The 57,671-nt window shown below is 40.1% G+C and carries 50 protein-coding genes (2 of these 50 cut by a window edge); 8 read left to right on the top strand and 42 right to left on the bottom strand.

Annotation, left to right across the window (positions count from 1 at the left end):
* Positions 1-533 carry the 5' end (the start) of a glutamine--tRNA ligase/YqeY domain fusion protein gene (locus FQ083_RS10705; protein WP_149409842.1) on the bottom strand. The gene continues 1,207 nt to the left of window position 1, outside the view, so the window shows 533 of its 1,740 coding nt (coding positions 1-533); its start codon is at positions 531-533; its stop codon lies beyond the left edge, outside the window.
* Positions 534-904: 371 nt separating this feature from the next.
* On the opposite strand from FQ083_RS10705, the gene FQ083_RS10700 reads away from it, so the two are divergent.
* Complete coding sequence (locus FQ083_RS10700) at positions 905-1,420, top strand: peptidylprolyl isomerase (RefSeq protein WP_020442935.1); 516 nt, start codon at positions 905-907, stop codon at positions 1,418-1,420.
* 88 nt (positions 1,421-1,508) lie between these two features.
* The gene (locus FQ083_RS10695) at positions 1,509-2,357 is read left to right on the top strand and encodes a UDP-2,3-diacylglucosamine diphosphatase (RefSeq protein ID WP_149409841.1); all 849 of its coding nucleotides are present in this window, start codon (positions 1,509-1,511) and stop codon (positions 2,355-2,357) included.
* A 145-nt stretch (positions 2,358-2,502) separates the two neighbouring features.
* Here FQ083_RS10695 and FQ083_RS10690 read toward each other — a convergent pair whose 3' ends face one another.
* The 3 genes from FQ083_RS10690 to surE form a co-directional block, all read right to left on the bottom strand.
* On the bottom strand, positions 2,503-3,804 hold the full coding sequence (locus FQ083_RS10690) for a lytic murein transglycosylase (protein WP_011513012.1): 1,302 nt from the start codon (positions 3,802-3,804) through the stop codon (positions 2,503-2,505).
* A 76-nt stretch (positions 3,805-3,880) separates the two neighbouring features.
* Positions 3,881-4,693 (bottom strand): M23 family metallopeptidase, encoded by an 813-nt coding sequence (locus FQ083_RS10685; protein WP_149409840.1) that lies wholly within the window; start codon positions 4,691-4,693, stop codon positions 3,881-3,883.
* A gap of 123 nt (positions 4,694-4,816) precedes the next feature.
* On the bottom strand, positions 4,817-5,626 hold the full coding sequence (gene surE / locus FQ083_RS10680) for a 5'/3'-nucleotidase SurE (RefSeq protein ID WP_149409839.1): 810 nt from the start codon (positions 5,624-5,626) through the stop codon (positions 4,817-4,819).
* A gap of 517 nt (positions 5,627-6,143) precedes the next feature.
* On the opposite strand from surE, the gene FQ083_RS10675 reads away from it, so the two are divergent.
* Positions 6,144-6,581, top strand: a complete 438-nt coding sequence (locus FQ083_RS10675) for an MCR_0457 family protein (protein WP_011513009.1) — start codon at positions 6,144-6,146, stop codon at positions 6,579-6,581.
* Between the two features lie 493 nt (positions 6,582-7,074).
* A complete protein-coding gene (locus FQ083_RS10670) occupies positions 7,075-8,241 on the top strand; it encodes a D-alanyl-D-alanine carboxypeptidase family protein (protein WP_149409838.1) in 1,167 nt (388 codons plus the stop codon).
* Positions 8,242-8,353: 112 nt separating this feature from the next.
* On the opposite strand, the gene FQ083_RS10665 is transcribed toward FQ083_RS10670, so the two are convergent.
* The 13 genes from FQ083_RS10665 to FQ083_RS10605 all read right to left on the bottom strand — a co-directional run bounded on the left by FQ083_RS10665 (position 8,354) and on the right by FQ083_RS10605 (position 25,745).
* Entirely contained in the window at positions 8,354-10,210 is a 1,857-nt protein-coding gene (locus FQ083_RS10665) for a sensor histidine kinase (RefSeq protein ID WP_149409837.1), read from the bottom strand.
* A 228-nt stretch (positions 10,211-10,438) separates the two neighbouring features.
* The gene (gene der / locus FQ083_RS10660; protein ID WP_011513006.1) at positions 10,439-11,881 is read right to left on the bottom strand and encodes a ribosome biogenesis GTPase Der; all 1,443 of its coding nucleotides are present in this window, start codon (positions 11,879-11,881) and stop codon (positions 10,439-10,441) included.
* A 416-nt stretch (positions 11,882-12,297) separates the two neighbouring features.
* The gene (bamB, locus tag FQ083_RS10655) at positions 12,298-13,506 is read right to left on the bottom strand and encodes an outer membrane protein assembly factor BamB (protein WP_149409836.1); all 1,209 of its coding nucleotides are present in this window, start codon (positions 13,504-13,506) and stop codon (positions 12,298-12,300) included.
* Between the two features lie 231 nt (positions 13,507-13,737).
* Positions 13,738-14,538, bottom strand: a complete 801-nt coding sequence (locus FQ083_RS10650; RefSeq protein ID WP_149409835.1) for a YfgM family protein — start codon at positions 14,536-14,538, stop codon at positions 13,738-13,740.
* 50 nt (positions 14,539-14,588) lie between these two features.
* Positions 14,589-15,893, bottom strand: a complete 1,305-nt coding sequence (hisS, locus tag FQ083_RS10645; RefSeq protein ID WP_149409834.1) for a histidine--tRNA ligase — start codon at positions 15,891-15,893, stop codon at positions 14,589-14,591.
* A gap of 64 nt (positions 15,894-15,957) precedes the next feature.
* Positions 15,958-17,073, bottom strand: a complete 1,116-nt coding sequence (ispG, locus tag FQ083_RS10640) for a flavodoxin-dependent (E)-4-hydroxy-3-methylbut-2-enyl-diphosphate synthase (RefSeq protein ID WP_011279968.1) — start codon at positions 17,071-17,073, stop codon at positions 15,958-15,960.
* A gap of 91 nt (positions 17,074-17,164) precedes the next feature.
* Positions 17,165-17,980, bottom strand: coding sequence for a helix-turn-helix domain-containing protein (locus tag FQ083_RS10635; RefSeq protein ID WP_149409833.1), 816 nt, complete (start codon positions 17,978-17,980; stop codon positions 17,165-17,167).
* Positions 17,977-18,930 carry a type IV pilus biogenesis/stability protein PilW gene (gene pilW, locus FQ083_RS10630; protein ID WP_149409832.1) on the bottom strand — a complete coding sequence of 318 codons (954 nt, stop codon included), beginning with the start codon at positions 18,928-18,930 and terminating at the stop codon, positions 17,977-17,979. Before pilW ends, FQ083_RS10635 begins: the two co-directional genes overlap by 4 nt.
* A 102-nt stretch (positions 18,931-19,032) precedes the next feature.
* Positions 19,033-20,340 (bottom strand): RNA-guided endonuclease InsQ/TnpB family protein, encoded by a 1,308-nt coding sequence (locus FQ083_RS10625; RefSeq protein ID WP_149409831.1) that lies wholly within the window; start codon positions 20,338-20,340, stop codon positions 19,033-19,035.
* Between the two features lie 322 nt (positions 20,341-20,662).
* Positions 20,663-21,904: a 23S rRNA (adenine(2503)-C(2))-methyltransferase RlmN gene (gene rlmN / locus FQ083_RS10620; protein ID WP_262881105.1), complete on the bottom strand. Its 1,242-nt coding sequence runs from the start codon at positions 21,902-21,904 to the stop codon at positions 20,663-20,665.
* A 337-nt stretch (positions 21,905-22,241) separates the two neighbouring features.
* Positions 22,242-22,673, bottom strand: coding sequence for a nucleoside-diphosphate kinase (gene ndk, locus FQ083_RS10615; RefSeq protein WP_149409830.1), 432 nt, complete (start codon positions 22,671-22,673; stop codon positions 22,242-22,244).
* A gap of 300 nt (positions 22,674-22,973) precedes the next feature.
* Positions 22,974-24,263, bottom strand: a complete 1,290-nt coding sequence (locus FQ083_RS10610) for an adenylosuccinate synthase (protein ID WP_011512996.1) — start codon at positions 24,261-24,263, stop codon at positions 22,974-22,976.
* Between the two features lie 177 nt (positions 24,264-24,440).
* Positions 24,441-25,745: an ATP phosphoribosyltransferase regulatory subunit gene (locus tag FQ083_RS10605; protein ID WP_149409829.1), complete on the bottom strand. Its 1,305-nt coding sequence runs from the start codon at positions 25,743-25,745 to the stop codon at positions 24,441-24,443.
* A 493-nt stretch (positions 25,746-26,238) separates the two neighbouring features.
* On the opposite strand from FQ083_RS10605, the gene FQ083_RS10600 reads away from it, so the two are divergent.
* Together FQ083_RS10600 and corA are read left to right on the top strand one after the other, a co-directional pair.
* The gene (locus FQ083_RS10600; RefSeq protein ID WP_149409828.1) at positions 26,239-26,628 is read left to right on the top strand and encodes a DUF2237 family protein; all 390 of its coding nucleotides are present in this window, start codon (positions 26,239-26,241) and stop codon (positions 26,626-26,628) included.
* Positions 26,629-26,689: 61 nt separating this feature from the next.
* The gene (gene corA, locus FQ083_RS10595) at positions 26,690-27,904 is read left to right on the top strand and encodes a magnesium/cobalt transporter CorA (protein WP_149409827.1); all 1,215 of its coding nucleotides are present in this window, start codon (positions 26,690-26,692) and stop codon (positions 27,902-27,904) included.
* Between the two features lie 129 nt (positions 27,905-28,033).
* Here the strand turns inward: corA and FQ083_RS10590 are convergent, their stop codons facing one another.
* The 19 genes from FQ083_RS10590 to FQ083_RS10500 form a co-directional block, all read right to left on the bottom strand.
* Positions 28,034-28,531, bottom strand: coding sequence for a phosphate-starvation-inducible PsiE family protein (locus FQ083_RS10590; RefSeq protein WP_149409826.1), 498 nt, complete (start codon positions 28,529-28,531; stop codon positions 28,034-28,036).
* Between the two features lie 112 nt (positions 28,532-28,643).
* Positions 28,644-29,540, bottom strand: a complete 897-nt coding sequence (folD, locus tag FQ083_RS10585) for a bifunctional methylenetetrahydrofolate dehydrogenase/methenyltetrahydrofolate cyclohydrolase FolD (RefSeq protein WP_149409825.1) — start codon at positions 29,538-29,540, stop codon at positions 28,644-28,646.
* Positions 29,541-29,934: 394 nt separating this feature from the next.
* The gene (locus FQ083_RS10580) at positions 29,935-31,389 is read right to left on the bottom strand and encodes a capsule assembly Wzi family protein (protein WP_149409824.1); all 1,455 of its coding nucleotides are present in this window, start codon (positions 31,387-31,389) and stop codon (positions 29,935-29,937) included.
* 36 nt (positions 31,390-31,425) lie between these two features.
* Positions 31,426-32,946 (bottom strand): hybrid nucleoside-diphosphate sugar epimerase/sugar transferase, encoded by a 1,521-nt coding sequence (locus FQ083_RS10575; RefSeq protein WP_149409823.1) that lies wholly within the window; start codon positions 32,944-32,946, stop codon positions 31,426-31,428.
* Between the two features lie 48 nt (positions 32,947-32,994).
* The gene (locus FQ083_RS10570; protein ID WP_149409822.1) at positions 32,995-34,176 is read right to left on the bottom strand and encodes a glycosyltransferase family 4 protein; all 1,182 of its coding nucleotides are present in this window, start codon (positions 34,174-34,176) and stop codon (positions 32,995-32,997) included.
* 8 nt (positions 34,177-34,184) lie between these two features.
* Positions 34,185-35,315 (bottom strand): non-hydrolyzing UDP-N-acetylglucosamine 2-epimerase, encoded by a 1,131-nt coding sequence (gene wecB, locus FQ083_RS10565; RefSeq protein ID WP_149409821.1) that lies wholly within the window; start codon positions 35,313-35,315, stop codon positions 34,185-34,187.
* Between the two features lie 10 nt (positions 35,316-35,325).
* The gene (gene wbjC / locus FQ083_RS10560) at positions 35,326-36,438 is read right to left on the bottom strand and encodes a UDP-2-acetamido-2,6-beta-L-arabino-hexul-4-ose reductase (RefSeq protein ID WP_149409820.1); all 1,113 of its coding nucleotides are present in this window, start codon (positions 36,436-36,438) and stop codon (positions 35,326-35,328) included.
* Between the two features lie 2 nt (positions 36,439-36,440).
* On the bottom strand, positions 36,441-37,475 hold the full coding sequence (locus tag FQ083_RS10555) for a polysaccharide biosynthesis protein (RefSeq protein ID WP_149409819.1): 1,035 nt from the start codon (positions 37,473-37,475) through the stop codon (positions 36,441-36,443).
* 20 nt (positions 37,476-37,495) lie between these two features.
* Positions 37,496-38,629 (bottom strand): glycosyltransferase, encoded by a 1,134-nt coding sequence (locus FQ083_RS10550; RefSeq protein WP_149409818.1) that lies wholly within the window; start codon positions 38,627-38,629, stop codon positions 37,496-37,498.
* A gap of 73 nt (positions 38,630-38,702) precedes the next feature.
* Complete coding sequence (locus FQ083_RS10545; RefSeq protein ID WP_149409817.1) at positions 38,703-39,578, bottom strand: glycosyltransferase family 4 protein; 876 nt, start codon at positions 39,576-39,578, stop codon at positions 38,703-38,705.
* 414 nt (positions 39,579-39,992) lie between these two features.
* Complete coding sequence (locus tag FQ083_RS10540; RefSeq protein WP_149409816.1) at positions 39,993-40,511, bottom strand: IS630 family transposase; 519 nt, start codon at positions 40,509-40,511, stop codon at positions 39,993-39,995.
* Positions 40,486-40,839: an IS630 transposase-related protein gene (locus FQ083_RS10535; protein ID WP_149409815.1), complete on the bottom strand. Its 354-nt coding sequence runs from the start codon at positions 40,837-40,839 to the stop codon at positions 40,486-40,488. Before FQ083_RS10535 ends, FQ083_RS10540 begins: the two co-directional genes overlap by 26 nt.
* A 111-nt stretch (positions 40,840-40,950) precedes the next feature.
* Positions 40,951-42,051, bottom strand: coding sequence for an EpsG family protein (locus FQ083_RS10530; RefSeq protein ID WP_149409814.1), 1,101 nt, complete (start codon positions 42,049-42,051; stop codon positions 40,951-40,953).
* A gap of 12 nt (positions 42,052-42,063) precedes the next feature.
* The gene (locus tag FQ083_RS10525) at positions 42,064-42,951 is read right to left on the bottom strand and encodes a beta-1,6-N-acetylglucosaminyltransferase (RefSeq protein WP_149409813.1); all 888 of its coding nucleotides are present in this window, start codon (positions 42,949-42,951) and stop codon (positions 42,064-42,066) included.
* 47 nt (positions 42,952-42,998) lie between these two features.
* Positions 42,999-44,246: an oligosaccharide flippase family protein gene (locus FQ083_RS10520; protein WP_188004106.1), complete on the bottom strand. Its 1,248-nt coding sequence runs from the start codon at positions 44,244-44,246 to the stop codon at positions 42,999-43,001.
* Between the two features lie 125 nt (positions 44,247-44,371).
* Complete coding sequence (locus FQ083_RS10515) at positions 44,372-46,294, bottom strand: nucleoside-diphosphate sugar epimerase/dehydratase (protein ID WP_262881103.1); 1,923 nt, start codon at positions 46,292-46,294, stop codon at positions 44,372-44,374.
* Positions 46,295-46,404: 110 nt separating this feature from the next.
* Positions 46,405-48,669 (bottom strand): polysaccharide biosynthesis tyrosine autokinase, encoded by a 2,265-nt coding sequence (locus FQ083_RS10510; RefSeq protein ID WP_149409810.1) that lies wholly within the window; start codon positions 48,667-48,669, stop codon positions 46,405-46,407.
* Between the two features lie 74 nt (positions 48,670-48,743).
* The gene (locus FQ083_RS10505) at positions 48,744-49,175 is read right to left on the bottom strand and encodes a low molecular weight protein-tyrosine-phosphatase (protein WP_149409809.1); all 432 of its coding nucleotides are present in this window, start codon (positions 49,173-49,175) and stop codon (positions 48,744-48,746) included.
* Between the two features lie 19 nt (positions 49,176-49,194).
* Positions 49,195-50,295 carry a polysaccharide biosynthesis/export family protein gene (locus FQ083_RS10500; RefSeq protein ID WP_149409808.1) on the bottom strand — a complete coding sequence of 367 codons (1,101 nt, stop codon included), beginning with the start codon at positions 50,293-50,295 and terminating at the stop codon, positions 49,195-49,197.
* Positions 50,296-50,714: 419 nt separating this feature from the next.
* Between FQ083_RS10500 and rluB the strand changes: the two genes are divergently transcribed.
* Positions 50,715-51,647 carry a 23S rRNA pseudouridine(2605) synthase RluB gene (gene rluB, locus FQ083_RS10495; RefSeq protein WP_149409807.1) on the top strand — a complete coding sequence of 311 codons (933 nt, stop codon included), beginning with the start codon at positions 50,715-50,717 and terminating at the stop codon, positions 51,645-51,647.
* Between the two features lie 105 nt (positions 51,648-51,752).
* Here rluB and FQ083_RS10490 read toward each other — a convergent pair whose 3' ends face one another.
* The 3 genes from FQ083_RS10490 to FQ083_RS10480 all read right to left on the bottom strand — a co-directional run bounded on the left by FQ083_RS10490 (position 51,753) and on the right by FQ083_RS10480 (position 54,079).
* Positions 51,753-52,310, bottom strand: coding sequence for a hypothetical protein (locus FQ083_RS10490; RefSeq protein ID WP_149409806.1), 558 nt, complete (start codon positions 52,308-52,310; stop codon positions 51,753-51,755).
* 83 nt (positions 52,311-52,393) lie between these two features.
* Positions 52,394-53,005 (bottom strand): hypothetical protein, encoded by a 612-nt coding sequence (locus FQ083_RS10485; RefSeq protein WP_149409805.1) that lies wholly within the window; start codon positions 53,003-53,005, stop codon positions 52,394-52,396.
* Between the two features lie 315 nt (positions 53,006-53,320).
* Positions 53,321-54,079: a hypothetical protein gene (locus tag FQ083_RS10480; RefSeq protein ID WP_149409873.1), complete on the bottom strand. Its 759-nt coding sequence runs from the start codon at positions 54,077-54,079 to the stop codon at positions 53,321-53,323.
* Between the two features lie 144 nt (positions 54,080-54,223).
* On the opposite strand from FQ083_RS10480, the gene FQ083_RS10475 reads away from it, so the two are divergent.
* Positions 54,224-54,826, top strand: a complete 603-nt coding sequence (locus FQ083_RS10475) for a LysE/ArgO family amino acid transporter (RefSeq protein WP_149409804.1) — start codon at positions 54,224-54,226, stop codon at positions 54,824-54,826.
* 128 nt (positions 54,827-54,954) lie between these two features.
* Here FQ083_RS10475 and FQ083_RS10470 read toward each other — a convergent pair whose 3' ends face one another.
* The 3 genes from FQ083_RS10470 to FQ083_RS10460 form a co-directional block, all read right to left on the bottom strand.
* Positions 54,955-55,596 (bottom strand): MarC family protein, encoded by a 642-nt coding sequence (locus tag FQ083_RS10470; protein ID WP_083759462.1) that lies wholly within the window; start codon positions 55,594-55,596, stop codon positions 54,955-54,957.
* A gap of 395 nt (positions 55,597-55,991) precedes the next feature.
* A complete protein-coding gene (gene nadC, locus FQ083_RS10465; RefSeq protein ID WP_149409803.1) occupies positions 55,992-56,852 on the bottom strand; it encodes a carboxylating nicotinate-nucleotide diphosphorylase in 861 nt (286 codons plus the stop codon).
* A 163-nt stretch (positions 56,853-57,015) separates the two neighbouring features.
* On the bottom strand, positions 57,016-57,671 hold the 3' portion of the coding sequence (locus tag FQ083_RS10460; RefSeq protein WP_149409802.1) for an NUDIX hydrolase. It continues 436 nt past the right edge of the window; the window shows 656 of its 1,092 coding nt (coding positions 437-1,092); its start codon lies off the right edge, out of view; the stop codon is at positions 57,016-57,018.

The following is a 57,671-nucleotide window of genomic DNA, read 5'->3' as shown; positions in this document are numbered from 1 at the left end:
GCTTTACCTTCAGCATATTTGCCCTTTTTCATATCATCAAAGAGTTGCAAATTTTCTTCAACACTGGCATTACGATGTGGCGACGCTGTCCCTGCTTCATTAAATGAGCCACGATTTTCTTTAATTTGCTCAGGCAATTGCAAATCTACATAAGCATCGCCTTGCTTGATCAGCTGAATCGCCCAAGCATGAAGTTGGTCGAAATATCCTGAGGCATGGTACGCCTCTCCTGCCCACTCAAACCCCAACCATTTCACATCATTCTCAATGTTATCGATGAAGTCTTGCTTTTCTGCGGTTGGGTTGGTGTCATCAAAGCGCAGGTTGCAGATACCGCCAAACTCCTCAGCCACACCAAAGTTTAGACAGATGGATTTAACATGACCTAAATGCAAGTAACCATTGGGCTCAGGTGGGAAACGAGTGACAATCTGTTGGTATCTTTGCGCATTAACATCATCACGAATAATATTACGAATAAAGTCGTTTTTGTGTTCGTCTTTTTGTGCATTATTGCTTGAGTGCTCACTCATCGGGCATTGCTCCTAACGCAAATGGTCAATTCATGCGACGTGCCATCACGCCTCATGGAAAATTCAAAATATTTGATAAAGTAAAACGATATCGTAAAACAAGCCTCAGCCATTAAATTTAAGCCAATTTACAAAAATTTGGGTTATAAAAACAGTGTGTTATAAACACCAAGCTATGATGACTTTTTGTCAAAATCGTTTAGAAATGGGTAAAGTTGCGTTATTCTATCAGCTTTTGCAAACGCATTAACAGCCTGATACATGACACGGGATAAAAAAGCCGTTAGACTAGCCATAAATTTTTATCCACCAACTTTTTATCCACCACTTAACAGCGTCATTTTAGGCGCTGCAATAAAGAGGAATATCCCATGGTAGACATGCCACCAGTAGTAGAACTTGACACCAGTATGGGTGCGATCGTTATCGAACTCAATGAAGAAAAAGCACCAAAAACCGTTGAAAACTTTTTAAACTACGTAAAATCTGGTCATTATGATGGCACGATTTTCCATCGCATCATTGACGGCTTTATGATTCAAGGCGGTGGAATGGACGCTGACATGAATGAAAAAGCCACCAACAAGCCAGTAGAAAACGAAGCAGACAACGGTCTAAAGAACGACGCTGGCACGATTGCTATGGCGCGTACGCAAGATCCACATTCAGCGACTAGCCAATTTTTTGTCAACGTAAAAGACAACGATTTCTTAAACCATTCTGGCAAAAACATGCAAGGTTGGGGTTATACCGTATTTGGTAAAGTAACAAGCGGTATGGACGTCATCGAAAAAATGCGTGGCGTCCCAACTGGTCGTTTCGGTATGCATGCTGATGTACCAAAAGAGCCAGTGGTTATCAATTCAGCCACCATCATCACTCAGTAATCATTCTTCAATAGTTATATACTTAGTAGCGATGAATCAGTGAAAGCTTATGAGTCGTTACTGTTTAAAGTTATGAGGATAAGGATAAATGCAAAGTTTCAGCCACCTAATTACCACCCGCCCTCATGAGGTGCGACAAGTATTGATTAGCGATTTGCATTTATCGCCTGAAGAGCCTGCCTTAGTGCAGGCTTTTTTGGCGCTGCTTGATGATTGTTTAGCCTTGCCAGACCTTAAGTGCTTATTTATTTTGGGCGATTGGTTTGAGATATGGATTGGTGATGATGCTTATTTATCACTAGCGGAAGATGAACGTCAAACTCATTGGTTAACCCCTCTTATCGTTAAGTTAAAAAGACTGCGTGTCGCTGGCTGCGAGATTTTGGTCATGCATGGCAACCGTGACTTTTTGTTAGGTCAGCCATTTTGCAATCTATTCGGTGGTGAGCTGATTTGTGAGCCATATACCTTAACGGTTGGACAGCAAAACTATCGCTTAGAGCATGGCGACGCATTGTGCGTTCATGATAAAAAGTATCAATTTTTTCGTAAAGTAATGCGTAATCGTTTGACGCAGTGGTATTTGCTTAATAAATCGTTAGAGAAACGCTTGGCAATCGCCGATAAAATGCGGCAAAAAAGTCAGCAGAATAACGCCAATAAAGCGGCGCATATCATGGATGTTAATGAAGCAGCAGTGAATAAAGCTATTTATCGCTTTGACGCCCTACTACATGGTCATACCCATCGTCCTGAAATCCACCAAAGTAATGAGGGTAAAACTCGCTATGTCCTTGGTGATTGGCGACTGTTAAATAAGGACAAGCGCCAGCAAAAAGTGAGTGCCGTGATTGGTGCGATTACAACAAGCGTAGATGAAGGTATTATGGCTGATAGTGCAGAGTTTAACTTATTTGAATTTACCATTACTATTTAAATACCTGAACATCAAAACTGCTGCTGTTATTCTTATACAATGAAAAACTCCGTTATAAAACGGAGTTTTTTTATTTATTAACATCATTATTTTTAAACAACCTTTGAAAACAACGATTATCCAAAAATAGTGATTTCAACCTATCTCACCACCCCGCCAACGAAGACGCGCTACGCTGAGTAATAAAACCATCTGGCGTTTGACCGTTGGCTGCTTGCCAGCGCTGGAACGCATTGCGAGTATTGGTACCTACGATACCATCAGAGCCTTTTGTATCGTAGCCTGAGCTTGTCAAACGCTGTTGTAAATTGCGTACTTGCGACGTTGATAACGGACGCTCATAACGTGGCCATGACTTTTGTAAACCGCCTTGTCCAATCAGCGCTTTACCCAGTAAGCTGACACCAAGGGCATAGCTTGATGAATTGTTATAGACTTTTATGACATCAAAATTTGGACTGAGAAGCAGTACTGGACCATCTTTACCCGCTGGCAGCCACAATTCCATTTGAGTGTTACCATCCAAGGACACATCGGCTATGGTATCGACGCCCATTGACGCCCATCTAGCAGCAGGCTGCTTAGTACCAACCAGTGTGTAATCAAATGACGATGGAATTGTTGCTTCATAAAACGGCGCTAAACCACGTACCCAACCTGAATTGCTCAGATAATTAGCAGTAGACGCCAAGGCGTCGCCCGTCGACCATGGATTGCGATGTCCATTACCATCACCGTCAACGCCATGTTTAAGCCACGTATCAGGGATAAACTGCGTCTGCCCCATACCGCCTGCCCAAGAGCCATCGAGCTGTGACCAAGACACATCGCCGCGCTGTAATAGTGTCGCTAATGATAATAGCTGAGTTTCGGCAAATTCTTGACGGCGCCCATCATAAGCAAGGCTGGCTAGCGAGCTTGGAATACTACTATTACCCGTTACTACGCCGTATGACGACTCCATGCCCCAAATCGCTGCAATGATTTCTGCATTGACGCCATATTGCGACTGTAACTGCGATAAATACGTGCGTTGCTCAGCGAACTTACGCTTACCAGTACTGACGCGACCATCTGATACCGCAGAATCGACATACTCCCATGGCATTTTTGAAAACTCTGGCTGTCCTGAATCAAGCGAGATGACTTGTTGATTTAAATAAGCAGAATCGAGCAGACGACGAACCGTAGCAGCATCATGACCTGATGAAATGGCACGCATAGAAAAATCAGACTTCCAATCAGAAAAACTATTGTAGCTTGGCTTTGCGGGTGTTGGTTTAATGACCGGTGCTGGAGTCGGCTTCACTTGAATGGTTTGAGTCTGGGTAATTTGCACATTACCTTGACGAACTGGCTTATTAGGTTGCTGCATTGCCTGCTGACTGGTACAACCAACCATTACTAAGGCAGGGAAAAAGGCAAGGTAGTGTTTATTTAATCGCATAAGAGGTCTCAAGTATCCGTAAGTAAAGTGCAATGTGGCTTAGATAATTCCATTTAATCGCCAAACAATAAGAAATTTAACGCCCTAGTACCGCTCGTGGATCGATAGGGTTGCCATTTAAGCGTACTTGAAATTCCAAACCCACTTGATTGGTCTGACCACTATTACCCATATTTGCGATACGTTGACCACGCTGAACGCTATCGCCCTCTTTCACTAACAGCTGACTATTATGTGCATAAGCAGTGATATAGTTGTCACTATGACGAATCATAATCAAGTTGCCATACTCTGGCAGACCGTTACCCGAATAAAGAACCGTACCTGATTGACTTGCTTGCACTGGATCACCTACGTTACCAGCAAACCACATGCCCATCGTACTAGATGCTGCATCGAAGTTACGGGTTATTTGGTTGCGAGTCGGATACTCATAGCCTGACGTTGCATTGGCAGTCACTTCATAGACGGGAGGTTGTGAATAGTTGGGCGTGCTGGTTACATGCGGTGTATAGGTTGGCTGTGTAGGGGCAGAGTTATTGTTCGAAGCATTGTAGCGATTACTATTATTGGCACTTGCCGGCTCACCTTGCCATAGTTTGAGCCACTGACCACTATAAATGGTGTATTTACTGTCTAAGCCATTCAGTGAACCAATTTGACGGTAATTGAGATTATAGCGCGCCGCCACTTGACTGACCGTATCGCCGCGCTGCACACGATGATAGCTAGGAACCCCTTGATTATTGGTAATAATCTTCGGTCCTGCTTGGTTGGCTGATTGGTAAGTGGGTTTCGTAGCGCAACCTACCATCGTTACCGTGGCAGCAGCCATAGTGCCCAGCAATGCCACTGTGATAAATCGCGATCCAGCAATAAGCTTTTTCATACAAGATTTCCTATTCTTTATGTTACTTACAAACTCCTTGTGTGACTCACAAGCATTTTGCTAACTGTTATACCGTTTAAGTGTTTAGCTATCTTAGCTGCCATCATCAATATTCGATTCATCTTACAGCATTAACGCTGATAGCATATCGAGTGTGGCGACTGGCGTATGGTGCAAACGTACAGGCGATAGACTGATGTAACCTGCGGCAACCGCTTGATCATCAGTCATAGTAGTACCTGACGAATCATGATCCGTATTATCTGCCAATATATCCTGACGCTTGCGTAGTGATAACCAATATGCATCTCGCCCACGTGGATCTACCACATGGTGGACAGGACGCGCTATCTTCTTATGCCCCAAAGCTGTCATTTTGCGACCGTTAATCTCATCAGCATTACTCACATCAGGAATATTAACGTTTAATACGTGATAGGGCAAATTTTTGCAAATATCCAATATTGGCGTATCTCTCAATAATTTCACAATCTCACTTGCTGCCATTTGATAATGACGCTCACATTCCTGCTCACTGCTTTTTGCCCCACCGCCTACCAATGAGGTCGCAATAGCGGGTATGCCAAATAACTGAGCGGTTAATGCCGCCCCAAAAGTGCCTGAAAACAAAACGTCTTGACCAAGATTGGCACCTGAATTGATCCCCGTAATCACACAATCAAAATCTGTGTCAGAATATATTTCGTTTAATGCCAGATAGATACAGTCAGCTGGTGTGCCATTGACAGCAATAAAACCAGAAGGCAATTGATGCGTATATAAGGGTGTGGTGATACTTAAGGCACTGGCGCAGCCACTTTGCTCACTATTTGGCGCAACCACCATGACCTCGGCAATAGTAGATAATGCCTCATATAGTGCCAGCAAACCTGGTGCATAAGCCCCATCGTCATTGCTCATTAAAATCTTCATATTTACTCAATCTATTTATGGATGACCGTTCATCCACTTATCTATGTTATTCACGTAAAGTTGCTATAATCATCGCTATTGGCACTAAGGTCATTCTACTTAAAAGCATAACAATCAAAGCTATATCAGTTGTTTATACTGCTCATCTATGTCTGTTTGCATAGTAAATAGCTATGATTATTTCGGGCGATTATACCCTAATAGACTATTGAGACGAACCCACTCTTTATACATAATTTGCATAATAACTTAGTTTATTGAATGATTTGCCCAGAGCAAGACTCTTATTTTTCATCATTAGAAACCTGCGCTGAGGTTACAGTAGGCTACAACCCACAACATTTACAACTTATACTTTTATGTTGAGGTAACTTACCGGTTTATAATACGGCTATGTTGCTGGAGAACTAATTTAGCTCACAATATCTCTACACATAAACCAATATTTTATGTGACATTTGTTTTTTTACCCATTAACATAGCACCATTAAATAAAGATAAGCGAGTGTGATACTGAATGAAAAATCAATCGATATTATCTATGACTTCTGTATTGGCAAGAAGTGCCTCAAAAGTCGGGCTAGCAGCATTGATAACATCTATTGCGATGCTGTCTCAAGCCACAAATGCTGCACCCAACTCTGCGACGACCATACCTTTAGATTTATCTGGTATCAATATCACAAAACATGAAATTGCGGTTATGCAAGTGCTGTCAGAGATATGCCCGCCGATGCTAAATGGTAAGCAAAAGCAACGTTTTTATAAGTCTTATAATGTGCAGCTTCACGAGTTGATGCCATCATTAGAAGACCCAAAAGCAGCTATCCAGTACTTATCTACTCAGCAAGATTATCGTCAAATTCTGCAAGGTATTCGTAGCTGGACGATGGGATTTTCTAAGCAAGACAATAAAGCATTGTGTGAAGATTTAGCGAATGCTGAATATCAGTAGTAGCCCTTTATTGATACGCTATGTTATCGAAATACGTTTTTAAGCCATATTAAGAGGTTAAAGAGGTAAAGATCGTCATAATTAACGATAACAATCTACTTTCTTATCTCTTTAATATCTGTATAAAGTGGTCAAATAAGTATTATATAAGCCAGTGCTGAGTGTTTATTTAGATGACTCGCTACAAAAAGCTTGCTGCCATCCCTATTATTTAATAAGGATAGCAGCAAGCTTTTTTATGAGTGAAGTTTATAAAATTATTCACTCTATTTTTAATAACGTCTTATTTTATTGTATTTATCGTTTCCCCATCGGGCGGCATTTTGCTAAGATAAGGCGTTAATTTTATGTCCGTTGCTTTAGTCTCCTCTACTCTCAAAAAATCCATGGTTTAACCTGAGATTTGACATAGTCTGTCAAAGATTGTGTAAAGGTAGTGGCGTTGGGGACAAGCGACAGATACATTTGGTTTTATGATGCGGTGTAACAATCTATGACAGTAAAGCGTGTGAAAAAACAGCTGGTGCAGCTGGTAGTGGGTGTCAGTATTTCTATGGGTGCAGTGATGGCAAGTGCAGCCATACAGCCGCCTGAGATGGCAAATACTGCGTATGTATTAATGGACTATAACACGGGTGAAATTTTGGCACAGAAAAATGCCAATCAAGCCTTGCCGCCAGCATCTTTGACCAAAATGATGACCAGTTACATCATTGAACAGCGCTTAGCTTCAGGCGACCTCAAAGAAACCGATCAGGTATTGATGAGTCCAAGTGCTTGGTGCCGCGGCAGTAGTAGCCAGTCGTGCATGTATGTACCGGTAAATAAGAGCGCAAGTGTCATCGATATGCTACGCGGTATTATTATCCAATCAGGTAATGACGCCTCAAAAGCAATGGCTGAGCATATTGCTGGTAGCGAAGTATCGTTTGCTATCTTGATGAATGAGCAAGCGCAAAAGATTGGTATGAAGAATACCCATTTCGTCAACTCTACTGGTATGCCTGATGAGGGTCACCAAGCATCTGCTCTAGATTTGGCCAAGCTATCACGCGCCATTATCAAAAACAGCGGCGATTACTACAGCATTTATTCAGAAAAAGAGTTTACCTATAACGGTATTACTCAAGGTAATCGTAATGCCCTACTGGCTACCGACCCTACTGTTGATGGTCTAAAAACAGGACATACGGATGCAGCTGGGTATTGCTTAGCAGCCTCGAGCAACCGTGAAGGTATGCGCCTAATCTCTGTCATTATGGGCACTGAAAGTCAGCAAGCACGTGCTGATCAGTCGCGTGAATTGCTCAATTGGGGTTTTGGTCACTTCACAACGGTTACTCAAGCACCTGCTGGGCAGTTTGTCAGCAAAGTTCCTGTCTGGTTTGGTGAAGCAAAAGAGATAGAAGTAGCGACTGGTGATAATTTGCAGATTTTGACTACTAAGACTCAAAAGAATAAAATCACTACTGTGGTCGATATTCCTGAAAGCTTAGAAGCGCCTATCAAAAAGGGTCAAGAAATCGGTAAAATGATGGCTGTGATAGATGGCAAAGCAGTAGCTTCTGTGCCTGTCATTGCGACAAGCGATATTGAGCAATCAGGCTTTATGAGCCGTATCTGGCAACGCTTTTCTCGTTGGACCCAGAACTTATTTTAAGCACAATGATATCGTTTTGAAATAATGCTTTTATTATGAAGTTCAACATAAAAAAGACGTCTTATATCGAGGCGTCTTTTTTGTGTCTAAAATTTTATATTTCTAGCTATTTTTATGACCATGTCAGCCAGCTTTTTAGTAAATCACTTAACGCTTTGTCTTCGTATCTGGCAACTTCGCAGTAGTCTATACCTGCAGCCTTTAGACCAAACTCAAAATCGGCTAAATGTTTTGCTTGCTGCTGTGGATACCAAAACACCAGTAACGTTCGATATTCTGTCTCAGCCGCACGAATATGACTCGCTAATGAGGCTGCTTTTCTGGGGAACACATCTTCTGCAAACATCAGCATGTCAAATTGCTTTGCATGTACCTCATCGATAACCAGTTGCTCATGCTGATAGCAGGCCACATCAGCACCCAAATGCTGTAATTGATCTACCAACAACCCTTTTTCATGATAGTAGTAATAAATAATTTTTAAGCCACGCAGATGTTGCTGTTGTTGAGAATGGTGTTGATTAGACATAGGAATAGTAACTGTAAAATTCGTACCAATACCTAAAGTGCTATCCACTTCAATGCTAGCCCCCATCAGCTGAGCCATTTGCTTAACCACTGGCAGACCAATTCCCGACCCTTCGTACTGGCGAGTTTGCGATGAATCTACCTGAAAAAATGGATTAAAAATATCTTCAATAAAACTGCTATCAATCCCGATCCCAGTGTCCTTTACGCTAATCTGCCAGCGATTGCTGTTATCAAAATGGGTCAGTTGCGACGTAATGGTGATTTGACCTGCTGGTGTGAACTTCATGGCGTTACTGACCAGTATCGCTAAAATTTGCTCTATTCTTTCAGCATCTCCTTCGAGGATATAATCGTTATGATGGATATGACTGATTAACGTTAAGCCCTTTTTCTTAATAGCTGGCTCAAACTCTGCCAATAAGTCAGCGATTAGTTGCAATGGATCAAATTCGTGCACATGTAGGCTGATTTGACCTTTCTGGATTTGATTTAACTGAATAATTTGATCCAAGGTTAAGACCAGCTTTTCACTACCCTCTCGAATAATATCAACCGCGTCTCTTTGCTCGTGATTTAACTTTTCATCATCTAGTAGCTGTAAGCCGCCAACGATCGCATTTAGTGAAGTTTTTAGCTCATGGGTAATCATACTTTGAAAATTATGTAGCTGCACATCAAGCGACACATCTTTATGATGCAGTTGTTGCTCGAAAGCCGCAAGTGCCTGATAATCTTGCTTTGCGATTTGCAGGCGATCAAATAGGGTAATAAAAGCCTGTTTAATCTGTACCAACTCCTGAAACTCAAAACGCTGTTGAATCAGAGGTAACTGCTCAATATCTGGATTTTTTATAACTATATCGCAAGCTGCCGTCAGATTGGCGATATCTTTTGACGGCCAATTCAGCTTACGCAGGATAAACAACGCCCAAATAATCGCCAATAGCGTTGTCATGAGCCATAGCAGTAGGTTCTTTTTAATCCAATTCTCACGCAGCGTCGCCACATCTAAAGTGATATTCAGATAACCAACCAAAGCATCTTCTTTAGGTGAAATAATTTTATTAGTAGGATCGCCAACGACTGGATAGTTAAAGCTGACTGTATTAGCAAATAATGCATTTTTCCAATCATCTCTTAAGTTATTGGCTTCAACAATAGGCTGAGAGGTGGTATAAAATAAAATACTCTCAATGCCTTGCTCTTTTTCTAATAAAAAATGTATTTGTTCATCGACAATATCGGTGGAATCTGCTATCGATGCGCTGATAGTCAGTAATGTCGCTAAATCCTGAATATGCTGGCGCGTGTCTTTGTAATAGTGAACAAAGCCATAAATAAAGGACACTAATAGACCTGCCAAAACAGCCAAAACCATGGTCTGCATGATAGAGTGCCAGATAAGCGTAGGAAGTGTTTGATGCGGGCGGTTGTTCATATCACTCAACTGAGTTAGACAACTTTTGATTATAGTACAGGTATTTTATAGCGGTTATAAGTGAAAATTGATATTTTAAGGCAATTAATGAATAGTGCCCTAAATTGCAAAATGTCATGACAACTGATACAGCCGTCATGACAAAGCACATTTAAAAAACCTGCTAGATAGTATCAAAGGGTTTTTATCGGCTAGCTACTACCACCCAAAAGCGCAAATATGATTACATTAACGCTTTTTATCTTTGTTGGTAAATCTCGGCTTATCTTTGGTGGTAAATTTCTGCGCACGATTACGTTCACGTTGACGTAACTGTTGGGTTTTGGCTTTGGTCGGCGTATCGCTTTTATTAGCATACGGGTTTTCATTCAGTTTAAAGACGACGTTTAGTGGCGTGCCTTCTAACTTGAATACCTGACGGAATTGATTTTCAAGATAGCGCTGATAGCTCTTAGGTAACGAACCAGTTTGATTACCATGAATGACGATAACGGGCGGATTGTGTCCACCGATATGCGCATAACGCAACTTAATACGGCGACCAGCGACCGTTGGCGGTGGATTGGCAGTAACAGCATCTTGCAAAATCTGCGTCAAACGGTTGGTCGATACCTCAAACATTGACGATTGATAAGCACGCAAAATAGACGGATATAAATTACCCACGCCTGTACCATGTAATGCTGAGATTTGATGGACTTTTACATAAGGGATAAAGTTAAAACGGCGATCCATCTCAATTTTGATATAGTTCTTTTGATCGGCAGTCAAACCGTCCCACTTATTAATCGCAACCACTAGCGCACGACCTGCGTCCAGCGCATAGCCAATCATATGCAAATCTTGATCAACAATACCTTCATGGGCATCAATAACAATAACGGTTACGTTAGAGTCTTCAATCGCTTGCAAAGTTTTGATAACTGAGAATTTCTCAACTTTTTCATCGATTTTACCGCGGCGACGAACACCAGCCGTATCAATCAATACGTAATCTTTACCTTCACGCGTATATGGGATATAGATACTATCACGAGTGGTACCAGGCATATCAAAGACGACAACGCGGTCTTCACCAAGCAAACGGTTGACTAGCGTCGATTTACCAACGTTTGGACGACCGATAATAGCAAGTTTCAACCCTCTTGGCTCAACCACATTTTCTTGACTAGGCATATCAGCGGTTAATACTTCGAGCAGATTGCCGACCCCGCGACCGTGACTTGCCGCCATTGGATATGGTTCGCCTAGACCTAATGCATAAAATTCAGCAGGCGCTGAATCATGCACACCATCGACTTTGTTGGCAACGACATATACAGGCTTGCCAAGGGTGTGTAAAAACTTACCAATCTCAGCATCGGCACCAATCATCCCTGCGCGTGCATCAACCACAAATACAATGATATCGGCTTCATGAATGGCAGTATACGACTGCTCAGACATATAATCATCAATATCGCCTCTGCCATCGTCCGCTTCACCAATACCACCGGTATCAACGACAATAAAAGCTTTGTCTTCGTAGGTCGCATCACCGTATTGACGGTCACGAGTCAATCCTGACAAATCAGCAACCAATGCCTGCCGACTTTTAGTGAACTGATTAAATAAGGTGGATTTACCGACGTTTGGACGACCAATTAAGGCGACCACAGGCTTGATACTCATGGGTTACTCTCAGTGAAAGGCACAATGACGGACAGTGCAACTACTTAGATACAATCTCTTTTACAACGTAAATTTACCGTTATAAAAAAGCAAAAAGTAGCAGCCGTTGACCGCAAATTTAAATGAATGATAAGATAAAACGATAGTCAGAAAATAGTTCTTGGCTATCTTACAATGAATAAATGATATTCAGAGGAATGCATCATATATGGATATTATCTGTCGCTATTATATATAGATAACGCCAATAATGCACCGGTCGCATAGCGTACGCGAAAGCCGATATGTAAACAAGCAATTTTACAAGGCATTAAACGCTGACTATGCAGCGTTTTCTGTTCATTTTACTACTAGGCCACCTATTTAATGAGCAATATAGAAAAATGCTCATTAAATAGGACTGCAAGTGACTAAGATTAGCGTGCCAACTGCCAAATCGCTACTTGACCTGAGGTGCTTTGGGTCATTAAGCGGCTGCCTTGTACTTGCAAATTGGTCAATGCGCCTTTGGTCTGTACACGGCTGACAATCTTACCCGTGGCTGGGTCAAATAAATGCACAACCCCATCAAAATCACCTACTGCAATATAGTTGCCAATCATCACAGGGTTGGTCAAATGGCGATAGGCCAATTCTTCACTTTCCCATAGAACAGCACCATTACTACGATTATAAGCAACCACTTTACCGTCTAAGCTTGTCGCAACCACTTGCTGATTGTTGACTGCAAGCGCTTTTAAACTGGCAAGCTCATTAACAAACATCACTTGGCGCGATGCCAAATCAATACCGAGTAACTGACCACTATAGCTAATGGCAAATAACTGATTGTTATCTACAATTGACATACCATCAACATCGCTCATGCGTTCAACTTCGCTGCTGCCTGTACCCACACCAACGCGTCTTGACCATAGCGGCAAACCATTATCTACCGTGACAGCATGCAAGCGTCCATCGGCAGTCGCTAGCAACGCTGTCTTAGCATCTAATAACGTTGGTGCAGCGCTACCGCGTACACTAATCGCTGGAACTTGAGTAGCAAACTGCCAAACTGACTGACCAGTCTGCAGCGATAAGCCATGTAGAAAACCATCATTGGCTGACAAGATAACGCGGTTATTGCTAATGAGCGCTGGCGTTAGCACTGAACCAGTAAGCTGTTGCTGCCAGCGTTTTGCACCTGTTACGCTATCAAATGCCATAACCAGACCGCCACGAGTACTAATAATAGCAGTTTGACTTAGCTCATCTATCGCAACACCACCTGTAATCTGGTCGCCAACATTTACCGACCATAAACGCTGACCAGCTTTGTCAAAACCAACCAGGTCACCACCGCGCGAGGCAGTAACGATTTGCGAATTGGCATAACCGACTTGCAAAGTAAGCGGATCTTTTTTACTGACGTTTTTATTACCAAGGTCGGTACTAAAAACCGGCTGCAATACGCTAACAGGTTGCACGATTTGTACCAATTTTACAGGGTCGTTGACGACTGGCTTGATACCTCGATTACACCCAATGACCGCAGTTGCCATCACTGCAATTACGGCTACATGCATGGCCGTTGAGCGCATGGTCTTGGCTTTGATGGTTTTGTTAAAGCGAATAGCTTGAGTCATTATAGGTCTCACTACAAATAAATTAATCATTAATAAATTAGCATTTAATCAGTGATAAAAAACGATAATAACTTAGTACAAATAAGTATTAGTTACCACCATATTACTTCCGACTGATTAGGCTACTTCCTTTGTAGAACGGTTTGAGGTATTACCATCTCTATTCTATCGAAATTAGTACTCAAATTTTTGATACTAAGTCTTTATTGCCGAATATTTAGCACTACTATTTTATGCACCAGCACCAGCACCAGCATTGGCTGCTACTAAATCTTCGCTCGCTGGTGCTTGCGATGTTGCCGTAGACTCTTGAATAAGGCCAGTTTGTTCAGCGATAGGCTCAGGGACGATACCCAAACTTTCCATTTTCAATGCCAATACTGCGCGAGTTTCTTGACGCTCACGTAATAAGCTCCAAGCATTATTATAGGATTTAATCGCTGAATCTGAATTGTCTTGTGCCAAATAAATATCACCCAATAATTCTTGCTGACTGGCTTCAAATGAGCTTGGCATATCACGACTGGCTTCTGTCAATGCTGCTTTTGCATCGCCTGCTGCCAAAAGCGTGGTCGCATAGCGCAAACGGGTAATTGCCTCTAGACCTGCATCACCCAAATCAATCGCCAATGCTTTTTTAAAGGTATCGCCTGCTGCCTTAAAATCATCATTGTCAACTTGCTGACGCGCTTTAATCATTAAAGCCTGCCAAGCATAGACCGATTCTCCATGAGTGCCAACTAAAGTATCGATATTCTTATCTAGCTGAGTACGACTCTTCTCTAACGATGCTTTTGCTTCCGCTTCTAGATCAGGATTTTGCGATGCCAAGCTAACTTCTTCATTAAGACGTTGAATATCCGCATATTGATCGGCTGCAACGGTATCGACACGTGCATGATTATCCTGCCAATAAGTCCAGCCAAAATAAGCGGCTAACGCCAATAAAATCGCGGTGACAATATAGCTGCCATACTGCTTTAACGCTTGCATTGAGTTGTCTGCATTCGGCGAATTAGGGGTCAGAGCCATATACTTTTACCTGATCAATTTATATTAAAGTGCTAATGCTACGCTCACTACTATTTATGGCGAGAAAAGTTATCTTTCTCCGACAGCCAATCTTGCGCTGCTGGTTTTTGTTCGCCAGTTTGCATATCTTTGATGCTAATGGTTTTATCATCCAGCTCTTGCTGGGCGATAATAACGGTCAATGCAGCACCTGACTTATCAGCCTTTTTCATTTGTGCTTTTAAGCTGGTGGCACTTGCCATTTTCACGCGCAAATCTGGACGGCTATAACGCAGGTTTTGAGCATAACTAATACCCGCACTATAAACCTCAGGATGGGCGACCACAAAGACATCACAAGCAGGCATATCAGCAATAGGCGCGACAACTTCGATAAGAAGTAATAAACGTTCAAGTCCCATGGCAAAACCAACTGCAGGTTCAGATTTAACCGGTTTATTATCGCCTTTACCATCACGGTTATCAGCAGATTTTAGCTGTCCAACCAAACCATCATAGCGACCGCCGGCACAGACAGTCGCTTGGCTACCAAGCTTGTCGGTCACCCACTCAAAAACCGTTTTGTTATAATAATCAAGACCGCGTACTAAGTGCGGATTGATCTCAAAATTAATACCAAGCTCAGTCAGATACGTTTGCACTTGTTCAAAGTGTGCCACGCTCTCTTCACCTAAAAAGTCAGCAAGCTTAGGCGCATCTACCAACACGGCTTGTGTACTGGCTTCTTTACTGTCTAAAATACGTAGCGGATTGGTGGTCAAGCGGCGCTTGCTGTCTTCATCCAGCTGATCTTTTTTATCGGTTAAATAAGCAACCAATGCTTCGCGATAAGCATGACGCTCATCAATTTCGCCCAGACTGTTTAGCTCTAAACGCATCTCATCTTTTAGACCCAGCTCTTGCCACATCAGATGGGTCATGGCGATCAGCTCAGCGTCAGCGTCTGGTAAGGCACTACCAAAGCTTTCAACACCTATTTGATGAAACTGACGATAACGACCTTTTTGTGGACGCTCATAGCGAAACATTGGACCGATATACCAAAGCTTAGGCGTATCACCGCGTAGTAGATTATGCTCATTTACTGCTCGTACTGCCCCTGCCGTGCCTTCAGGACGCAAGGTAAGCGGCGTTGGTGGATCAGATTTATCGGTAAAGCTATACATCTCTTTTTCAACGATATCCGTAGCACCGCCGATCGCGCGAGCAAACAAATCGGTTTGCTCAACGATAGGCAAGCGAATATGCTCATAACCGTATCTGCCTAGCACATTAGCCAATATAGACTCTAGATACAGCCATTTTGCAGACTGTGCAGGCAAAATATCATTAAACCCTTTAATCGCTTTAATCATGGTACGGTTATGTCCTTTAAGTTTTAACAAACAGCTCTATAATTTTTATTAATAAAACGCTTTATTATCTAACACGTATAATCTCGTTTTCGCGTTTTTTTGCTAATTCTTCTGCATGGGCGCGTACCATACCTTCTATCTCATCAACCAGATTATCTGTATCAATCAGATGACTTTTTTCGCCCATACGATAAACCAATGATTTTGGTGCGGCGCCAACAATACCGATATCGGCTTCCTTCGCTTCACCTGGACCATTTACCTTACAGCCAATCACTGATAAGTTCATTGGCTCACGAATATCTTCTAAGCGCGACTCTAACGCGGTCATCACTCTAATCACGTCGAACTCTTGACGTGAGCAGCTTGGACAAGCAATGAAATTGACACCATTAGAGCGAATATTGAGCGATTTTAAGATATCAAAGCCAATCTTAATTTCTTCTTCTGGCTCTGCAGCTAAGGAGATACGAATCGTATCACCAATACCGTCTAATAATAAACCACCCAGCGCGATAGCAGATTTGACTGAACCGGTACGATAAACACCAGCTTCAGTCACCCCTAAATGCAGAGGATTATCAATTTGTGCTGAAATCAGACGATAGGCATCCATGGTCAAAAATACGTTGCTGGCTTTAACCGATACTTTATATTGATCAAAATTAAGACGTTCTAATATATCAATATGACGCATTGCCGATTCGAGCATCGCTGCGCCATTTGGCTCTTTATACTTACGCTGAATGTCTTTTTCTAAAGAGCCAGCATTGACGCCGATACGAATAGGGATATTGTAGTGCTTGGCACAGGCAACTACTTCGCGTACTTTAGCGTCACTACCGATATTGCCCGGGTTAATACGTAAACAATCTGCGCCCGCTGCCGCAACGGCTAAAGCAATTTTGTGGTCAAAATGCACATCTGCTATCAAGGGTACGCTGACCAACTTGCGAATTTCACCAAACGCTTTAACGGTATCCATCGTCGGAGTAGAAACTCGCATCAAATCAGCGCCTGCTTCAACACAGCGCTCAATTTGGGCAACAGTCGCTGCCACATCACAGGTATCGGTATTGGTCATACTTTGCACACTAATCGGCGCATCACCACCAATCGCGACATCACCGACATATATTTTCTTCGTAAGACGACGGTTAATAGGTGCTGACGTTGACATAGACAAACCCTTTCATGAAAGCAGTAAAAACGAGAATAACAATAAAAACAAGGTAATACTATTTACTTTAAAAACTGAACCAATTGATAAATTAAGGTGCCAATTCAAAACTGGCTTGGCTACCATTTGCATAGCTGTTTAAAGCGACAGATTGCTGATTGAGCATCAAGCGCACGTTATTAATATTATCAATCTGTACATTAAAAGGTGGCATACCTGATAACTGATAATCACCCGCATTCTGCGAGCCCGCGATCAAGCTGCTACCAGTAGCATCTGTAATAGTGACGACAGCAGCATCCGTCAGCTTAACATCCAAAGTGGCAGGAGCAACGTCGCCACCGCCTAAGTTTAGTGCTGAACCTGAAGCGCTAACACCTGTAACATCGGTATTAATAGCTGCGCCTTGTGCTTGTTCTACTGCTGAGATATCTTCAGAGCTAGATATAGGCTGCTCGGTATTTTCCTTGCTGGCATTACTAACCATACGGAATAGGAAAATCGCTAAAATAATGACACCGATCACTGCGATAATTAGTAGCGGATTAAAGCGAATACGATTATGTGTATCGCGCTGTAGCGTACCCATAGGCTGCAATGGCGACTGAGTATTATTAGCCGAACGCGATTTCAGCTCATTTGGGTAAGCGGCATCAAAGCTACTGGCTATTCTGACTGGGTCGAGACCCAAATATTTGGCATAGTTGATCGCAAAACCGCGCGCGAACGCCACTTGCGGTAAATCTGCGAAATCTTCATTTTCTAACGCTTGCAGGTGACGTTTTAAAATAAACAATTCATTTGCCGCGTCGTCCAAGCTTACTTGCTTAGCTTTGCGAGCTTGCTGCAACATGGCACCAAATGATCCCTGAGCGTTAAAGTTTGTGTTTGATGATGGGGTGGTCATTTCCATGGTGCCTCTGGATTGTTAAGCCAAGTCTTTAGTTGTTTTGCTTCATCACTTAATGGATAAGCAGATAAAAGTTGCTGTGCCAATTGTTGGCGTGTCTTGATGTTTTTTTGCGCTGCCGCCAATTTGATGCCTTGTAGGAGCAAGCGCGGACTAGCGCCCTGCCCTTGTACCAATATCAAGGTCTCATCATAGAGCCTTTGTGCCTGCTCAATACGCTGCTGCTCAAGTAATAAATCAACCAGTTCAATATGGGCAATAATACTATTTCGATTGCCATCTAGAGCCCGTAAAAAAGCCTTTGCTGCGGCAGGATGGTCATTGAGCTGAAGGTAGGTACGACCTAAGTTCTCTAACGCCCCAATACGACCTTCGTAACCAAGGGCAGCACCAGCGATTTCAAACTGCTCAGCTGCCTCTTTATAACGCTTCATCTGCGATAAATACACGCCATAATTATTGTGAGCTTGGTCAAAATCTTTATCAAGCGCAATGGCTTTTTTGAAATATTGATCCGCTTTTTCAAGATTAAGGCGGCTGCCTTCTTGCTGCAACAAAACACCCATCATATCATAGGCGGGCGCATGACGGCTATCGGCAGCAAAGGCTTTTTCGAGCTGTCTTTGGGCAGCATCAAGCTCGTTTTTGCGGATATATTGTGCAGCAAGTGTCGTTCGAACGCGAGCAATTTCTTGCTGATCCAATTTACGGTTGTCATTGGGTTGCGTTGAGGTTTGATAAGGCGTGCCCGTTATTAGATCGTTGGTTGGCGTACTTTGACAGCCAACCAAGAATCCAGACAACAACATACTAAAGATGCCTACAACGTAAGCACGCTTTTTATTAGCATGAAAGACTGTAGAGCCTAATCGTTTTATCACAGGATAAAAGGGTCTTTTATAGTTGAACTGATAAGAGTTTTTAGAAGTCATCATGGCTACCATCATAAAACTATAATTCAATGCGTTCGATCATCGAGGCATCAGTTTATTGACATACTCACCCCACTTTCGCATTGCTCAAGTGGAGGATTCTAAGAGCAAAAGCTCTTAGGCGACTTCCTCACGGCTGTCACAAGTTTTCTGTATCATCGGGCGACCTTTACCGCATCCTCCCTCCGCAGACAAAACGGCATGTCCTGCCGATAATATGTTACATGCCGCATTGAAGTCGGCATTTGCAACATACATGCATTTAACACACTCAAATTTTGCCTGAGTCCGTCTATTTTCTTTGGCAACATGTTTGCAGTTAAAACAGGTTTGACTGGTGTAGTTTGGATTAACCTTAATCACTAATCCACCGCGCCAATGTTGCTTATATCCAAGCATATCAATCATCATGCCCCAACCTTGATCTAGGATTGATTTATTTAATCCTGATTTAGCTCTGACATTACGACCTTTATTCTCCATCGTACCGCTTGCCGACCTTGACATATTGGCTATTTTTAAGTCCTCAACGACAATCATGGCGTGGTTTTTGCTGATCGTGGTGGTTACTTTATGTAAGTAGTCATGGCGAATATTGGCAATATGGCTGTGGAGCTTTTGGATTTTGTGGTTGTGCTTTTTCCAGTTTTGACTAAATAGAATTTTTCTACTTAATTGACGCTGTAATTTTGCCAATTTGACTTGATTGGCCTTAAAGCTGTTTTTGGGCTTGATGGTTTTATTTTCTGAGGTGGTAATAAGTTTAGTAATGCCTAAATCAACGCCTAGTGAGCTTTTAGAGGGGTGAATTGGGTTTTGTAGTAATTCTCGCTCAGTACCAAATGACACATACCATTGCCCTGATTTCTTGCTGATGGTAACGTTTTTAATGATACCGACAATCTCTTGGGATTTTCTAAATTTCACAAACCCAACCCCGTTAGGCAGCTTTACTCGATTGCCCTCAACACGGCAGTATTTATCAAATTGCACCAAGCGCATTGAGTCGCAGCGATCTGCTTTACGCTTAAACTGCGGCATTAAAGGTCGGTGCTGAATTTCTGTTCCATCAAGCAATTTAACAAACTTAGGCTTTCTAGGCTTCTTTTTACTTTCTTTAAATCTGGCATGTACTTTGGGGTCAAAGAATCGTGACCAAGCTGACGCGAGATCACGAACTTTTTGTTGTAGAGATACGGCGTTAGATCGGGATTTCAAAAAGGCAAACTCAGGATTGTTCTTCAGTCCAACAATCTTGTTAACCAAATTGATGGCATTAATAAATTCGTTTTTAGCAAACATCTCAAGCGAAAGTGCCAACATTTCATTCCAAACAAAACGCGCAGAGTCAACAAGACTGGTTAATATGACCACTTGTTCTGCATTAGGGCTAAGCCTAAATTTGTACGCCTTGTTGATTTTCATCAAATACTCTTTACCAATAAACGAATATTCTAATGTTTAACACTATACAGATACGTCATTTATTTTGGTATACTTTTAATGAGTGAGCTGTGTGAAAAAGACTAAAAACTATGTGAAATTTACCTACGACCTAGCTCGGGTGGAGCCCTCTTTAGTGCTTAGATAGACTGATAGTAACACGACACGCTACCACAATAAATTATTGATTAGTACTGCCTGCATAGTAGAGGCTACAAAAAATACTATAGTAGGATTCTCTTTAATACATCAATTCGTCTATAGCTACGTTAGATAGCTATAGCAGTCATTTTTATTAACCTAATTAACTATTCTCGCGATCCTTGATGCTTTGCTGCCATGCGGCTGACCGACGCGTTCTGTCAGCAACTTGCCCAACCAATTGCCCACAAGCGGCATCGATATCATCGCCACGCGTTTGACGAATCGTACAAACAAAACCTGCTTCACTTAATATATTACTAAAGGCATGAATACGATTATTACTCGACTTATCGTAATTTGCATGAGGGAACGGGTTAAACGGTATCAGGTTAATCTTACTTGGTAAATCACCCAACAATGTGACCAATTGCTCAGCATGCTCATTACTATCATTGACACCATCTAGCATCACATATTCAATAGTCACGTGTTTCTTGTGGCGTGGGTTCACATCAAAAACGTAATTTCTCGCCGCTGCCATTAACTGCTCTAATGGGTATTTTTTATTAATCGGCACTAATTCATTACGTAGCTCGTCATTTGGCGCATGTAATGAAATCGCTAAAGCCACGTCAAGCTCCTGTGCCAACTCATACATTTTTGGCACCACACCTGAAGTCGACAAAGTAACACGGCGCTTTGATAAACCATAAGCATGGTCACTAAGCATCAATTCCATCGAGCTGACAACAGGACGATAGTTTAATAACGGCTCACCCATACCCATCATAACGACGTTGGTGACGTTGTTTTCCCACAAGCTATGGTCAACATTTTCTAAACTATCGTTTTCATCAGTCATATAAGAGGCATTTGCCACCCATAATTGTCCAAGAATCTCAGCCGCCGTCAAATCGCGCTCAAAGCCCTGCTTACCCGTACTACAAAAACTACAGTCAAGTGCACAGCCGACTTGCGAGGAGACACACAAGGTTTTGCGACCGTTTAATTTACTATCATCTGCGGGAATCAGTACGGTCTCGACCAACGAGCCACCCGTGACTTCAAATACCCATTTACGCGTGCCATCATCACTATATTGACGATGAATCACTTTTGGCGGAATGACGCAGGCATTGGCTGATAATTTATCACGCAAAGATTTACTCAGATTGGTCATTTGCTCAAAATCAGTGACACCCTGCTGATATATCCACTTGATGACTTGCGTCGAGCGAAACGGCTTTTCGCCAATACTCTTAAAGTAATCCGCCAGTTGCGCTTGTGTCATACCTAGTAGATTGGTTTTCGCCTGCGCCTCATCTACCAGTTTTATACTCTTAGTAGTTTTAGCAGGTACATGTTGGACGTCAGTTTGAATAGGGCTTTGAGCAGTTGACATAATAAATAACCTTTTTGCATCTACTAGTATGAGCGATGCAATTATTGAGATGGGTGTTGCTAGACGTACTCAATATATGAGTGCATGAGCAATCCGTTATGAGCGCATTTTTTACCAAAAACTCAAAGCAATATGCTGATAAAGGATTGATAACGCTATATAAAACTAATAATGAGGGAGAAAAGTTAAAATTTCAATACATAGTCAGACTATTATAATAGCTAAAACGGCTTATACCAAAAGATATAAGCCGTTTCGCTACACTAATTATTAATTAGCACTATTATTATGCATAACAACCATTATGCACAAAAGTGGCTATTAATAAAAACTGCTATTAACGCGTACGTGCACACAATTCTTCTTCATTGAAGAAGTAGCTGATTTCACGTGCTGCTGATTCTGCTGAATCTGAACCATGAACCGCGTTTTCATCGATGCTGCTAGCGAAATCAGCACGGATAGTACCTTCAGCGGCGTCTTTTGGGTTAGTCGTGCCCATGATGTCGCGATGCTTAGCGATCGCATTTTCGCCTTCTAGTACTGATACCAATACTGGACCTGAAGTCATAAATGATACTAGGTCGTTGTAGAATGGACGCTCAGCGTGCTCAGCGTAAAAACCACCCGCTTTTTTATCATCAAGCTGCATCATTTTAGCAGCAACAATTTTTAGACCAGCTTGCTCAAAACGGTCATAGATAGCGCCGATGTTATTGCCAGCGACTGCGTCAGGTTTGATGATAGATAAAGTACGTTCGTTAGCCATGAAAAGCTCCTAATAAATAAGTGAGAAGTTAAATAATTTACGTTGTCTGTGATCACTGCGCTGAGCGAATTCATTTATGAATATCCAATGCGGATACGCAATACGATGCTCAGCGAATGATTGCTGCCTATTATAATGATTAAGACTGTAAATGATAGGATTAATTTACGGTTGTAACTTGCACAAAAGTAAATTGGGTAGGCTTTTACTACTCATCAATCTTCTGATTTATCAAAAACAAAACCCCAATGTTTAGCATTAGGGTTTTGTGAATTAAACATACAATAGCATTATAACCAATTAAGCGTCATACGGATCGCGTAATACGATAGTCTCTTCACGATCAGGACCGGTTGAGATGATATCAACTGGGCAACCAATCAATGCTTCGATACGTTTGATGTATATTTTGGCGTTTTCAGGCAGCTCATCGTAGTTAGTGATACCAACCGTTGATTCGCTCCAGCCTTGTAGTGTTTCGTACTTTGGCGTTACCGCTTCGTAGAACTCTGCATCATGCGCGCCTGCACACTCAGTCTCAGGTAAGTTATAACCCACACCTATTAGCAATTCTTCTAGACCATCTAATACGTCAAGCTTGGTTAGGCAGATACCTGACATAGAGTTAAGTACAACAGCACGGCGTAATGCTTCAGCATCGAACCAACCACAGCGACGCGCGCGACCAGTCGTGGCACCAAATTCATGACCGACTTTGGCTAAATGTGCACCAACATCATCAAACAATTCAGTTGGGAATGGACCACTACCAACACGGGTGGTATAGGCTTTCGTGATACCAAGGACATAATCTAAATATAATGGACCGATACCCGTACCTGTAGATACACCACCAGCGGTTACACTTGAGCTGGTTACAAACGGATACGTACCGTGGTCGATATCAAGTAATGTGCCTTGCGCACCTTCAAACATTAGGTTCTTGCCAGCAAGACGCAATTGGTTCAAATCTTCAGTGACATCAGTCACCATGCCTCTGATTTCTTCTTTCCACTCTTTACAAAGCTTAAGCGTTTCATCAAAATCAATCGCTTCAACTTTATAGTACTGAGTCAGTTGGAAGTTATGATATTCGATTAAGTTACGTAGTTTTTCTTCTAAGTCATCACGGAACAAATCAGCAAGCTTGATGGCACGGCGCGCAACTTTATCTTCATAAGCTGGTCCAATACCACGACCAGTCGTACCGATTTTACCACTACCGCGCTTGGCTTCACGCGCTTGATCAAGGGCAACATGATATGGCATGATTAATGGGCAGTTAGGAGAGATACGCAGACGCTCACGTACTGGTACGCCATTCTCTTCTAAACCTTTCATCTCTTTAAGTAGTGCATCAGGTGCTAATACCACGCCATTACCGATAAAGCAGGTAACGCCTTCACGCAAAATACCAGATGGGATTAGGTGTAAGACGGTGGTTTTACCATCTACAACTAACGTATGTCCAGCATTATGTCCGCCTTGGAAGCGTGCAACTGCTGAGGCTTTTTCGGTTAGTAAATCGACGATTTTACCTTTACCTTCATCGCCCCATTGGCTACCTAAAACTACGACATTCTTACCCATGATAAATCCTTACCTTAATATATTGAGGTGTGTGCAATAAGTGTTTAAAACTACCTATCAAAACGAAAGTAATGCTAAAAACGATACTTTAAACAAAGTATGTTTTTAACGACTTAATCACTAAATATCTTTTTATAGCAAACGCTTTTTTTATAGCATTTATAAATATTTTTAAAGTTAAACCGCTTGTAGCTGCCATTGGTTATCGACAAGGCTTAAACGATGAGTCATACCCACTGGCATATCTTTTGCCGTTAATGGCATGGTCACGCGATAGCCCTGCTGACGTAAGCTTGCCACTTGCTGTAATAATAGCTGCAGCTGCTCACTATCCAAATCCTTGAAAGCGTCATAATCGACCAGCACAATAACAGGTGCATCAAGCTGAGTATGCGCGAGCAAACGGCTGACGTCCATACTAAAGCCGGTCGCTTGACGTGGCTGATTCGTGGCTAATTGATTGCTTTTCATACCATCAAAGCGACCGCCACGTACCAGCGGCTGAGTTTCACTATTGATATAACCATTGAACACAATGCCCGTATGATAATGATAGCCTGATAGCTCGGTCACATCGATACTGACCGCACACTGCCACTGTACTTGCAAGTGCGCTTTTAGACGTTGCAGCTCATCAATAGCTGTGACAATTTGAGTGTCTTGTTGCGCATTCCCTGACAATCTGCCAAGCAGATTTGCAATGTCATGACCGAAGCGCGCCAAGGTATAAAAATCGTTACCGAGCGGTAGCGCTTGGCAAACCTGCTTCAGCTCTGGCAAATTCTTATTGGCATAAAGCTGCATCAATTGCTCAGTATCACTTTCTGATAATACTGCCAATTCTGCCAAGCGCTTAAATATCGCTACATGACCCAAATCAATATGTAATGCTGCGCTCATTTCTAGGCTATTGAGCATGCTAAATAAAACATCAATCAGCTCAATATCTGCTGCAATGGACTCACAACCAAATATCTCAGCACCGAGCTGTAACGGTGTACGTGAGCCAAAAAGCCCCGATGGCAAAGTATGAATCACATCACCTGCATAGCAATAACGCGCGATTCCATCGCCGCCATGGTGTGCATCAATACGTAGAATCTGCGGCGTGATATCGGCGCGTATGCCCATCAAACGACCCGTTAGCTGATCGATAATCTTAAAGGTTTGACGTTTTAAATCCTCTGAGGCTCCGCTCAGTAGCGATTCGGTAAACTCAATCATTGGCGGATTGACCAACTGATAGCCATGGCTGATAAGTTGCTGGATCAATTGATGTCTAAGCACTTCTTGCTTATGGGCGTCTTCAAACAACACATCAACCACCCCATCAGGCAGCAACCAGCTATTAGCAACATCGCTGGCAAGATTGCTTAAATAAGGTAAACGGTTAGGTGCGGCAGTATTATCAGCGGGCAGAGTAGCCGCTTGCTTGAGGGTATTTTGCAGGGCAGGTTTTGCAGAATCAGAACTGGCAGACACAATAAATCCTTGTTTGGCGTATCGCTTACCAAAAGCGCGGTAAAGATGCGGTACTTAAAGGTTATATTTCCAATTGCATAGATATCAGGCGTTTTTTATTTTTCACGCGCAACATCACTGACCCAATTATTAATAAGCAAACTAGGTAACCGCAAAAGGGTGAGTAATAGTATAAGTTGGGATGATAAGACGAGTATCTTTATGCGCTAAAAAATTATGATAAATAATCAAGGCACTTTATGCTTTAGTTTAGCATAGCAGCTAAGCTTCGCCTAGTGACAATTAATGGCAATCGCCATCTAATTTATTCTAATAACCTTAAAAACTGTCTTTTTTATGACAGATTTATCATCGTTAATACCGTATTTCTATAGACAAAATATAGCGTTGACGGAGCAATATTTTGTCTAACTATCTGTTGCATCTATCGTTGAATAACGTCTTAGATGTACACTCATGTTACACTAGCCTATATTTTTATTTTGGAAGCCTTATGTCATCTGATTATCATCCAAATCCTGCTACCAACCAAGCAAATGTGCTTGGCACCGCCTTAGCCAGCTGTTGTTTTGATCCGCTTACCGGTTATTATCGCAATGGTTTTTGTCATACGGGCAACCATGATGTTGGTCAACATACCGTTTGCGCCAAAATGACCAGCGAGTTTTTAAACTTTTCAGCCAGTCGCGGTAACGATTTGATTACGCCATTGCCTGAGTATGGTTTCGCCGGTCTGCAACCAGGTGACTACTGGTGTATTTGTGCGTTACGTTGGGTTGAAGCACTCGATTTAGGCATGGCGCCACAAATCAAGCTTGAAGCATGTCATGAAAGCTTATTAAAGTTGATTGATATTGAGACGCTCAAACGCTTTGCCTTGTAATCTGCATCAGTTGCAGAAGTTGTTTTATATTTATTTTTATACTTAGACAGAAGGAGTAGGTATGAACCAAGATGATGACCTGATTGTCAAAACGGCAACGCGTATCACACCTGAGTCTAATGTCAGTCTTATTGACGCCACTATCATAGACGAGCACTCCTATCTAGACAATTATGACAGCTATATCTATGGCGATTCTGATGCGACGGTTGAGGACACTATTGAGACCATGACCGTCTATGATCCAGACTCTGAGCGCTATGAGGATATTGAGCCACTTAGTGCTAATGAAGTGGTTAATTGTTATGCTTATTCCCGTAAAACCGGTGAACAGCTGAACAAAATAGCACTCAGGGATGTCAGTCGAGCCTTAAGCAATAGTGGTCAGTTTATCTGGTTAGGTCTTTATGAGCCTAGCTTGCAGACAATATCCGAGGTAAAAGAAGCTTTTGATCTACATGAGCTTTCAATCGAAGATGCTTTTGCCGATCATCAGCGTGCTAAAGTTGAAAGTTATGATAATGATACGATATTTGTGGTATTACGTACTGCTAAGCTTGAAGGCAATGTCATCCGCTATGGTACTACGGCGATATTTATGGGTAAAAACTATCTGATTACGATTCGTAATGGTCCTTCTAACTCCTATGCGCCGGTACGTGAGCACTGTAATCGCCGCCCTGAAAAACTGCGTATGGGACCTATTTTTGTCTTGCACGCTGTAATTGATTTTATCGTCGATAACTATATGCCAGTGACCGACCGCTTAGGTAGCTATTTACGTGAGCAAGAGCGCAATATCTTTACTTATGAATTTAATAAAGAAACGCTTAGAAATCTGTATGAATTAAAATCACAATTAGTGCATATGCGTGCAGTTATTTTACCAGTGCAGGATATCTGTAGCTTTTTTATAAACCATCAAAAAAGCGATTTGGTCTCACCATTTTCGCACGCTGCAAAACCCTACTTTCGAGATGTGAATGACCATTTACTGCATTCTTTAGATGCCATCAATGGTTTAAATGAGATGCTCAGCGTGGTGATGAACACCTATCTTGCCATGGTAAATATGGGACAGAATGAGGTGGTTCGCAAGCTTGCTGCTTGGGCAGGTATTTTGGCAGTACCGACAGCGATTGCGGGTATCTATGGGATGAACTTCGACTTTATGCCTGAGCTACATTGGCAATATTCTTACTTTATCATTATGGCGATTATCATTTCACTATGTAGTTTTTTATACCTTAACTTTAAGCGCTTGGGCTGGTTATAAACCCACTTTCTAGATAAAAAAAGAGCTTCCATATATATGGAAGCCCTTTTTTCATTAACAGATATTAACTATCGTTAGTAACTCATCGACACCTATCATCCCTTTATTCATGATATTTATCGAAAATAATTATTTAAGAGACTGCTCATTATCAACACAAGGCAAGTGATGCTCAGTACTGGTCACTTGATGGTCTTTCGAATAATCTTCTGGTCGCCCAAACATCTTAGCCGTCCAAGTTAATATAACAATTGATGCACTCAGCGCCATAACGGCAAAGGAAATCGTTGCTAACAGCCATAAGTGAAAGTTATCTGATACCGCCTGTACATCGACGACTAAATGTCGCGATAAAGCCGTAATCGCAATAAATATCAAGAACTGCACTGGCAAACGATGAGTCTTAAAATAGATCCCAATCATCGCTAACAGCTCTAGATAAATAAAGAGTAATAAGATGTCTTTCAAATCCGCTGAACCTTTTTGAAAGATCACAAAGAATTCTTTGCCCGCTGTCCAAACTACCACTACACTGATTAAAAATAAGATTATGTAATGAGAGACATCGACGAACTCTCTACCAATACCTTGTAATCGCTCATGAATACCCACGTTATTTTTAGCCATGTTAGATCCTATCAACGGTAAAGGGGTTGATTTAGCCTGAGTTTTTGTGCTGTCTACTGTGAAGTCTCAGGCTCCTTATCTATCGGCAATCCGTGCTCTTATGATTAACTCATTAACTATTGTCTAAACCGGCAGCTTTTTCAGCAGCATCAACGGTCTGGCGAATAAGCGTATTAATCGTCATAGGCCCAACGCCACCTGGAACTGGTGTATAAGCACTAGCGATATTTTCGACGCCTTGCAATTCAATATCGCCAACACCGCCATTATCAGTCGGATGGAAACCTGCATCGATAACCACAGCACCTGCTTTAATCCAATCAGCTTTGATCAGCTCAGGTACACCTACTGCTCCAACTATGATATCAGCACGTTTAATATGAGACTCTAAATCTTGCGTTCTTGAATGGCAAATCGTTACCGTACAGTTGGCATTTAATAGCATCATCGCCATTGGTTTACCTAAAATTGCACTACGACCTACAACTACGGCCTCCAAACCAGTCAGCTCAATACTATGATACTCTAGTAAATGCATGATACCTTGCGGGGTACATGAGCCATAAGCGGACTGCTGCATCGCCATACGACCAAAGCCAAGACAGGTCACACCATCGACGTCTTTTGCCAAGTCAATCTGCTCAAAGCAAGCACGCTCATCGATATGCGCAGGTACTGGGTGCTGCAGCAAAATACCATGGACGTCTGGATTGCTATTCAGCTCGTCTATTTTTGCCATCAGCTCTTCAGTCGTCGTCGCACTTGGCATCTCAACCCGAATAGAATCCATGCCAACACGTTTACAAGCATTGCCTTTCATACGTACATAAGTCGCAGAAGCCGGATCATCGCCGACCAATATCGTCGCTAAGCTTGGGGTACGTCCTGTCTTAGCTTTAATAGCGTCTACACGCGTACTCAGTTGCTGCTCTATTTGTTTAGCAAGTGCTTTACCGTCCAAAACGGTAGCAGATCCTTGGGCAGTTGACGTAATAGACGCAATTGACATAGTAACTCCAATAAAGGGTGCGATAAAAAAAGTAAAGACAGCGCCGCAATTGCTTGCATGCCTGTCTTATCCTTGATCAAGGTATGATTGATACTCATATTGTACCTGCCTGAGCCAAAAAATCCTAGCACCCTATATTCGATTCAATTTAAAAAGAACACTGTATTGCTGGGATAAATTTTACGAAGCCTCTGGAGTGCGAAGCGCACGGCAAGCGAGAGAAATTTATCCCAGCATAATGCTATTCTAAGCGTAACTCTTTTATATTGAACTCACTATATTAAAAAGCCATAATTAAAAAACAAGAACGTGACCATAAAAAAGTCGATCTATTAAATATTAGTAGACCGACTTTTTGTTTTCAAGCACTGTAGTGCATTGATTAAGCAAGCATTTAATAAGTCTGCAGCTCAATGCCTACACCTACGCCGATATCAGTCGACTGGATATCTGAATCTACTGCCCAAATTCGGCTAGAGATAAGCGTTTGAGGGTTGTATTGATGTTCCCAAGCCACATCAATACCAGTTAACTTATCAGTCGTTGGGAATGCTTGATTAATGGCTTCATCGGCTTGATTCACTTTAGCATGCTGTAATTTTGCATTAATAAAGTTACGGTTATCGATCCATAAACGACCACCAAGTGCGATACTTTCTGCATCGCCACCTAATGCATAACCTAATGGGAAGCCTTGCTGATAATAGCCATCCGTATAAACAAAGTGGTCATAGGAAATACCTCGAACTTCACCACTAGAGCGAGTATCTGTATACTCCGCATAAAGCTGGTAAGGTTTGCCATAAGCGGCAGATGCATAATCAACACCAGCTAAATACATACTTTTAGCTGGTAAACCGCCTGCTTCATCTTCACCGACATACTGTGCATAAACGCTAGCAGGCATATTCACCAATGGTGCCAATTTTAAGCGAGCATCGAAACCACCAAGCTGATTGGCTGGATCATTGGCTGCCTCAATACTATTAGTTGCTTCGTTATCTTTGGTTCCTAAGAGAGCATCAGTAAAGGAACTAAAACTCTGTGGACGACCTTCACCGCCCCACATAAAGGTACGAGAAGCACCGACTTCTAACCATTCCCGTGGACTAGCAGTCAGCCTCGCACCAAATAGCTTAGCATCAGGAATGGCTTCATAATCCTCTAGCTGACCGGCAAATAGCTGATACTGCCAAGGCCCGACCCACGATAAATATGGGAATGTCGGAGCAGTTTGCTGATCGCGCTGCATGGTAAAACCTGCGACCGGCAAGCTTGCATCGCCTCGAATAAGGCTACCATCATGACCAGGTCCCCACCACGTTGGAATTTTACCCGCGATTAACCACTGATTGGCAGCAGTACCAGCAAGGTATGAGCCCTCAAAGCTAACATCTGAGCTGTCATCGATAAGTTTGTCATTTTTTAAATTGGCTTGTAAATTAAATTCCCACTCCGCTTCGCTAAGCGACACGCCAACGCTTGCTTGTTGACCCGCAAGTTGATCGTCAGCAAATTTTTGTGGTAGCTGATCTCTATCGGTTTGTATATGCAGTGCTGCCGACCCTTTTACCACTGAGTTGCGGTTCTGATTCAATCGCGCTTGTACCGACTGCAGGATCTGCTGCTGCGCTGCCGTCTGGGCATGAGCTGTATTTAAAGCACGTTTGATTTCATTGGCTGTCAGTGGCCAAGTACTGGTGCTAATCTGCGCGACCCCTTGAGTATTTAACCAATCAAGATCCGCCTTGAGTTTTAGATCGTTCATATATAGGTTTTGTGCAGATGCCAACACCGACACTGAGGATAAGACACTCAAACCCAATAAAATGCTTAGCTTTTTATACATAATAGATTACTTCCAATGACTGACACTTATTGAATTTCATTTAACTGCATCACCACTACCTTTACCTAAAGCAGTTCCAACAATATAAGAAAAGTAATTTTTAAGGCTCATATTATCAATCATTTCTTTATCTTTTTTTGCCAAGCGTTCAGGTGTGGACATATCAATACCGCTTAACTGGGCTAAACCAGTGATGCCAGGTAAAACATTATAAACACCCATATCTTCTCTTGCTTCGATAAGGTCATTTTGATTAAAAAGATTAGGTCTTGGACCTACCAAGCTCATCTCACCTTTTAACACATTAATCAATTGTGGCAATTCATCGAGTTTGGTTTTACGTAATACTTTGCCCAGTTTAGTGATTGAACTGTTATCAGCTAAGTGACTAGCCACAGAAGCTGTATCTACCTTCATAGTACGAAATTTAACCAGTTTAAATGGTTTTTGATCTTTACCTACCCGTTCTTGAATGAACAACGGTGAACCTGTATCTAAATAACCAATAACGGTTACCCCAATTAATAGCGGTGAAGCAGCTATTAAGCCTGTCGCTGAAAATATAATATCCAGAGGTCTTTGTAAAGGCATAGACTGTAGAGCTGTTAAGTTTAACTTATAAAATTCGGCTGTTTTTCGAATTGACTCACTAGTTGAGTATTTAGGCTTCCAGCCTAACAAGGTTTTAGCTTTACTGATATCTACTTGTAAGGAGCCGGATAACCTTTGCGCAACGCCCGACTTGCCTACTACCGCAGCTGCTTTGTTTATCATGCTTGCAGGTATAGGTAGTGCTCTGTTCGTCAGTCCCAATCCCTTCGCTATTCCATCCAAGAGATCAGCAGTTGAAATATCATCATCGTCTGATATTAAAAATACTTGGTTTTTAGCATCTTTATGCTCGATACAGGTGATAATAAAATCTGTTAGGTTATCCACAGATACTAAGCTACGCAAGTTATGCTTAATTCCACCTATTGGTAGAGGAATACCTTTATAAGTCCATTTTATCAGCGATTGAAAGTTACCTTTAACATTTTCGCCGTAGACTAAGGTAGGACGAATAATCACTACCTCTAACGGTGTGGTTTCTGCTAATTTGAGCAGACCTTGCTCAGCTTCATATTTAGAAATACCATAAGGATCAGTAGGATTAGGTTTAGAATCTTCGGTATAGGGTTTACCAAGCTCTGTTCCTTCGCCATTTACCTTAATCGAGCTGATAAATATAAAACGCTTTACACCTACCTCAACCGCTTGGCGAGCTAGATTCAAAGTGCCTTCTACATTCAGCTTACGAAATTCAGTAAGAGGGTCAGCAGACTTATCATCCATTACATGCACACGAGCAGCTGTGTGAATGACAACATCGATATCTTTAAAAATATCAGTCGATAGTGGCTTATCCTCAAGATTGTTTATGATCCTGTATTCACAGTTAAGCTTCTTTAAAGGAGTTTTACGAACACCAGCTATGACGCTGTGCTTAGTATCCATCAAGCTATTAACTAATGAGTGACCTACAAAACCGTTAGCACCTGTTACTAAGATATTCATGGATTACCCTTAACTATATTTATATACCATCGTTTCATTAAAACAACTTTAAAGTGTGCGAATGATATTTAGAATTTTATTCATAGCAACCTCAGACGAAAACTTATTTATTAAAGTTTTTCTTGGAGAGTTATACTTTTGGGTTTGAATATCGCTGACTGCTTTATCTAACATTTCAGCTATTTCTTCAATATTACTAGTTTCTACTACCCACCCTATATTATTTTCTTCTACCATCTGATAAGTTTCAGAATTTTTATCCATGATTGTAAATATTAGTTTGTCTGCTGCCATAGAATAGTAAGCTTTACTAGGTACACCTAAACCAAGCATACCATCTGCTAGAGTAACAATAGAAATATCACAAGCATTCAAGCCTATAGACTTGTTCTCCTGAGAAACAGAACCATAATATATAATATTTTTATTGTTTGACTCACTAATCAACGACTTAAGCTCATCGACATACACACCATCTCCGATAAAAATAAATTGAGCATCCTCTGCCCTTTTCATTAACTTAATCGCTTTCATCAAACTTGATATACCTTGCACTCTTCCAAGATTACCAAAAAACTGGAATACTACTTTTTGTTCATCTTGCCAACCTAGCTCAGTTAAAATAGAGTTATTATTCTTAGCTTGTAACGTAATATCCTTTTCATCAATCCAGCTAGGTATGACAGTGATCTTATTATGATTGGTTTTATTATAAACCAGATCTTTCATATCTCTACCAATAACAATAATATCATTTGCACTAGCGTAAACAGAATCAAAAACACGCTTTAATAATTTATATCCAACATTATCTTGTTTGATTATCTTTGCTGCAACTAAGTTTTCTGGAAAAACATCATGAACCAGAAGCACCCATTTAAAACCTATTATCTTTTTTAAAATATGAATGATAATCAGGAGTAAAATGGGAGTAGTACCAGTGAATACTATGTCATCTTTTTTAATATACTGAGCGCAATTTTTAAAAAAACTAAATCCAATAAATAGCTCATAAGAAGATCTACTGACTAGGCTTTTCTTATCGAACGTAACTCCTTTTACATACAAAGCTTCAGGCTGATTAAGTACTTTCTCGTCCTTTTTAGTCAATAAGGTTAGATCTATATCTTTTTGTTTACTAAGAAACTCATGTAGCTTACCAAATAGATAACCCGTTGTATTTTGAGAGGAATCGTAAAACTCTGTAATTAAAAATAATTTTTTAGACACAGTCATTCCTAATATTTTTTCCAAACAACACGATTAACATAATCAGTATAACTCAAAATAATTCTGACCACCTTCTCACTGACATTTGGCATACTATAATCATCTACCAAGCGTAATGAACGCTCTTCACCCCGTGCCTGCGACTCTAAAATATCTAACCCCTGTAAAATACGTTTAGCAGTCAACCCTACCATCATCACAGCAGCTTCCTCCATACCCTCAGGACGCTCATGGGCTTGGCGTAGATTCAGCGCCGGAAAGTTTAGGATAGAAGATTCTTCGTTAATCGTACCGCTGTCTGACAATGCAGCTTTAGCAGAAAGTTGAAGCTTATTATAATCACTAAATCCAAGTGGCTTTAATAACTGCACAAGTGGATGAAACTCTATATTTAACTCTTCAATACGGTTACGAGTACGGGGATGCGTAGAAACAATTACTGGAAACTGATATTTCTCTGCCACTGCATTGAGCATATCGACCAAATCTAAAAAATTCTGATCAGAATTGATATTTTCTTCGCGATGAGCACTGACGATAAAATATTGCCGCTCTTTAAGCCCTAACGTTTCTAAAATATCAGACGCTTCAATTTTAGCTTTATAATGGTTTAAAACTTCAAACATAGGGCTGCCAGTTTTAATGACTAGATCAGCAGGTAAACCCTCGGCAAGCAAATAGTCACGCGCAATAGTACTATAGGTTAAATTAATATCTGCAGTATGATCTACAATACGGCGGTTAATCTCCTCTGGTACACGCATGTCAAAACAGCGATTGCCCGCTTCCATATGGAAAGTAGGAATTTTACGGCGTTTAGCAGGAATGACTGCCATACAGCTATTGGTATCGCCGAGCACCAGTAAAGCTTCCGGCTGTACTTCCTCTAAAACTTTATCGACGCCTATAATGACGTTACCGATAGTTTCAGCACCCGTTGAGCCTGCTGCATTTAAAAAGTGATCAGGCTTACGAATTCCTAAATCAGTAAAAAATATTTCATTGAGTTCATAGTCATAGTTTTGACCCGTATGGACAATTATGTGATCGAAATATTTATCACATGCCTGCATGACTCGAGACAGTCTAATAATCTCTGGACGTGTCCCTACGACAGTCATTAGCTTTAACTTATTCATAATAAAACTCTTATTCTGTTATTGGCATAGCATAAGTATCAGGTTTTTCTCGGTCAAAAATCTCGTTCGCCCACAGCATAACGATCATTTCACCCTCACCGATATTAGTAATATCGTGAGTCCAACCTGGTACAGTTTCGACAATTCTTGCTTCATCGCCATTCGTTGTTAAATCATAGTATTCGCCAGTAACGATATGCTTAAATTTAAATAACGCATTACCTTTAATGACTAAAAACTTTTCAGTCTTACTATGATGATAATGTCCACCTCGAGTAATGCCTGGATGAGCAGTAAAATAGGAGAATTGACCAGCATCAGGTGTCTTAAGCATCTCTACAAAGACACCACGCTCATCACCATGCTTAGCTACCGTATAGTCAAATTGACTGGGCTGTAAAAAACTTAAATAAGTAGAATATAGAGCGCGGGTTAGACCAGTACCTACTGGCAGCGTTATCATGGTTTCACGCGACTGTTTAAACTCTCGCAGAGTGTCCGCTAAATTACCAACGGTAATTTGATACTCTGGCTCAATGACAAAGTACTGCTCTGGTGCATAATGACCTTGAATCATCTGCCAAAATATCTCTACCACATCATCTATATAAACTAAGCGAATAACCGCATCAGGATTATTAATTTGAATGGGTAAATCGTTAGCGATATTATGGCAAAAAGTTGCTACAGCGGAGTTATAATTAGGGCGCGACCATTTACCAAATACATTAGCTAAACGACAGATATATACTGGATTACCTTGATTGTTGTTTAAATCAATTAATACCTGTTCACCACCGAGTTTACTTTGACCATAAGCGTTGTCTTGGTCGGCTTGAATGGATGAAGATAAAATGATCGGAGTCTTTTTATTATGCTCTATTAGCAAATCAGCAATTTTTTGCGTTAATGTAATATTGCCCTCTACAAACTCTTGCTCATTTAATGGACGATTCACCCCCGCTAAATGTATGATCCAATCCGCCTTGATAACCGCATCTTTTAACTCATCTTCACTAGAGTTACGGTTAAGACACAAGATATTAATATCGTTTTGTTCGGATAAAAACAGAATAAGGTTTTTGGCAATAAATCCATTAGAGCCAGTCACTAAAATATTCACAATTAAGCCTCCGGATCAACATGTCTGCCTTCAGTTAAAGCACGGACAAACTCAAGCTTAAGGAGCAGTTGCTTCATACCTTCCACATCTAATCGCTCTGTATTATGGGAATTGTAATCCTCAATCTCAGTTATATGCAAATCACCTTCTTCGACATATTTGCCATAGTTAAGGTCACGCTGATCTGCGGGTACTCTATAGTAATAGCCTTGGTCAATAGCCACTGCCATTTCTTCGCGGCTTAAAAGGGCTTCATAAGCCTTTTCACCATGACGTGTCCCCATAATGACAATAGGATGCTCGTCAAGATTCAGCAGCCCTTTTAAAGCTTTGGCTAGCACTTCGATAGTGGCAGCAGGTGCTTTTTGTACAAAAATATCGCCATTCTTACCGTGCTCAAAAGCATATAACACCAAGTCTACCGCATCTTCTAACGTCATCATAAAACGCGTCATATTAGGATCAGTAATAGTCAAAGGCTTACCCTTCAATATCTGATCGACAAATAGTGGGATTACTGAACCACGAGACGCCATTACATTGCCATAGCGCGTACCACAAATAACTGTGTCTAAACCCTCTAAATTGCGCGATTTAGCCACCATGACTTTTTCCATCATGGCTTTGGAAATACCCATCGCATTGATAGGATAAACGGCTTTATCCGTACTTAAGCAAACCACACGCTTCACTTTATTTTGAATAGCTGCTTCTAATACGTTTTCAGTACCAAGCACATTGGTCTTTACCGCTTGCATAGGATGGAATTCACATGATGGCACTTGTTTAAGTGCAGCAGCATGGTAAATATAATCCACACCGCGTGTAGCACTAAGCAAACTGTAATAATCTCTTACATCGCCAATGTAAAACTTGAGCTTAGAATTAGCGTAAGCTATACGCATATCTTCTTGTTTTTTTTCATCACGGCTAAAGATACGAATTTCTGCAATGTCCGTATCGAGAAAGCGTTTAAGTACCGCATTGCCGAATGAACCTGTACCACCGGTGATGAGAAGGGTTTTGTCTTTAAACATGTACATACCTTTTTATTAATTTATTTATTAGCTGCATACTCAAACATAGCAATATTGGCATCAATGGCATCTCTTTGAGAAAATTTATTTCTTGCCCATTTAAGTACGTTTTTTCGTATTTCATGATGATCATCTTTACTCATCAATGCCAGCTTATTAATAGCACTACTAAATGCACTTGGATTGTCTAATGGCAAATCCCAACCAAGACCTTGTTCAGACAGATTACGCCAAGGAGTAGCATCAGAAATTAATAACGGCAATCCTGCGCACAATGCCTCTGCAATAACATGGCCATAATTCTCTCCTTTTGTAGGCATAAAGAAGAAATCATATGACGATAATATCGGAACTACCTGTTCAGGCGTTAACTCGCCTTTATAATGTACATCAATATGTGAAGGTAAATCAGATATAATACTTTGACAATGCTGCCAATAACTCTGGTCTTCAATTGGCCCATATATATCATAAACCAAAGGATTTTGAACGCTTTTGAAGGTTTCTAGAGCAAAACCTAAGTTCTTCATAGGGGAAATACGAGAGATAAAAACAGCTTTGATTATTTGTTCTCGTATAGCAATATTTTTAGCAAACTCCTGAGCGCCAATATCTTCCGCTATAACAATATCTACTTTGGGTCCTAATACTCTTTTTATATCTTCAGCTTCATAGATACTTGAAGCCTGATATATAGTTCCACGATGTAAATTCAAAAGCTTATATAGTTTTATAAAAGTATTTTTTTTTCGTGATTTTAAACTCAATGCACCTTCTGAAAACTCACCCCTAGGACCAACGATAACTTTTTGACGTAGAGTTTTTGCTATTATTAACGGTAATACTGAAAATGTAGGCGAAAAAAAGCTATTTAAGTATATTAGCTCATAATCCCTCTCGAACAAGATTTTAATAATTTGCTTGTAGCCTATATTGCCTGACTGTATATAAAACACTTCTGCGTTACCAACTTTATTCCAAGTATTATGATCTATCGAATTGTAAGGTAAAGTGTCACCAAGGTCTCGATCACTAGTTATTAACTTGTAAAACATAGAGTTTCCAGTTTGGTCGAATAAGTTTTTGATGGTCTTTATAGGTCCACCACCCTTATATCCAGGAAGATAGTGTCCCGTAAAAGTTAAAATATTCAAAAGACCTTTTACTCCTTTAATAATTTTATTATTAATAAAATTAGATCATTAAACTCAATCTATAGTATTTTTACTAAACTGCTTCAAGCAGTCCTTTAAAGCTAGCTGATGGTTCATTATTAATTAACGACAAGGATAACTGAACAAATCTTTCTGCTACTATAGCAGGAGTCCAGTTTTCTTTTATACTTAATCTTGATTTTACACTGAAGTCGTTTATTAACTTTTTACTATAGACCAACTCACTTAGACAGTCGTATAAAGAATCTTCTGAGCCAGACTTGAATAAGAATCCATTTACGCTATGTTCAATCAATGAAGCGCCAGCTCCTGTCTTATCTGAAGCAATCACTGCACATCCAACAGACATCGCCTCATTTACTACTGCACCCCAGCCTTCATACGCATTACTTGGCAACACGTATATATCGTATTGCGCCATAAGAGAAAGGACTTCATCTGCCGGTATGAATTCTTTGAACTCATAAAAAGAAGCACCTAACATTTTTTTTGCAAGCTTCTCTAATTTTTTTCGTTCAGAGCCATTACCAACTAATGTAAGTTTAAATTTTTTACCCTCATTCTGTATTTTTGCTAAAGCTTTAATAAGTAAGTCAACACGCTTCAATTTAATCATACGCCCAACCCATAGAATACTAGTGACATCTGAACCTCTGCTCTCACTCATACTAGGTATTATTATAGGAAACGCTGTGAAGTACCCCCATGCCCATACACGTGAGGGCATAGATGTCACTAAAGCCATGTCTCTTGCAGCAAATGGACCAATGGGTAAATAATGAAAATACTTACTTTTACTTAACTGCTTAAACTCTATAAACATTTTTAAATATAGTGGATGACATAACCTTAGTATACCTACTGGTGGCTTCCACCATCGTTCAGACATATAAAAACATATTTTATTATCATCAACACATTCTTGCATTTTACTAATTAGCCTTTCGCCACATATAACCACATCAGCTTCATCCCAAAACTTATCAAACTTTATCTGACTTTCTACTGAGTCATTAGGGTGAATAATCCAGTTTTCAGTATAATCTTTTTTCCAGCCATTATTTAGTCTTTCAGAATCTGGTCTTCCTAATGCAGCAAATAGAAAGTTCTCCTCGCCGACTAGTTACACCAATTCTTTAGAAAAAGGCAATTGATGATGGCTCACAATATTATTTACTTGCAGTATCTTCATATAATTCCTTAGTTCTCAAACAATGATTTTTTATGTATAGCTCGAAGATTAAGTAAATATGACTCTAAAAGCCAGAACTTCTATTAGTATTTATTGCATAACGATAATAGTTCTTGCTAATAAGTTAATAAACTTAAATCTAACATATAGTCAATCCACAATAAAAGAGATACAACCCATATCATGAAATAGTTTAGGTAGATTATTCTGCATCCACCCTTGGCGTAGAAACTTAGCTTGTGCCCACTTCTTTTCAATGGGATTTAGATCAGGACTATACGGTGGCAACCATAAAATACGATGGCCATGTCTGTTCAGTAGTTTTTGAATGCATTTATTTTTATGAAACCGAGCATTATCCATCACAATCACGCATTTGGTTTTAAGACTTGGGATTAATGTCTGTTTGCACCACTGATAGAATATATTGCTGTTAATGTTCTGTTCAAAATAGTCCAGCGCAAACAGCATCTTTTCATAAAGAGCACCAATGACGTTAGTTCGCTTTTTTGCTTGCCAATTGTAGCTGTCGATACAGGGTTTACCTATCAGTGCATAGCCATAAGGACGAATGGTTTCAGCTTCAAAGCCACTCTCGTCCATATAAACAATGGGATAGCCTTGAAGTATAAAACCATCGAGTTTACTCTGGTACGCCGCTTTTTTGATCGGACACGCTTTTGGATGTTCTAAGGTCTTTTTTTTGACTGATACCCAAACGTTTTAAAGCAATCTCAATGCCTGATTTACTACAGCCTAAACGTTGCGCTCGCTCGTACATGTAATCGTCTGGATATTGCGCAACGTCTTGAAGAAGTGTTTCATTCGGTATTTTACTGGGTGCTTTATCTCGAGTTTGTTTGATACTTGGGTTTTTCAGCCAGCGTTGTAAAGCAGTTTTGCTAACGTTATAGAAAGTACAAGCCTGACGGATACTCATGTCTTTGTTTTTAACACTTTTAATCACTTGCGCTCGGAAGTCTGCAGAATAAGTCATAGTTATTAATATCTTTCTATCAGTTTTAAAAGTATTGTATCTTATTTATAAAAGACTGACTATACTATTATATAAAACAATAATTAAGTTCAATTTCAATGGATTGATAACTTATCTATAATTCCAAAAATTGAAAGCTGCTGATTCCCAGTTATTAGAGGGGAATCCCTTGATAAACTGAATTATAATATTCATATCAAGCTGATAGAAATTGCCGAAAACTCCAGTAGTGAATAAATATAAAAAAATAGAACAGTAACTTAATATATACCCTATAGTTATAGTTTTAACGCCTTTAGGCAATTTATAAATACCATTAGCAAGAGCGATACACACGAACGGTAAAAAGTAAATCCTAACTCTTTGAGAAATGAGAGGAATACTTATTGTTAGGATTTCAATAAGCAGCATTAACAGTGTTGCACGATACACCCAATCATCTACTTTCGAGTGAATAATTTTAATCTTAAATTGAGAATATAATGCTAAAGCGAAAATACTAATACGCACTAAAGAAGAATATAGGTTAGCCACTTTTGAATCTTCAGCGTACATTTGTAACTTACTAATAGCTAGGTAATTAAATGAGCTAAACACTCCTGATGTCAAAAACCCTATGAATAAAGAGCCAGTAGCTAAGCTTCCCAATACTAGTATTAGAGTAAACTTTTTTGTACTACGCTTAAAAAAACTTAATTTACCTAATAGTAGTACTAAGCTTGAAATATGAAAGCTACTAGCAATTACAATAGAAAATATACTAGGATATCTCTTGATTATCAGAAAGCTTGATAACAAAACTATTGAAGCTAAAACTTGTCTTAATACATCATTGATATAGGGGTATGTCAATGCAAAAAATATAGTTACTGCAAGTAAAGGAAGTTTCGTATATCTTTTAAATATTACCAATAATAGAAGAGTATTAATAGATTTAATGGCAATTGCAAAAAACCAAAAATTCATGCCCAAGGAAGCAGAAAAGACTGATAATGCACTATACAAAGCCTCAAAACTTTCAAAATTATTATGGTAATAATTTTCTTGATAAGCAACCCAGTCGACTCCTACTTTATAACCTAATCCTAAAGTGAAAAGCACTAACACAGAAGCTATAAACCATAAAAAACTCTTAATATTATTGCTTAAGTTGGTTGATTCTAACAACGAAAACAAAACTAATATGAGGAATATTACAAAGATACCATTCATTGAGCTTACCAGTTAGAGAATTTTGTGATTAATCTTGTCAACTAAGGTTGATCCATCAACACTTCTTACTTTTCTAACAAAGAGCTTCTCAGACTGTTTGAGTTCATCCCAATCATTAATAGTAAACCACTTAGTTAAAGAGTTATCGATGAGATGAAGATTCGCTAAATAGTCTAATCCAAAATATTTAAAATCTTGTAGCCCCGTGCATTGAGAGACCAATTGGGAATTGCCCAAAATAGTATGGATGTAATGCTCATCTGCCGCGTAGGTATATCTGAACATATTTTGAAACCATCGGTTATTTTCATGGAAGTCTACTGCATATCTAGCACATGGCGCATTTAATGCAGTCCAATTACTACCTCCGTAGGCTATTATATTATCTTTCCAAGTATTTGGAATATGTGCATGGAAACTAACTCTTCTTATAATACGGTGTAAATTGTCAATAATTTTATTTCTAATAGGGAAGGGATTATCCATTAAGAATTTATATTGTATTTGACGATAAAGCAGACGGTGATCTGTCATTTTAACGTACTTAATAAAGCTCTTATCTTTATTGTTTACAAAAAAGCTATCTATATAGTCGATAGATTTGATAGGGTAGCAACTACCTGATAAAAAGATATAGTGAGAAAATTCGTCTTTGTGCTCAACCGCTAGTTTTAGCAGTTCCATCATTACTGTAACCATAGAGAATCCAGCCCAAGAAACTTTAATTCTCGGTGTAAGGAAATGTACATTTCCTTTCCTAGATAAGTTTAAAAAGCTCGTATCATCTACAAACCCATCAATATGAATAAATATTTCACAGTTATTCCCCAAAGCAGTTATAAGCTTTGATAGATGTTCTTTGTCATTGTGAGCCATAATACAGTATGCAACTTTGTTCATAGAAATTTCCTATATATACTTATCCGCACTTTTTAATACATTTGTGATTATTTGAATATTTTATTAATGTAATTAAACTTAACGCAGCAGCCAGTTAAAATAGTAAAAGTTATAACCTCACTGAAAGCAAGTCCATAGGCTGCTCCTACGGCACCGAGAGATTTAATCAAAATAGGAGTATAAATAATATGTAATATAGAAACAGCTATAGGGACTAGATAATACAGCTTTGTGTGTCCCATAGGAACGAGTATATAATTACATAGAATAACTGAAATTACTGAGAAAAACATAGCTATAGATAAAGGAATCCTGAGAGGTACAGCATCTAGATAAGCATCACCAAGCAAAACATTGATAATTGTTATATTAAAGAATATGTATAGAAAGGTAATTATTAATAGTAAGACAGTCTGCGATAAAATTATTGCTTTCAATAGTGAAAAAGCTTTTGTCTCGTCTGTAACTAACAAGGCGTTCACTCTAGGAAAAATAGCGCCACCTGCAACTATAAATAATCCAGCTAGGGCTCCAGTAAATTTATTAGCAGCACTATAGATACCCATTTCATGTTCTGAAGATAAGAAGCCTAGCAGTAAAGGAGTGCTAATAGTATAGACACTAATAGCAAGACTCCCAATGAAATAAGAAGTAGAGTCTGATATCTCCCTAAACGTATTTTTGAATAGCCTAAAGTCTGGCTTTCCAATACTTTTATGTTTTATTATACTTATCCATGATAATAAGGCAGCAACTAATAAAGTACAAGACTGTATGAGAGCAGCTATAACAATATCTCCTTCATCTTTTACTAAATAAAAGGTAGAAGGCAGTATACTTAGCTTGGCTATCACTTGAGAGATTAGTATTACTTTGATATTCTCGATACCCTGAAAGTACCAAAGTGGAAAAATAGCGGTTGCGACTAACTGTGGCGTAAATGCTAATAGTATATATAGAACATTATTAAGCTTAGAATTAAATATTGCTAGGCCTAGCATAAGCATTATACTGAAACTTAAAAGCATGAGCTTAGCGAATATAATATTCCAAAATACTTGATCAATACTTAATCCTTGCTTCTTTAAAATAGAGATCTTTTTAGTTCCACTAAGTGTGAAACCAAAGTCTATTACTATGCAGAAATAAAGGATTACAGAGTTAGCAAAAGATAATGAACCATAGTTTTCGGTTCCTAATACTCTTGCTAAATAAGGAAAGATAATTAAAGGTATTAGGTAGTTTAAACCCTGTACGAATATTAAGTAAATTACATTTTTTCTTAACAAGGACATATAATCCCTAACTCTCATAATTGATTTTAAAAAGGCATTTTTATAAAAATAATTTATTTATATATATAGCTAAAGTTCATCAATGATATACAAGATATTATTTATTAAACCTTATTTAAAAATCTTTACGTTTGTTGCTCTATATTATCTTTATAGCCTGCTACAAATTGCTTGAATTGCTGCTTCAGCCAAATGACGTCAAATTCTTTTTGCTTTTCAGTCAGCTCAAACAGTACCGATTCAAGCTCATCTAGTGGAAAGCTATGTTCCATCGCTTGCATGATAAGAGGGTGATCAGTGGATTCGACATTGTCTTCACCGATGATGAGCTCTTCATAAAGCTTTTCCCCATCTCTAAGTCCAGTGAAAATTACTTCGATATCACCTTCAGGATTTGCGGTATCTTTAATATCAAAACCACTTAAATGAATCATTCGCTGTGCCAAATCGACAATCTTAACCGGCTCGCCCATATCAAGCACAAACACCTCACCACCTGATGCCATCGCACCCGCTTGGATAACTAAATTTGCCGCCTCTGGAATCGTCATAAAATAACGAGTCACATCAGGATGGGTGACCGTAATCGGTTTACCTTGCTCAATCTGCTTGGTAAATAACGGTACTACAGAGCCTGATGACCCTAGGACATTGCCAAAACGCACCATACTGATACAGGTTCGGCTATTTGTTTGGCTAAGCGCTTGGCAAACCAGCTCTGCTAAGCGCTTAGAAGCGCCCATCACATTGGTCGGTCTTACTGCTTTATCGGTCGATATAAGTACAAAGGTCTCTACATTTGCTGCAATCGCAGCGCGGGCGCAGTGATAAGTGCCTTTCGTATTATTAATAACGCCTTCAAACGGATTGTGTTCAACCATAGGTACATGTTTATAAGCAGCCGCATGATAGACTGTCTGTATGCTGTATAGCTTAAATATTCTCAGCAAATTGTCTTCATTTGTTACACTACCGATGACAGCGACGATTTCAATATCTTGATAAATAGAATCATTAGCTTGTTTCGCTATTAGTTCCTGATGAATGCTATACAGTGCGAATTCAGATAGCTCATAGAGTACAATACATTTAGGTTTATTTTTAATCACTTGACGACATAACTCGCTACCAATAGAGCCACCAGCGCCAGTGACCAACACGCACTTATCTTTAATATTCATCTGTAGTAATTTGGCGTCAGGTTCAACAGTCTGTCTGTCTAACACATCCAAGATGTCTACTTTGCGCATGCTACTGACGGTCACTTTTTCGTCAGCGATTTCCTCTAGGCTTGGTAACTCCTTGATTTTTATAGCAATACCCGAGAGTTTATCTATAATCTGGCGTTTTTGCGCGCGACTAATAGAAGGTATAGCTAAAAACACCTGTGCAATGTCTAGCTCCTCCACTAAGCTTACTAACTCATCAGCAGCATAAATCTTTTTGCCGAGTAAATAAGCACCCGTAAGCTGTGGATCATCATCAACATAAGCCACAACATTATATTTATGTGAGTTTCTTAAGCCTTCTAATAAGTCTCGACCGGCTTCTCCCGCCCCATAAATGACAACATTATCATAATCATCTTCATTCTTAATACGGCGCTGGCTTTTACCTTGTAGCCGCGTTAAAAGCTCACGAATGGTTAGCCTGCTATTCCATAACCAAATAAAAAACAAAAACAAATATAAAATGGGTACGGCACGTGGCACATCAGGAAGGAGTTTAAAATAAAGAATGGTCTGGGCGATGATAATAAGGACAAAGAATAGCTGCAATACGCTACCCATCATCGCATCAAAAAAACCTCTAGCCACGCCATTATAAAACCCAATAGCGTATAAGCATAAGACTGGAATCAATGCACTCAGACTTATTACCAATAAGCTTACATGATGGTCTATATATCCATATCTCGCTGCAATAGCGAAGAATAAACAAACGGCTGACATAATAAAGTCAGTCAACATTAAAATACTACGCTTAATGCTTCTAGGTAGGCTAAGCAAAAACTTAGCGCTACGCTCAGCAAGACCAGTAGATATCATAGAGTTAACATTATGTGATTTGGATGAGGCTGATGGATCTATTGACATGACAAACAACTGTTTTATTCAAGCATTAATATTTAAAAAATTCTATATCTATCCGCTAACGATTAGTTATTATTGCCGTAAGCATAACTATAATGATAGCTATACTTACTTAGTAATCCCTGCTGTACATCGTTTAAGATAATACCGTCTACTTTGATATTGGCTTTATTCATCTGATTAACTGCATAAACAACCTGACCTTCTATAGACTTATCATAGCGAGCCACCATTAATACTTTATCTGCATACTGGGATAAAATCATAGCATCAGAAGCAGCCAATATAGGTGGCGAATCAATGATAATATAATCATAATGCAAATTCAGTTCTTTCATTAAATGATCGAAACTGCCATTAGCTAATAATGATGCCGGATTACGTGGGTGCTGACCTCGTGGCATAAAATCAATATTATCTATACCAGTAGGATGAATAAAGCTTGCCAAATAATCCTCTTGATTAGCAACAATTTTTGATACGTGAGCGTTATCTTTAGATAAATGAGTCTTATCTTGTGATAAATAATCCCCTAGACCATTATCTTGACTCATACTAAACATCTTATGCAGCTCCCCCAAGCGCATATCAGCATCCATAATCAGGACTTTTTTATCTAACTGGGCAAATACCTCAGTTAAGTTAGAAGAAATAAATGATTTACCAACACCAGGGCTTTCACCAGTAATTAGTATCACTTTTGCTCTTTGACCCGCTCGACCTTGGGCTGGCATTCCAAACATTAGATTTGTTCTTAAGCTCTTAATGGCCTCATAGCTCAAACTATTATTATCTACGTAAGCCAGTAGTCTGTTAGGCGCTTTCTTATTACTCCTACGTAATCTTGTTAATAGTGGAGAGCGTGGAACCGTCGCTACCACAGGCACACCTGTCTTAGCCTCTAAACGCTCAGGGTCTTTTACCACATTTCTTAGCATGTTCTTAAGCAGTACGAGCATCGTTCCAAGCATCGACCCTAAAAGCATAGCCAAGATTATTATCAATAATTTTTTAGGCGCAATCGCTTTAAAGTTGTTGATAGGAAGATCAATAATACGGGCAAAACCAATCTGGCCAGCTTTAACGATTTTCAGCTGCTCATAGTTTTTGACTAGAGTTAAGTAAATCTCTCTATTAATAGTGCTATCAGCTGATAATTGTAAAAACTCTCTTTGAATCTCAGGCAAACCTACGATAGTATCATCTATATCTTGCTTTCTAGTATTCAGCACCTCTAACTGCTCATTGATCTGGGTCACCAATGGGTGCTCTTCTGTATAATAAGTCGTGAGATCTGCTTTCTTTAATTTAAGCTCGTTGAGTTGAACATCAATTTGAGAACTTTCTGTTAACAGTAACTCCGCTTCTTTACTTACATCAATGGTGCCGTATTTTTTACGGAACTCATTGAATATCGCTTCAGAATCTTCCAGTTTTTTCTTTAAGGTTGGAATCTGAGTTTCCATAAAGCTAATCGTTTTTGTGGTCTCTTCAGAGCCACGCGACTCATTTTGATCAATATAAGACAAGACGATTTGTTTTAATATCAAACTAGTCTGCTGCTGATTAGCGCCAGTCATAGATAGCTGAATAATACCAGTCTGCTTACCTTTTTCAACCACAGACAATTCCGTATTTATCTGCTCTGTAGTTGTTTGGAGAGACTGTTTAGTGATATTAATCGGATATCCATCAGCTGGCAGGTCGTTAACTGTGATTTGAATCTGACCATCTGTACCTCTGAACTGATGAACCTTGCCAATCTGACCTTTAAAGTCATCAAACCCGTTGCTTAACACAAACCCTGTCGCAGAGCGTGTTAAGATAAAAGGCTGATTTAAATAATCTTGCGAAACATTAAACTGACTGACCTCGACTTTGCCATCCTCAGTTTCAAGAGATACACCTTCAGGTTTATTGATCTGTGTATCAGTACTATTATTTTTAATTTTATCGATAGTACTAATATTAGGGTCAGAAAGTCGAATACGTAAATGCAATAAATTGACCACAGGCTCTAAGATCATACGAGATCTTATCAGCTCCGCCTCCGCCTCAGCTTTACTGGCTTGCGAACCAATTAGCTCAGAGATATCAGCGCCTAGAGCAGCCACTCCTTTGGAGTTTTCTTCAATTTGAATAAGCGCATCTGATCTAAAAGTCGGATTAACATACCGACTATACAAGATACCGACTATCAAACCCAAAACAGCAAAAAAGACAATGGTTTTCCAGCCACGTAAAATGGCAAAAAGTAGCGCCATTAAGTCGATTTCGTCATTGTCTTCTTTAGAGGCAGAGTTTGATACATTCTTCGAATCTGTATTCATAACGGTAGGTTCATCACTTGAGGTAATCGTTTAGTATTAGTCTTTTATAATAATTATTTATTCACAACAGTCACTTAGCTAACTTTATCGGCCCATTGCTTTATACCTTCAACAATGTCTTGATGTGCAGTCTCGAATGCACTTATCTCATGCTTGTAAGGATCAGCAATGTCTTTATTTATCCAATGACCTAGTTTAAAGGTTTTACCACGGCAAAAAGGCCAGCGTTCTTCAATCCACTTAGTTTGACCGTCTGACATAGTGAAAATAAGATCCACTTTTTTTGCTAACTGCTCATCAATTTGCTTAGCAATATGACTGGTAATATCAATCTGCTGTTTTGACATAATCTCTAGGGCAGCAGGGTCAGCAGGATGACCAACCAAAGCACCCACACCTGCAGAGTCAATAATTTTATTAGGAAAACGCTGCTTTAGCAGTGCTTCTGCCATTGGACTACGACAAATATTACCCACACACACAACTAGAATATGATCAAATGCCATGATAACTATTACCTATTATTTATAGACCAGAAAGAACGCTGATTGCTGAGGTAGATGGTAGTAGTGCACTAATGACACGATTCCAACGCGTCAAACCAGTAGGATCGACGTATACGATATCATTGGCACGCATCTCAAAACGATTGGCAAGCGCAAAACTGGTAATTGTCTGCATATCAACATAATAAATATCTGTCGTTTTTGTATTAAGGTTGTCGCGGACGACATATATCTTAGCAGCATTAGCAGTATTAGAATCAAGACCCTTTGATTCACCTAATACTTGTGCCAAACTGATGCCTTGTTCTCTGATAGGTACAGGTTCTACACGTCCAAATTCTCCTAGAACATATACTTTATTACGGTCTTGACTATTAACGTGGATAGAATCGCCATCTTGAAGATAGATTTGATTGGCAGAAGCCCCTAGATGGCGTAAGGATTGAAGTCCAATATTGTAGTTGACGCCTTTACGATTGAACACGATATTGTTTGAATCACCTGCAGGCGTTGCACCACCGGCCATAGAAATCGCAGTGTATAGCGAGACTGGTGAATCATTAATCGCAAATTCGCCAGGCTGTTTAACTTCACCATCAATAAAAAACTTATTACCACGGTAGTTAACAATTTTAACCTGCGGGTCTGAATATTTAAGATAACGCTGTAGCTGTTTCTGTAAATTAGCGGTGAACTGCGTCACACTCATATTACTGGCCTTGATACGCCCAATAAGTGGAAACTGAACAAACCCCTGCTGATCAACAGGAAAACCTGCTGCATAAGGATTAGTAACATCTCCAGCTGGTAAAGGAGTTATATTAGGATAGCCTGTAAGTACAATACTTAAGATATCTCCTTCAGAAATACGATATTCTGCTCGACCGGAGTTTCTTATTAACTGACTTAAGTTGCTGTTTGGAAGGGCTGCTTGTTTTGGTGGTAATGTCGCTAGGTTTAGCGGTTGAATATTAAAATGAAGGCCGTTTTCAGCGATGAATGCACCACTTGGTGGCAGCTCACCTGCTTGAAGACCTGCATTGATACTAGAGCAACCTGAAACCATACCCACTATCAACAGACACGTTATACCTAGTAACTTTGATGAATTAAAAAACATAAAAAGACCTTTGTAAATCATAGATATAAGTAGCGTCTAGCATTAAAACATCAGACAGCCATATCAAAGCGTTGCATTATGTGCAAAAAAACAAAACCATAATAACATAGGTGGTTAAATTTTGAACCATAATCATGTATTTTTGATGGAAATTACGATTTATCAGAAAATGGCTTATATGGAAAAATCCTAATATTTAGCATATAGTTATTGCTCATATAAATTATAAAAAATCTTCTCTTATTTATTTAACTAACCAATTTAAACCGACAAATGATATGAAAATTATTTACCTTATTCAGATATTAAAGTGGAAAATTATTTAAACATAATATCTATAACCCTTAGAAATAGCGTATAATATGCAGTCCAAATTTATACATTGAGAAATGTAAACCCACCGATTCAAGGAAATCGCTATGAAAGATGAAAAATTACAGAAAGCACTTGCCCGTATGGGACTTGGTTCACGTCGTCAGATGGAAGAAGTCATTAAAGCAGGTCGTGTAACTGTCAATAATGGGCCAGCAACCATTGGTGATCGTGTTGAACAAGGTGATGAGATTCGCGTTGATGGTCGTCAGATTAAATATACTGCCGAAAATGAGAAACGTCGCCGCGTTTTAGCTTACTACAAGCCTGAAGGCGAAGTATGCTCAGCCAATGATCCAGAAGGTCGTCCTACCGTATTTGAGCGCTTACCAAAGCTAACTCATGACCGTTGGGTTATGGTAGGTCGCTTGGATATCAACTCGACAGGCCTATTATTATTTACTAACGATGGTGAAATGGCGCATCGTTTGATGCATCCTTCTAGCGAAGTGACCCGTGAATATGCCGTACGTGTATTGGGCGACGTTACCCCAGATATGGCACGAGCGATGACAACAGGTGTCATGTTAGAAGATGGCTTGGCTAAATTTGAAGATATCAAAGAAGGCGGTGGTGAAGGCGTTAATAAATGGCATCATGTGCAGCTTAAGGAAGGTCGTAACCGTGAAGTACGCCGTTTATTTGAATCCCAAGGTCTTAAAGTCAGTCGTCTATTACGTACGAGCTACGGTAATATTGCATTGCCAAAAGAGCTACGTACAGGGCGCTTCTTAGAGCTTGATAGAAAAGACATTAATACGTTAACAGACCTAGTGAGCTTACGCCCGCGTTATGGTACAGGTCTTCATGGTGCTGCTAAAGAAAAGCAAGAGCGTATCAGAAACAAGCCGCTTAAAGCACGTCGTACTGACACTCGTGGCGATAATCGTAATAGCACTAGTAGTGCCAAACCAAAAAGCAGTGCAAGTCCTGCCAGTCGCGGCACCCGTAATACCCGTGACCGCAACGATAAACGCTAATATTTTTTAGATCTAGCATACTCAATAAAAAGCTGCCAATGATACATAATCATTGGCAGCTTTTTTGTATGTGGCATTAATGAGTATTCTCTAGCCACTGACATATTAGGGATTATGACTATCAATATAGCTTTTCATGATTCGTAAATCCTGTAATTGCTGCTGCTCCATTTGTTCTAATAAGCTATCTAAGCGTTGTTCTATATTATCTAATACGTCTTGCAGCAACTTGCCGGCTTCATCTCGTGATTGATTATTAACGCTTTTAGCATTTGATTTGATAATCGTCAGTTGATAATAACTACTGAGTAGTTCAGGTAAACGTGTATGCAGCATCTTATGCAATACGAACTGTGCTTCGGTGATTTCAGGCATCTTTTCTTGTGATTTTAGCTCTATCTGATAGTCATAATAACTGTCTACCTTTTCATCAATATGTTGTAGCTGGCGTAGCTGATTATCTGCTAAAGCTTTAAGATGCTTTTTATTAAGATTTAATTGTTGCCAGCTTATATTAGATAACGATAATGGTGCATTACCATTTTGATAAATAAGTACACCTGGCGTAATGCCGACCGCTTTATGAAAAGCATGCCAGCCTTTTCTACCTAGATAGAAGACGCTCATTGTCGTTATGACACCAACGCCTATTAATACACTCATAGCAATTTACTCGTAATCGTTCAACCGTCATTGATCATCTTAGCTATTTATTACTCTCTAATATCTTTATTAACAGTGTCATCTTATAGCTTTTCGATCTGCTCTATTTTAGTAGTATTAAGCAATTGTGTATCTGTATCTACATTAGGATTGTCAAAACGCTGTTGTAGATATCGATTGGTTGCCAGTAGTTTTTGTCCATCTTGATGGTAGGATGCATTAAGCAGTTCATTAAACTGGGTGTTAATAGTTCCTAATATATCCAAAAGTGCTTCTTTGCCAGTGACATCAGAATGCTTAATTTTAGTATTATCAGCAAGTGCGCCATCCCCGACATCTAAGTCATGCAAACGGCGATAATCTGCTACTGCTTGTGGTACATGTTTATCCATCAGATTTTGAATGGTAATATAAGTTTCGTTAACTGCATCGCTATCATCTATCTTGCCATCATTATTGGTATCACCATAAATAAGTCTCAGCTTTTCACCTTTTTCATTAATTTGGGTCAATGCAGCTTTAACATCAACTGGTAAGCTTTTCTCAGGAATATAACCCAATTGCGGCATCGCTTTGTACTCTAGCATTTTGGGTGCTGTCACCTTTTTGATACCACGATAGCCTAAATACAGACCTGCTGCGGGTAGCACTCCATATAAAACAAGCATGACGAGCATGGCAGTGATTTGCGTCATAAAAGTATCCTTATTATTTAATAGTATTATTTGGCAAATTTATTATTATTCTTGATATGGTTGCTCCACTTTTGCAAGAACACAGCGCTACTAGGATCAATTTTCTTGCTTACTGTGCCTACGCAGACAGAGGCTGCGAAAATTAATCCTAGTAGCACTTTATAATATTCATATTTCTCTTATTTAAGACTGAATATAGTATTTAATGATTTTATTAAACAAAAAAATAAGGCTCTATTAAAGCCCTATATTGTTATGCATTGAGTTGTTTGTGTTTGCTGATGCTTATTTTTTAGCAGAATAGAAAAATGGCGCCTAATTTTGCGTACGGCTTTTAACATAACGATGGGTTGAAGCCAGACGATTCATCACCGTTTGATGCAGCTCCTCTAACAATTCATCAAGCTCATAATCAATCTCTAAAAACAAATCCGTCAGCATATCGCCTGCAGTCATTTTACCCTGTACTACATTATTCTTCGTACGATGTGGACTAAAACGTTGCAGCTGCTCGTAATGATGCAAGGCTTCTGGAATACTTTCAGATATCAGCTTATCAATGACAAACTGCCGCTCATTATGTTGCTGCTTCTGCTCATCATTAAGCTCGCTACTCCATTCACGATAGCGTTTTAATTTGCCATTGATTCTATCTAAAATAGCAACTGCTTCAATTGGCATAGCATTTAGCGTGGCTGCATCGACCACATTCACAAGCTCAGTCATAATCGGACAGCGTCCATGTTTAAGAAACCATAAGGTATCTGGGTCAAAAGGTGGTCTATTACTCGGTCGCATTTGAGCACGATTGGACAAATAACGATCGGTCAATGGCGTCGGCGCGCGAATATCAGACACTTGCGCTAAAGCATCGCAAATACGTTCGATACGCTGCGGCTCAGTAAGCGGTGAAGCATTAGGCGATGAAGTATTGCCATCTTCTTGCTTATCACCACTATCACGATAGGCAGTATCATTTTTATTATTAGTAAATTTATTGGCAGCCGCTTGCTGAGCATTTTTAGCAGCGGCGGTTGGCAGGTCATCGTGTGCTTGCCCAAATGACTGTAGCATTCTTGTCAAACTTATGACCATAAATTACCCTGCTCCTCGCCCATTTACTGATTGCATTTGACCATTCAATCCCTTATCTTAACAGCTTTTTGCCATACTACCAGTAAGCAAACGTCAGCATTTTTAAAGGATAAGACAGCCATCATGAATATCACCGATTACAGTTCTGGTTTTTTGCTTGGCTTATCCCTGATTATCGCTATTGGTTCACAAAATGCCTTTGTTCTAAAACAAGGACTGAAACGCGAGCACATATTTTTTGTCTGTCTGTTCTGCGCCGTCAGTGATGCGTTGTTGATTTCAGCTGGCGTTGGTGGCTTTGGCGCGGTAACGGCACGCTACCCGCAAGTGGTCAATATTGCCAAGGTCGCGGGCATCATATTCTTATTAGGTTACGGACTGCAGAGCTTGTATGCCAGTATGCGCTTATCACACGCACTTACCGTCGATGGACAAGTCGTCACCAGCCTAAAAAAGGCATTATTACTATGCTTTGGTTTTACATGGCTCAATCCACACGTCTATTTAGATACCTTGGTGCTGGTCGGTATGGTTTCAACAGGTGCCAGTAGTAAGCTTGCCTTTGCAGTAGGAGCAGTCAGCGCTTCATTCTTTTTCTTTTTTGCGCTTGGCTATGGGGCGCGATTACTCAAACCATTATTTGCCAAACCAAAAGCGTGGAATATCCTTGATGCCTTGGTCGGTATATTGATGCTTTATTTGGCTTGGCATTTGTACCAAAGCTAAAACAGAGCTTTCTACTCAACATCCTTTAACTAAAAACAAATACACCGCTTAAAAAGCAGAAAAACCAAATACTTTTTTGAAAGTAGTTGGTTTTTTGAGGGATTAAATCACTTTTATAGACTAAAAAACTAAATCAAATCAGGAAACAGCGTACGTAGCCCGTTAACGATAATTTCGATAGCAACTGCCGCCAATAGCATCCCCATGATTCGACTCATAATATTAAGCCCTGTATCACCCAATAAGCGACTGATACGACCGGCTGCCATCAATGCCAAATAACAAAATAAACTGATAAACAAACCTGCAATCAAAATGGCAGATATTTGCAAGATGCCAGAAACTTGTGATGAGTAGATAATAACGGTTGAAATACCACCCGGTCCAATCATCATAGGAATAGCAATCGGCACAACCGCGGCTGCCATCGTTGGCGGCGCACCTTGGAGATGGTCAACATCGAAGTTTTCTTGATCAGGCTTAACCGGATTACCATCGCCATTCATCATATTGAGAGCGATTAAAAACACTAAGATACCACCTGCTAACTGAAACGAGCCGATTGAAATACCCAAGACTTTGAGGAGCGTTTCGCCTGCTAAGGTGAAAAAACTAATAGTAATAAAAATGGTCAGACAAGCAACGCGCGCTACTTTACGTCGATTATTCATTGAATAACCACGCGTTGAATCTAAAAACAATGTCAATGCGCTAAAGGGGTTAATCAATACCATAAAGGCTAGGATTATCTTAATAATTTCAGTATTCACTGAGCGCTCGCTTGTCTATTAGTCAAATCGGGCAAAAAAACAAGGCCATTGGGCAAGTGCATCAATGACCTAATAGTCGGTAGCAGCGGCATTGTAGCATAGGCAGATAAGCCTATTAAATCATTAACTTCGCTTAATTCCTACACCTTACCAAATCCATAGGATATCGATACAAATCTGCCCTTTCAATAGAGGGTTAATCCTTTATTAAACTTCATTAAAACAAGTCTATATAGTTGATCCATTTTTAAAAGAGTACAGCACTGCTAGGGTTAATTATTCGCAGCCTCTATCTGCGCAGGCATAGTAAGCAAGAAAAAGTAACCCCAGCAGTGCTTTATAATATTTGTACTTCTTCTATTTGGGACTCACTATACTTAGACCAAGCGTTAAAGCTAAGCGCTAAAATCCAAACCAATATCTAATGCAGTCGTGCTGTGGGTCAAATAACCCATCGCGATAAAATCAACGCCTGTTTCTGCGACGGCTTGCACTGTTTTAGGAGTGATACCACCTGATGCTTCGGTTTTAGCGCGACCTTTACACATAGCGACTGCCTGCGACAATATCTCAGGCGTCATATTATCTAATAGCACTAAGCTCACACCAGCATCTAGTGCTTGCTCTAACTGTGCTAATGTATCGACTTCCACTTCGATTGGAATCAGATGCCCAGCAAATTCTTGCGCTTGCTCAATCGCTGTTTTAATATCACCTGCGATGGCAATATGGTTGTCTTTAATTAAAATCGCATCGTCCAATCCTAAACGATGATTGCGCCCGCCTCCGCAGCGTACGGCGTATTTTTGGACGATACGTAAGCCTGGAATGGTTTTACGGGTACAGGTAATTTGCGCTGGATATGCTGCCACGCTATCAACAATCTTCTTAGTATCTGTCGCAATACCGCTAAGATGAGTCATAAAGTTAAGTGCCGTACGCTCTGCTGTCAGCAAATTACGCGCATTGCCGCGCACAGTTGCTAATACCGCGCCAGCTTCGACTGTTTCACCATCATGGACTTGAGCAACGAATTCTATCTGCTCATCAATCAAAGCAAAAGATAAGCGTGCTAAATCCATACCACATATCACGCCTGCTTGCCTTGCCTTAATCTGTAATTGCGCTTGCATGTCGGCTGGAATAGTCGCTTGTGAAGTGACATCACCACGTCTGCCCAAATCTTCTGTTAGTGCTGCTTCGACCAAGGGTTTAAGTAATACCTCAGCCAATGCTGGCTCTCGTCTGATTGTCATTATTAGCCCTTATTATGCGTATCGTCTAGAAAATCTTATTTAAACTCAAAATGAGCATAAATATAACGTAAAGTTTATTGTCTCGCAAGAAAATATCCTAAATTAAAATTTTCGATAAATTTATTGGGTTTGGCAATGATAGAGGCTGATAACGATTGGGCGACTATTTACGTTTTGGCAATTTGCTATCCATCAGCAAACTTTGCAATTCAATATCATGGCGAAAACGATAAAGTTTAGCGGGACGACCACGCTGGGCGCTACTACTCTGCCCTGTTTCTAGCACAAGATTTTGCGATTCTAGCAGCCGGCGGAAGTTTTGCTTATGTAAGCGTACACCCGATAGTGCTTCTACACTCTGCTGCAACTGCGACAAGGTGAATTTATCTGGCATTAAGCCAAAAATGAGCGGTCGATATTCAATTTTTGCGCGTAGTCTTGAAATAGCCGTCGCAATCACCCTGCGATGGTCATAGTACATCGGTGACCCTATAAGCTGTGACCAGTTGCTAGGCAATTTAAACGTCTTGTTAGATTCAGCACTGTCAGGTTGAACATTAGCTAAATAGCTTGGTGGATAAGTTGGTGCTTCTGCAATAAGACCTGCTTCATACAACATCTCATAACGCAGAAGGACATGTTCTGCAATCCATTCCCTATTCTCGTATTCTTTGTCATTTATCAGCTGATCGTTGCTCTCTGCATTTGAATGCGCGCTTTTATTTTTAGAGCAATTATTTAGAATCGTCTCACTGACGCCCCAACACAGACCAATACGCTGATGCCGGCGCTGCTGAATCTCCACCTTTTTTGCAGCAT

The organism is Psychrobacter sp. ANT_H59, assembly GCF_008369225.1.
GTDB classification, from domain to species: domain Bacteria; phylum Pseudomonadota; class Gammaproteobacteria; order Pseudomonadales; family Moraxellaceae; genus Psychrobacter; species Psychrobacter cryohalolentis.
This window is presented reverse-complemented; position numbering and strand designations above follow the sequence as displayed.

What these genes read in the sequence shown, in the direction of transcription:
- nadC (WP_149409803.1), bottom strand. Translation starts at nt 56,852, where the DNA reads ATGACAATCAGACGAGAGCCAGCATTGGCTGAGGTATTACTTAAACCC.
- FQ083_RS10600 (WP_149409828.1), top strand. Translation starts at nt 26,239, where the DNA reads ATGTCATCTGATTATCATCCAAATCCTGCTACCAACCAAGCAAATGTG.
- FQ083_RS10525 (WP_149409813.1), bottom strand. Translation starts at nt 42,951, where the DNA reads ATGAACAAAGTTGCATACTGTATTATGGCTCACAATGACAAAGAACAT.
- FQ083_RS10545 (WP_149409817.1), bottom strand. Translation starts at nt 39,578, where the DNA reads ATGCAAGAATGTGTTGATGATAATAAAATATGTTTTTATATGTCTGAA.
- FQ083_RS10625 (WP_149409831.1), bottom strand. Translation starts at nt 20,340, where the DNA reads ATGAAAATCAACAAGGCGTACAAATTTAGGCTTAGCCCTAATGCAGAA.
- FQ083_RS10490 (WP_149409806.1), bottom strand. Translation starts at nt 52,310, where the DNA reads ATGAGTGTATTAATAGGCGTTGGTGTCATAACGACAATGAGCGTCTTC.
- FQ083_RS10555 (WP_149409819.1), bottom strand. Translation starts at nt 37,475, where the DNA reads ATGTTTAAAGACAAAACCCTTCTCATCACCGGTGGTACAGGTTCATTC.
- bamB (WP_149409836.1), bottom strand. Translation starts at nt 13,506, where the DNA reads ATGACTCAAGCTATTCGCTTTAACAAAACCATCAAAGCCAAGACCATG.
- FQ083_RS10635 (WP_149409833.1), bottom strand. Translation starts at nt 17,980, where the DNA reads ATGACCACCCCATCATCAAACACAAACTTTAACGCTCAGGGATCATTT.
- FQ083_RS10670 (WP_149409838.1), top strand. Translation starts at nt 7,075, where the DNA reads ATGACAGTAAAGCGTGTGAAAAAACAGCTGGTGCAGCTGGTAGTGGGT.
- FQ083_RS10515 (WP_262881103.1), bottom strand. Translation starts at nt 46,294, where the DNA reads ATGATATCTACTGGTCTTGCTGAGCGTAGCGCTAAGTTTTTGCTTAGC.
- FQ083_RS10500 (WP_149409808.1), bottom strand. Translation starts at nt 50,295, where the DNA reads ATGTTTTTTAATTCATCAAAGTTACTAGGTATAACGTGTCTGTTGATA.
- FQ083_RS10520 (WP_188004106.1), bottom strand. Translation starts at nt 44,246, where the DNA reads ATGTCCTTGTTAAGAAAAAATGTAATTTACTTAATATTCGTACAGGGT.
- corA (WP_149409827.1), top strand. Translation starts at nt 26,690, where the DNA reads ATGAACCAAGATGATGACCTGATTGTCAAAACGGCAACGCGTATCACA.
- FQ083_RS10665 (WP_149409837.1), bottom strand. Translation starts at nt 10,210, where the DNA reads ATGAACAACCGCCCGCATCAAACACTTCCTACGCTTATCTGGCACTCT.
- FQ083_RS10590 (WP_149409826.1), bottom strand. Translation starts at nt 28,531, where the DNA reads ATGGCTAAAAATAACGTGGGTATTCATGAGCGATTACAAGGTATTGGT.
- FQ083_RS10485 (WP_149409805.1), bottom strand. Translation starts at nt 53,005, where the DNA reads ATGACGCAAATCACTGCCATGCTCGTCATGCTTGTTTTATATGGAGTG.
- rlmN (WP_262881105.1), bottom strand. Translation starts at nt 21,904, where the DNA reads ATGTCAACTGCTCAAAGCCCTATTCAAACTGACGTCCAACATGTACCT.
- FQ083_RS10475 (WP_149409804.1), top strand. Translation starts at nt 54,224, where the DNA reads ATGAATATCACCGATTACAGTTCTGGTTTTTTGCTTGGCTTATCCCTG.
- surE (WP_149409839.1), bottom strand. Translation starts at nt 5,626, where the DNA reads ATGAAGATTTTAATGAGCAATGACGATGGGGCTTATGCACCAGGTTTG.
- FQ083_RS10580 (WP_149409824.1), bottom strand. Translation starts at nt 31,389, where the DNA reads ATGTATAAAAAGCTAAGCATTTTATTGGGTTTGAGTGTCTTATCCTCA.
- pilW (WP_149409832.1), bottom strand. Translation starts at nt 18,930, where the DNA reads ATGATGGTAGCCATGATGACTTCTAAAAACTCTTATCAGTTCAACTAT.
- ispG (WP_011279968.1), bottom strand. Translation starts at nt 17,073, where the DNA reads ATGTCAACGTCAGCACCTATTAACCGTCGTCTTACGAAGAAAATATAT.
- FQ083_RS10675 (WP_011513009.1), top strand. Translation starts at nt 6,144, where the DNA reads ATGAAAAATCAATCGATATTATCTATGACTTCTGTATTGGCAAGAAGT.
- FQ083_RS10695 (WP_149409841.1), top strand. Translation starts at nt 1,509, where the DNA reads ATGCAAAGTTTCAGCCACCTAATTACCACCCGCCCTCATGAGGTGCGA.
- FQ083_RS10530 (WP_149409814.1), bottom strand. Translation starts at nt 42,051, where the DNA reads ATGAATGGTATCTTTGTAATATTCCTCATATTAGTTTTGTTTTCGTTG.
- hisS (WP_149409834.1), bottom strand. Translation starts at nt 15,893, where the DNA reads ATGATTAAAGCGATTAAAGGGTTTAATGATATTTTGCCTGCACAGTCT.
- wecB (WP_149409821.1), bottom strand. Translation starts at nt 35,315, where the DNA reads ATGAATAAGTTAAAGCTAATGACTGTCGTAGGGACACGTCCAGAGATT.
- FQ083_RS10505 (WP_149409809.1), bottom strand. Translation starts at nt 49,175, where the DNA reads ATGGCATTTGATCATATTCTAGTTGTGTGTGTGGGTAATATTTGTCGT.
- FQ083_RS10480 (WP_149409873.1), bottom strand. Translation starts at nt 54,079, where the DNA reads ATGCTACAGTCATTTGGGCAAGCACACGATGACCTGCCAACCGCCGCT.
- FQ083_RS10575 (WP_149409823.1), bottom strand. Translation starts at nt 32,946, where the DNA reads ATGAATATCTTAGTAACAGGTGCTAACGGTTTTGTAGGTCACTCATTA.
- FQ083_RS10650 (WP_149409835.1), bottom strand. Translation starts at nt 14,538, where the DNA reads ATGGCTCTGACCCCTAATTCGCCGAATGCAGACAACTCAATGCAAGCG.
- ndk (WP_149409830.1), bottom strand. Translation starts at nt 22,673, where the DNA reads ATGGCTAACGAACGTACTTTATCTATCATCAAACCTGACGCAGTCGCT.
- FQ083_RS10685 (WP_149409840.1), bottom strand. Translation starts at nt 4,693, where the DNA reads ATGAAAAAGCTTATTGCTGGATCGCGATTTATCACAGTGGCATTGCTG.
- rluB (WP_149409807.1), top strand. Translation starts at nt 50,715, where the DNA reads ATGAAAGATGAAAAATTACAGAAAGCACTTGCCCGTATGGGACTTGGT.
- FQ083_RS10610 (WP_011512996.1), bottom strand. Translation starts at nt 24,263, where the DNA reads ATGGGTAAGAATGTCGTAGTTTTAGGTAGCCAATGGGGCGATGAAGGT.
- FQ083_RS10700 (WP_020442935.1), top strand. Translation starts at nt 905, where the DNA reads ATGGTAGACATGCCACCAGTAGTAGAACTTGACACCAGTATGGGTGCG.
- der (WP_011513006.1), bottom strand. Translation starts at nt 11,881, where the DNA reads ATGAGTATCAAGCCTGTGGTCGCCTTAATTGGTCGTCCAAACGTCGGT.
- FQ083_RS10690 (WP_011513012.1), bottom strand. Translation starts at nt 3,804, where the DNA reads ATGCGATTAAATAAACACTACCTTGCCTTTTTCCCTGCCTTAGTAATG.
- FQ083_RS10535 (WP_149409815.1), bottom strand. Translation starts at nt 40,839, where the DNA reads ATGACTTATTCTGCAGACTTCCGAGCGCAAGTGATTAAAAGTGTTAAA.
- FQ083_RS10510 (WP_149409810.1), bottom strand. Translation starts at nt 48,669, where the DNA reads ATGAATACAGATTCGAAGAATGTATCAAACTCTGCCTCTAAAGAAGAC.
- folD (WP_149409825.1), bottom strand. Translation starts at nt 29,540, where the DNA reads ATGTCAATTGCGTCTATTACGTCAACTGCCCAAGGATCTGCTACCGTT.